57 protein-coding genes, 2 tRNA genes, 1 other RNA gene and 2 pseudogenes (1 of these 62 cut by a window edge) are annotated in these 57,201 nt (G+C 49.6%); 34 read left to right on the forward strand and 28 right to left on the reverse strand.

The annotated features are described in order from the left end of the window. Positions 1-40: 40 nt before the first annotated feature. Entirely contained in the window at positions 41-475 is a 435-nt protein-coding gene (gene slyA / locus ACJHYO_RS10795; protein WP_000445640.1) for a transcriptional regulator SlyA, read from the reverse strand. Between the two features lie 200 nt (positions 476-675). Here slyA and ACJHYO_RS10800 point away from each other — a divergent pair, with 200 nt between their 5' ends. The 3 genes from ACJHYO_RS10800 to ACJHYO_RS10810 are packed head-to-tail and all read left to right on the forward strand — an operon-like array spanning position 676 to position 3,784. After that, positions 676-912: a DUF1656 domain-containing protein gene (locus ACJHYO_RS10800; RefSeq protein ID WP_000670994.1), complete on the forward strand. Its 237-nt coding sequence runs from the start codon at positions 676-678 to the stop codon at positions 910-912. 2 nt (positions 913-914) lie between these two features. Beyond that, the gene (locus ACJHYO_RS10805) at positions 915-1,772 is read left to right on the forward strand and encodes an HlyD family secretion protein (RefSeq protein WP_001304337.1); all 858 of its coding nucleotides are present in this window, start codon (positions 915-917) and stop codon (positions 1,770-1,772) included. Beyond that, positions 1,772-3,784, forward strand: a complete 2,013-nt coding sequence (locus tag ACJHYO_RS10810; RefSeq protein WP_001682917.1) for an FUSC family protein — start codon at positions 1,772-1,774, stop codon at positions 3,782-3,784. The genes ACJHYO_RS10805 and ACJHYO_RS10810 overlap by 1 nt, the downstream gene beginning before the upstream one ends. Here ACJHYO_RS10810 and sodC read toward each other — a convergent pair whose 3' ends face one another. The 3 genes from sodC to ACJHYO_RS10825 all read right to left on the reverse strand — a co-directional run bounded on the left by sodC (position 3,785) and on the right by ACJHYO_RS10825 (position 5,571). Further along, the gene (gene sodC, locus ACJHYO_RS10815; RefSeq protein ID WP_001298528.1) at positions 3,785-4,306 is read right to left on the reverse strand and encodes a superoxide dismutase [Cu-Zn] SodC; all 522 of its coding nucleotides are present in this window, start codon (positions 4,304-4,306) and stop codon (positions 3,785-3,787) included. It lies immediately after the preceding gene. 80 nt (positions 4,307-4,386) lie between these two features. Continuing rightward, on the reverse strand, positions 4,387-5,283 hold the full coding sequence (locus ACJHYO_RS10820; RefSeq protein ID WP_000250640.1) for an aldo/keto reductase family oxidoreductase: 897 nt from the start codon (positions 5,281-5,283) through the stop codon (positions 4,387-4,389). A gap of 48 nt (positions 5,284-5,331) precedes the next feature. Then, entirely contained in the window at positions 5,332-5,571 is a 240-nt protein-coding gene (locus ACJHYO_RS10825; RefSeq protein ID WP_001313857.1) for a DUF1289 domain-containing protein, read from the reverse strand. Positions 5,572-5,673: 102 nt separating this feature from the next. Between ACJHYO_RS10825 and nemR the strand changes: the two genes are divergently transcribed. The 6 genes and pseudogenes from nemR to ACJHYO_RS10855 all read left to right on the forward strand — a co-directional run. After that, complete coding sequence (gene nemR / locus ACJHYO_RS10830) at positions 5,674-6,273, forward strand: DNA-binding transcriptional regulator NemR (protein ID WP_001032936.1); 600 nt, start codon at positions 5,674-5,676, stop codon at positions 6,271-6,273. A gap of 36 nt (positions 6,274-6,309) precedes the next feature. Beyond that, positions 6,310-7,407, forward strand: coding sequence for an N-ethylmaleimide reductase (gene nemA / locus ACJHYO_RS10835; RefSeq protein ID WP_001682920.1), 1,098 nt, complete (start codon positions 6,310-6,312; stop codon positions 7,405-7,407). Between the two features lie 80 nt (positions 7,408-7,487). After that, complete coding sequence (gene gloA, locus ACJHYO_RS10840) at positions 7,488-7,895, forward strand: lactoylglutathione lyase (protein WP_001237802.1); 408 nt, start codon at positions 7,488-7,490, stop codon at positions 7,893-7,895. Between the two features lie 102 nt (positions 7,896-7,997). After that, the gene (rnt, locus tag ACJHYO_RS10845) at positions 7,998-8,645 is read left to right on the forward strand and encodes a ribonuclease T (protein WP_001282280.1); all 648 of its coding nucleotides are present in this window, start codon (positions 7,998-8,000) and stop codon (positions 8,643-8,645) included. Positions 8,646-8,737: 92 nt separating this feature from the next. Then, positions 8,738-8,848, forward strand: a pseudogene (locus tag ACJHYO_RS10850) (endonuclease); the annotation flags it as partial. Then, positions 8,841-8,966: pseudogene (locus ACJHYO_RS10855) on the forward strand (ATP-dependent helicase); the annotation flags it as partial. The pseudogenes ACJHYO_RS10850 and ACJHYO_RS10855, both read left to right, overlap by 8 nt. 50 nt (positions 8,967-9,016) lie before the next feature. Here ACJHYO_RS10855 and grxD read toward each other — a convergent pair. Further along, positions 9,017-9,364 carry a monothiol glutaredoxin 4 gene (gene grxD, locus ACJHYO_RS10860; RefSeq protein ID WP_000108172.1) on the reverse strand — a complete coding sequence of 116 codons (348 nt, stop codon included), beginning with the start codon at positions 9,362-9,364 and terminating at the stop codon, positions 9,017-9,019. Positions 9,365-9,698: 334 nt separating this feature from the next. On the opposite strand from grxD, the gene mepH reads away from it, so the two are divergent. Beyond that, positions 9,699-10,526: a peptidoglycan DD-endopeptidase MepH gene (gene mepH / locus ACJHYO_RS10865; protein WP_000101207.1), complete on the forward strand. Its 828-nt coding sequence runs from the start codon at positions 9,699-9,701 to the stop codon at positions 10,524-10,526. Between the two features lie 127 nt (positions 10,527-10,653). Further along, on the forward strand, positions 10,654-11,235 hold the full coding sequence (gene sodB / locus ACJHYO_RS10870) for a superoxide dismutase [Fe] (protein ID WP_000007283.1): 582 nt from the start codon (positions 10,654-10,656) through the stop codon (positions 11,233-11,235). A gap of 145 nt (positions 11,236-11,380) precedes the next feature. On the opposite strand, the gene ACJHYO_RS10875 is transcribed toward sodB, so the two are convergent. Further along, positions 11,381-12,550, reverse strand: coding sequence for an MFS transporter (locus ACJHYO_RS10875; protein WP_000701056.1), 1,170 nt, complete (start codon positions 12,548-12,550; stop codon positions 11,381-11,383). Positions 12,551-12,715: 165 nt separating this feature from the next. After that, the gene (cydH, locus tag ACJHYO_RS10880; protein WP_000102278.1) at positions 12,716-12,805 is read right to left on the reverse strand and encodes a cytochrome bd-I accessory subunit CydH; all 90 of its coding nucleotides are present in this window, start codon (positions 12,803-12,805) and stop codon (positions 12,716-12,718) included. 298 nt (positions 12,806-13,103) lie between these two features. On the opposite strand from cydH, the gene purR reads away from it, so the two are divergent. Then, entirely contained in the window at positions 13,104-14,129 is a 1,026-nt protein-coding gene (gene purR / locus ACJHYO_RS10885) for an HTH-type transcriptional repressor PurR (RefSeq protein ID WP_000190985.1), read from the forward strand. Here purR and punR read toward each other — a convergent pair. Then, positions 14,126-15,058 carry a DNA-binding transcriptional activator PunR gene (gene punR, locus ACJHYO_RS10890; RefSeq protein WP_000269493.1) on the reverse strand — a complete coding sequence of 311 codons (933 nt, stop codon included), beginning with the start codon at positions 15,056-15,058 and terminating at the stop codon, positions 14,126-14,128. The genes purR and punR overlap by 4 nt on opposite strands. Positions 15,059-15,170: 112 nt before the next feature. Here punR and punC point away from each other — a divergent pair, with 112 nt between their 5' ends. Both punC and cfa read left to right on the forward strand, forming a co-directional pair. Then, on the forward strand, positions 15,171-16,382 hold the full coding sequence (gene punC, locus ACJHYO_RS10895; RefSeq protein ID WP_001182336.1) for a purine nucleoside transporter PunC: 1,212 nt from the start codon (positions 15,171-15,173) through the stop codon (positions 16,380-16,382). A gap of 290 nt (positions 16,383-16,672) precedes the next feature. Further along, positions 16,673-17,821, forward strand: coding sequence for a cyclopropane fatty acyl phospholipid synthase (gene cfa, locus ACJHYO_RS10900; protein WP_000098896.1), 1,149 nt, complete (start codon positions 16,673-16,675; stop codon positions 17,819-17,821). A 39-nt stretch (positions 17,822-17,860) separates the two neighbouring features. On the opposite strand, the gene ribE is transcribed toward cfa, so the two are convergent. Beyond that, positions 17,861-18,502 (reverse strand): riboflavin synthase, encoded by a 642-nt coding sequence (gene ribE, locus ACJHYO_RS10905; protein WP_000493947.1) that lies wholly within the window; start codon positions 18,500-18,502, stop codon positions 17,861-17,863. Positions 18,503-18,716: 214 nt separating this feature from the next. Between ribE and mdtK the strand changes: the two genes are divergently transcribed. Then, the gene (gene mdtK, locus ACJHYO_RS10910; RefSeq protein WP_001174940.1) at positions 18,717-20,090 is read left to right on the forward strand and encodes a multidrug efflux MATE transporter MdtK; all 1,374 of its coding nucleotides are present in this window, start codon (positions 18,717-18,719) and stop codon (positions 20,088-20,090) included. 40 nt (positions 20,091-20,130) lie between these two features. On the opposite strand, the gene ACJHYO_RS10915 is transcribed toward mdtK, so the two are convergent. Then, on the reverse strand, positions 20,131-21,387 hold the full coding sequence (locus ACJHYO_RS10915; RefSeq protein ID WP_001533296.1) for an AIDA repeat-containing protein: 1,257 nt from the start codon (positions 21,385-21,387) through the stop codon (positions 20,131-20,133). A 307-nt stretch (positions 21,388-21,694) separates the two neighbouring features. Here ACJHYO_RS10915 and ACJHYO_RS10920 point away from each other — a divergent pair. From ACJHYO_RS10920 to ACJHYO_RS10935, 4 genes are all read left to right on the forward strand, one after another. Beyond that, positions 21,695-21,771 (forward strand) — tRNA-Val (locus tag ACJHYO_RS10920). 4 nt (positions 21,772-21,775) lie between these two features. Further along, positions 21,776-21,852 (forward strand) — tRNA-Val (locus tag ACJHYO_RS10925). A gap of 108 nt (positions 21,853-21,960) precedes the next feature. Beyond that, on the forward strand, positions 21,961-22,266 hold the full coding sequence (locus ACJHYO_RS10930; RefSeq protein ID WP_085455365.1) for a monooxygenase: 306 nt from the start codon (positions 21,961-21,963) through the stop codon (positions 22,264-22,266). A 125-nt stretch (positions 22,267-22,391) separates the two neighbouring features. Further along, entirely contained in the window at positions 22,392-24,002 is a 1,611-nt protein-coding gene (locus tag ACJHYO_RS10935) for an FAD-NAD(P)-binding protein (protein WP_001533297.1), read from the forward strand. A gap of 5 nt (positions 24,003-24,007) precedes the next feature. Here the strand turns inward: ACJHYO_RS10935 and ydhT are convergent, their stop codons facing one another. From ydhT to fumD, 7 genes are all read right to left on the reverse strand, one after another. Beyond that, entirely contained in the window at positions 24,008-24,820 is an 813-nt protein-coding gene (ydhT, locus tag ACJHYO_RS10940; protein ID WP_000587573.1) for a protein YdhT, read from the reverse strand. A 3-nt stretch (positions 24,821-24,823) separates the two neighbouring features. Next, positions 24,824-25,609 carry a thiosulfate reductase cytochrome B subunit gene (phsC, locus tag ACJHYO_RS10945; RefSeq protein WP_001070013.1) on the reverse strand — a complete coding sequence of 262 codons (786 nt, stop codon included), beginning with the start codon at positions 25,607-25,609 and terminating at the stop codon, positions 24,824-24,826. Then, positions 25,606-26,274, reverse strand: coding sequence for a 4Fe-4S dicluster domain-containing protein (locus ACJHYO_RS10950; protein WP_001529207.1), 669 nt, complete (start codon positions 26,272-26,274; stop codon positions 25,606-25,608). The genes phsC and ACJHYO_RS10950 overlap by 4 nt, the downstream gene beginning before the upstream one ends. 63 nt (positions 26,275-26,337) lie before the next feature. Beyond that, complete coding sequence (locus ACJHYO_RS10955; RefSeq protein WP_410232467.1) at positions 26,338-26,976, reverse strand: YdhW family putative oxidoreductase system protein; 639 nt, start codon at positions 26,974-26,976, stop codon at positions 26,338-26,340. 12 nt (positions 26,977-26,988) lie between these two features. Beyond that, the gene (locus tag ACJHYO_RS10960; RefSeq protein ID WP_001273548.1) at positions 26,989-29,091 is read right to left on the reverse strand and encodes an aldehyde ferredoxin oxidoreductase; all 2,103 of its coding nucleotides are present in this window, start codon (positions 29,089-29,091) and stop codon (positions 26,989-26,991) included. Positions 29,092-29,111: 20 nt separating this feature from the next. Continuing rightward, positions 29,112-29,738, reverse strand: a complete 627-nt coding sequence (locus tag ACJHYO_RS10965) for a ferredoxin-like protein (RefSeq protein WP_001070247.1) — start codon at positions 29,736-29,738, stop codon at positions 29,112-29,114. Between the two features lie 455 nt (positions 29,739-30,193). Next, entirely contained in the window at positions 30,194-30,403 is a 210-nt protein-coding gene (gene fumD / locus ACJHYO_RS10970) for a fumarate hydratase FumD (protein WP_000528342.1), read from the reverse strand. Positions 30,404-30,758: 355 nt separating this feature from the next. Between fumD and ACJHYO_RS10975 the strand changes: the two genes are divergently transcribed. From ACJHYO_RS10975 to lpp, 3 genes are all read left to right on the forward strand, one after another. Beyond that, entirely contained in the window at positions 30,759-30,953 is a 195-nt protein-coding gene (locus ACJHYO_RS10975) for a hypothetical protein (RefSeq protein WP_242788909.1), read from the forward strand. A 7-nt stretch (positions 30,954-30,960) separates the two neighbouring features. Beyond that, on the forward strand, positions 30,961-32,373 hold the full coding sequence (gene pykF / locus ACJHYO_RS10980) for a pyruvate kinase PykF (protein ID WP_001295403.1): 1,413 nt from the start codon (positions 30,961-30,963) through the stop codon (positions 32,371-32,373). Positions 32,374-32,683: 310 nt separating this feature from the next. After that, positions 32,684-32,920 (forward strand): murein lipoprotein Lpp, encoded by a 237-nt coding sequence (gene lpp, locus ACJHYO_RS10985; RefSeq protein WP_000648420.1) that lies wholly within the window; start codon positions 32,684-32,686, stop codon positions 32,918-32,920. A gap of 63 nt (positions 32,921-32,983) precedes the next feature. On the opposite strand, the gene ldtE is transcribed toward lpp, so the two are convergent. From ldtE to ACJHYO_RS11035, 10 genes are all read right to left on the reverse strand, one after another. Further along, positions 32,984-33,988: a L,D-transpeptidase LdtE gene (gene ldtE / locus ACJHYO_RS10990; protein WP_000817083.1), complete on the reverse strand. Its 1,005-nt coding sequence runs from the start codon at positions 33,986-33,988 to the stop codon at positions 32,984-32,986. Positions 33,989-34,136: 148 nt separating this feature from the next. Continuing rightward, positions 34,137-34,553: a cysteine desulfuration protein SufE gene (gene sufE, locus ACJHYO_RS10995; protein ID WP_001196522.1), complete on the reverse strand. Its 417-nt coding sequence runs from the start codon at positions 34,551-34,553 to the stop codon at positions 34,137-34,139. Positions 34,554-34,565: 12 nt separating this feature from the next. Further along, positions 34,566-35,786: a cysteine desulfurase SufS gene (sufS, locus tag ACJHYO_RS11000; protein WP_001520612.1), complete on the reverse strand. Its 1,221-nt coding sequence runs from the start codon at positions 35,784-35,786 to the stop codon at positions 34,566-34,568. Beyond that, entirely contained in the window at positions 35,783-37,054 is a 1,272-nt protein-coding gene (gene sufD / locus ACJHYO_RS11005) for a Fe-S cluster assembly protein SufD (protein WP_042021280.1), read from the reverse strand. Before sufD ends, sufS begins: the two co-directional genes overlap by 4 nt. After that, a complete protein-coding gene (sufC, locus tag ACJHYO_RS11010; protein WP_000948882.1) occupies positions 37,029-37,775 on the reverse strand; it encodes a Fe-S cluster assembly ATPase SufC in 747 nt (248 codons plus the stop codon). Before sufC ends, sufD begins: the two co-directional genes overlap by 26 nt. A 9-nt stretch (positions 37,776-37,784) precedes the next feature. Beyond that, positions 37,785-39,272, reverse strand: coding sequence for a Fe-S cluster assembly protein SufB (gene sufB, locus ACJHYO_RS11015; protein WP_001298238.1), 1,488 nt, complete (start codon positions 39,270-39,272; stop codon positions 37,785-37,787). Positions 39,273-39,280: 8 nt separating this feature from the next. Next, a complete protein-coding gene (sufA, locus tag ACJHYO_RS11020; RefSeq protein WP_000367158.1) occupies positions 39,281-39,649 on the reverse strand; it encodes a Fe-S cluster assembly scaffold SufA in 369 nt (122 codons plus the stop codon). A 548-nt stretch (positions 39,650-40,197) separates the two neighbouring features. Further along, positions 40,198-40,386, reverse strand: a complete 189-nt coding sequence (locus tag ACJHYO_RS11025; RefSeq protein WP_001296104.1) for a YdiH family protein — start codon at positions 40,384-40,386, stop codon at positions 40,198-40,200. Positions 40,387-40,485: 99 nt separating this feature from the next. After that, positions 40,486-40,896 (reverse strand): 1,4-dihydroxy-2-naphthoyl-CoA hydrolase, encoded by a 411-nt coding sequence (gene menI / locus ACJHYO_RS11030; protein WP_000637986.1) that lies wholly within the window; start codon positions 40,894-40,896, stop codon positions 40,486-40,488. Next, positions 40,893-43,949 carry an FAD-binding and (Fe-S)-binding domain-containing protein gene (locus ACJHYO_RS11035; protein WP_000612984.1) on the reverse strand — a complete coding sequence of 1,019 codons (3,057 nt, stop codon included), beginning with the start codon at positions 43,947-43,949 and terminating at the stop codon, positions 40,893-40,895. The genes menI and ACJHYO_RS11035 overlap by 4 nt, the downstream gene beginning before the upstream one ends. Positions 43,950-44,162: 213 nt before the next feature. On the opposite strand from ACJHYO_RS11035, the gene ydiK reads away from it, so the two are divergent. From ydiK to ACJHYO_RS11080, 9 genes are all read left to right on the forward strand, one after another. Continuing rightward, positions 44,163-45,275 (forward strand): AI-2E family transporter YdiK, encoded by a 1,113-nt coding sequence (ydiK, locus tag ACJHYO_RS11040; RefSeq protein ID WP_410232468.1) that lies wholly within the window; start codon positions 44,163-44,165, stop codon positions 45,273-45,275. Between the two features lie 185 nt (positions 45,276-45,460). Further along, positions 45,461-45,568, forward strand: an RNA gene (gene rprA, locus ACJHYO_RS11045) — antisense sRNA RprA. 135 nt (positions 45,569-45,703) lie between these two features. Beyond that, a complete protein-coding gene (locus tag ACJHYO_RS11050; RefSeq protein ID WP_001298235.1) occupies positions 45,704-46,060 on the forward strand; it encodes a YdiL family protein in 357 nt (118 codons plus the stop codon). Positions 46,061-46,159: 99 nt separating this feature from the next. Continuing rightward, positions 46,160-47,374, forward strand: a complete 1,215-nt coding sequence (locus ACJHYO_RS11055; RefSeq protein ID WP_000795578.1) for an MFS transporter — start codon at positions 46,160-46,162, stop codon at positions 47,372-47,374. A 226-nt stretch (positions 47,375-47,600) separates the two neighbouring features. Further along, positions 47,601-48,866 carry an MFS transporter gene (locus tag ACJHYO_RS11060; protein WP_001296106.1) on the forward strand — a complete coding sequence of 422 codons (1,266 nt, stop codon included), beginning with the start codon at positions 47,601-47,603 and terminating at the stop codon, positions 48,864-48,866. Positions 48,867-48,877: 11 nt separating this feature from the next. Next, positions 48,878-49,744 (forward strand): quinate/shikimate dehydrogenase, encoded by an 867-nt coding sequence (gene ydiB, locus ACJHYO_RS11065; protein ID WP_000383457.1) that lies wholly within the window; start codon positions 48,878-48,880, stop codon positions 49,742-49,744. 30 nt (positions 49,745-49,774) lie between these two features. After that, complete coding sequence (aroD, locus tag ACJHYO_RS11070; protein WP_000860201.1) at positions 49,775-50,533, forward strand: type I 3-dehydroquinate dehydratase; 759 nt, start codon at positions 49,775-49,777, stop codon at positions 50,531-50,533. 146 nt (positions 50,534-50,679) lie between these two features. Next, a complete protein-coding gene (locus tag ACJHYO_RS11075) occupies positions 50,680-52,275 on the forward strand; it encodes an acyl CoA:acetate/3-ketoacid CoA transferase (RefSeq protein ID WP_000805657.1) in 1,596 nt (531 codons plus the stop codon). Positions 52,276-52,288: 13 nt separating this feature from the next. Continuing rightward, positions 52,289-53,440, forward strand: coding sequence for an acyl-CoA dehydrogenase (locus tag ACJHYO_RS11080; RefSeq protein ID WP_000347850.1), 1,152 nt, complete (start codon positions 52,289-52,291; stop codon positions 53,438-53,440). Between the two features lie 42 nt (positions 53,441-53,482). On the opposite strand, the gene ACJHYO_RS11085 is transcribed toward ACJHYO_RS11080, so the two are convergent. Next, positions 53,483-54,394 carry an AraC family transcriptional regulator gene (locus ACJHYO_RS11085; protein WP_000284798.1) on the reverse strand — a complete coding sequence of 304 codons (912 nt, stop codon included), beginning with the start codon at positions 54,392-54,394 and terminating at the stop codon, positions 53,483-53,485. A gap of 315 nt (positions 54,395-54,709) precedes the next feature. On the opposite strand from ACJHYO_RS11085, the gene ACJHYO_RS11090 reads away from it, so the two are divergent. The 3 genes in view from ACJHYO_RS11090 to ACJHYO_RS11100 are tightly spaced (at most 54 nt apart) and all read left to right on the forward strand, a layout consistent with a single transcriptional unit that may run on beyond the window. After that, complete coding sequence (locus ACJHYO_RS11090) at positions 54,710-55,474, forward strand: electron transfer flavoprotein (RefSeq protein WP_000692157.1); 765 nt, start codon at positions 54,710-54,712, stop codon at positions 55,472-55,474. 19 nt (positions 55,475-55,493) lie between these two features. Further along, positions 55,494-56,432: an electron transfer flavoprotein subunit alpha gene (locus ACJHYO_RS11095; RefSeq protein ID WP_000080732.1), complete on the forward strand. Its 939-nt coding sequence runs from the start codon at positions 55,494-55,496 to the stop codon at positions 56,430-56,432. A 54-nt stretch (positions 56,433-56,486) separates the two neighbouring features. Next, on the forward strand, positions 56,487-57,201 hold the 5' portion of the coding sequence (locus tag ACJHYO_RS11100) for an FAD-dependent oxidoreductase (RefSeq protein WP_021580775.1). It continues 575 nt past the right edge of the window; only the first 715 of its 1,290 coding nucleotides appear in the window; its start codon is at positions 56,487-56,489; its stop codon lies beyond the right edge, outside the window.

The following is a 57,201-nucleotide window of genomic DNA, read 5'->3' on the forward strand; positions in this document are numbered from 1 at the left end:
TTGCGTGTGGTCAGGTTACTGACCACACGCCCCCTTCATTTCACCCTTTGGCCTGTAACTCAATGATATTATGCTCAAGTTTTGCGATGAGCTTAATCAGTTGTTCCAGTTCCTCTGCGGAGATGCCATGTAAAATTTCCGCGCGGGTTTTGTTAATAACGGCTTCCATTTCGCTGATCAGTGGCTCTGCCTTTTCCGTCAGTTTAATACGTTTAGCCCGACGATCGCTGGCACAAGTTTGACGCGAAATTAACCCTTTTTCTTCCAGTTGGTCCAGCGTACGGACCAGTGATGGCTGCTCGATGCCAATCGCTTTTGCCAGTTGAATTTGCGACTGGTCTGGAGGTAACTGATGGATATTGTGTAACGTAACCCAATGGGTTTGTGTTAACTCCAGCGGTTTCAGGCGATGGTCTATCAGAGCACGCCATATGCGCACCAACCGTGCCAGATCAGAACCTAGTGGCGATTCCAATTTCATCTCCTTATAATTAGCTTGCTAAGATATTATGCGGCTTTTAGAATAGTGTGCAGCAATTGTATTGCTAAAACAAATGTATTGCTGCATTTGGTTACCGTCAGACATATTTTTCAGAAATTGCGCGTAAATTTTTCGCACTTAAAGAATATTTATTAATCTAACGCAATATATTCTGTCGTAAAGGAATCTACTTTGTGAAGTTTATGCTCAATGCAACAGGATTGCCCTTACAAGATCTGGTGTTCGGTGCGTCCGTCTACTTTCCTCCGTTTTTCAAAGCCTTCGCGTTTGGATTCGTCATCTGGCTTGTCATACACCGCCTGCTTCGTGGCTGGATCTACGCTGGTGACATCTGGCATCCCTTGTTAATGGATTTATCGCTGTTTGCGATTTGCGTTTGCCTTGCTCTGGCAATACTGATTGCGTGGTAACTATGTCAATTAAAACAATTAAGTATTTCTCAACAATCATTGTAGCGGTAGTTGCGGTTCTTGCCGGATGGTGGCTGTGGAATTATTACATGCAATCTCCGTGGACACGCGACGGGAAAATACGTGCAGAACAGGTTTCTATCACCCCACAGGTGTCGGGACGTATTATTGAGCTGAATATAAAAGACAACCAGCTGGTTAACGCGGGGGATCTTCTGCTCACGATCGATAAAACTCCCTTTCAGATCGCCGAGCTGAACGCACAGGCTCAGCTGGCGAAAGCGCAATCTGACCTCGCAAAAGCCAATAACGAAGCGAATCGTCGTCGTCATCTCTCACAAAATTTTATTTCTGCCGAAGAACTCGATACCGCTAACCTCAATGTTAAAGCGATGCAGGCCAGCGTTGATGCCGCACAGGCGACGCTGAAACAGGCACAATGGCAACTGGCACAAACGGAAATTCGCGCCCCGGTGAGTGGATGGGTGACTAATCTCACTACCCGCATCGGCGACTACGCTGACACCGGGAAACCGCTGTTTGCCCTTGTCGACAGCCACTCGTTTTACGTCATTGGTTATTTTGAAGAAACCAAGTTGCGCCATATCCGCGAAGGTGCACCAGCACAAATTACCCTCTATAGTGATAACAAAACGTTACAGGGTCACGTGTCCAGTATCGGTCGGGCGATTTATGATCAGAGCGTTGAAAGTGACTCAAGCCTTATTCCGGATGTGAAACCTAACGTCCCCTGGGTTCGCCTCGCCCAACGCGTTCCCGTCCGCTTTACGCTGGATAAAGTCCCAGGCGATGTCACGCTGGTGTCGGGCACCACCTGTAGCATTGCCGTAGGTCAATAATGAACGCATCGTCATGGTCCTTGCGCAATTTGCCCTGGTTCAGGGCCACGCTGGCGCAATGGCGTTATGCGTTACGCAATACCATTGCCATGTGTCTGGCGCTGACGGTTGCCTATTATTTGAATCTTGATGAGCCCTATTGGGCGATGACCTCGGCTGCGGTGGTTAGCTTTCCCACCGTTGGCGGTGTCATCAGCAAAAGCCTCGGACGCATCGCTGGCAGTTTGCTCGGAGCCATTGCGGCACTGCTTCTTGCCGGACATACGCTCAATGAGCCGTGTTTTTTTCTATTGAGCATGTCGGCGTGGCTTGGCTTTTGTACCTGGGCCTGTGCGCACTTCACGAATAACGTCGCGTATGCATTTCAACTGGCGGGCTACACGGCTGCCATCATCGCCTTTCCGATGGTTAATATTACTGAGGCCAGCCAGCTGTGGGATATCGCTCAGGCGCGTGTTTGCGAGGTGATAGTCGGTATTTTGTGCGGCGGCATGATGATGATGATCCTGCCGAGCAGTTCCGATGCTACAGCCCTTTTAACCGCATTGAAAAACATGCACGCCCGATTACTGGAACATGCCAGTTTACTCTGGCGGCCTGAAACAACCGATGCCATTCGTGCAGCACATGAAGGGGTGATTGGGCAGATACTGACCATGAATTTGCTGCGTATCCAGGCTTTCTGGAGCCACTATCGTTTTCGCCAGCAAAACGCGCGCCTTAATGCGCTACTCCACCAGCAATTACGTATGACCAGTGTCATCTCCAGCCTGCGACGTATGTTACTCAACTGGCCCTCACCACCAGATGCCACGCGAGAAATTCTCGAACAGCTGCTGACGGCGCTCGCCAGTTCGCAAACAGATGTTTACACCGTCGCACGTATTATCTCCCCACTACGCCCGACCAACGTCGCCGACTACCGGCACATCGCCTTCTGGCAGCGACTACGTTATTTTTGCCGCCTTTATCTGCAAAGTAGTCAGGAATTACATCGTCTGCAAAGCGGTGTAGATGATCATGCCAGACTCCCATGGACATCCGGCCTGGCTCGTCATACCGATAACGCCGAAGCTATGTGGAGCGGGCTGCGTACATTTTGTACGTTGATGATGATTGGCGCATGGAGTATTGCTTCACAATGGGATGCCGGTGCCAATGCATTAACGCTGGCAGCAATTAGCTGCGTACTCTACTCCGCCGTCGCAGCACCGTTTAAGTCGTTGTCACTGCTGATGCGCACGCTGGTGTTACTTTCGCTATTCAGCTTTGTGGTCAAATTTGGCCTGATGGTGCAGATTAGCGATCTGTGGCAATTTTTACTGTTTCTCTTTCCACTGCTGGCGACAATGCAGCTTCTTAAATTGCAGATGCCCAAATTTGCCGCACTGTGGGGGCAACTGATTGTTTTTATGGGTTCGTTTATCGCTGTCACTAATCCCCCGGTGTATGATTTTGCTGATTTTCTTAACGATAATCTGGCAAAAATTGTTGGCGTCGCGTTGGCGTGGTTAGCGTTCGCCATTCTGCGTCCAGGATCGGATGCTCGTAAAAGCCGCCGCCATATTCGCGCGCTGCGCCGGGATTTTGTCGATCAACTAAGCCGCCATCCAACACTGAGTGAAAGCGAATTTGAATCGCTCACTTATCATCACGTCAGTCAGTTGAGTAACAGCCAGGATGCGCTGGCTCGCCGTTGGTTATTACGCTGGGGTGTAGTGTTGCTGAACTGTTCTCATGTTGTCTGGCAATTGCGCGACTGGGAATCGCGTTCCGATCCGTTATCGCGAGTACGGGATAACTGTATTTCACTGTTGCGGGGAGTGATGAGTGAGCGTGGCGTTCAGCAAAAATCACTGGCGGCCACACTTGAAGAATTACAGCGAATTTGCGACAGCCTTGCCCGTCATCATCAACCTGCCGCCCGAGAACTGGCGGCAATTGTCTGGCGGCTGTACTGCTCGCTTTCGCAACTTGAGCAAGCACCGCCGCAAGGTACGCTGGCTTCTTAATTACTTAATTACACCACAGGCATAGCGTTCACCGCCACCGCCCAGCGGTTTGGGTTGATCGGACATATTATCGCCGCCAACGTGGACCATCAGCGCTTTGTCTTTGACTTCATCCAGTGATTTCAGACGAGGCGCGATGACGGCATCGGTCGCCTTGCCGTCATTATTGACTACCAGTGCAGGCAGATCGCCTAAATGCCCGGCACCTTCTGGCCCTTCATGTTTACCGGTATTTTGTGGATCAAGATGCCCGCCTGCGGATTCTGCGGCGCTGGCTTTGCCATCTTTGGTGGCTGGCTGGCAGCTTCCTTTGGCATGAATATGGAAGCCATGTTCACCGGGAGGTAATGCTTTCAGATCGGGCGAAAACTCCAGACCTTTATCGGTTTCAGTAATGGTGACGCTACCAATTGACTGCCCAACCCCTTGCGACGTGACGAGGTTCATCTCGACTTTTTCACTGGCAGCTTGTGCGCCGGTCGCAACAACCAGCGCCAGAATGGCCAGACTAAAACGTTTCATAGGACCTCCGTTCATTGTGCATTCCTGAATAAGTGTAAACCAGTGACACATTTTTGAACGGCGGCTATTCCTAAAAGTGCTTACGGTACGTCGTAACCTAGTGCCGCTTTACGGATACGAAACCATTGTTGACGGGTCATTTTCAGTGTTTCTGCTTCGACAGCTGCCCGTACGCGCTCAATTTTACCTGAGCCGATAATTGGCAGCGGCTGCGACGGTAAACGTAGTACCCAGGCGTAAACTACCTGTTCAATCGAGCCCGCGTTTAACTCCTCTGCCACCACAGCCAGTTCATCACGCAGCGGCTGGAAATAATCATCATTAAACAGACGACCACCACCAAGGCAGGACCACGCCATCGGACGAATACGCAGTTGTTGCAGTTGGTCGAGCGTGCCATCCAGCAGTAACGGCTGATGCACCGGGGATATTTCCACCTGATTAGTGGCAAGAGTAAATGGCAGGCGTGATTGCAACAGCGCAAATTGCGCAGGTGTAAAGTTTGATACACCAAAATGACGCACTTTGCCGCTCTGATGCAGATGTTTAAAGGCGTCCGCCACTTCATCGGCATCCATTAACGGGTCTGGTCGGTGGATTAACAGCAGATCCAGATGATCGGTCGCGAGATTAATTAGCGACTGTTCGGCGCTCTTAATGATGTGATCGCGGTCAGTGATGTAATGGCCAATGACGTTTTCTTCACACGCGGTCGTCGCGATACCGCATTTACTGACGATTTCCATCCGTTCACGCAGGTGAGGTGCCAGTTTCAGCGCCTCGCCAAACGCCGCTTCGCACTGATAGCCACCATAAATATCAGCATGGTCCACGGTGGTCACGCCGAGATCCAGATGCTCTTCAATAAAACTGACCAACTGGCGGGCGGACATGTTCCAGTCCATCAATCGCCAGTAGCCCATCACAAAACGGGAAAACTCCGGGCCTTGCGGCGCAATAGTAATACGCTGAACCATAATCGCTTCCTCTTATCAGATATGAGAGGAGTATACGCAAGATTAGGCTCAAAAGAGTGATGGTTGCTCCGGTTCGTCTGATGGCGCTGGCTTATTTACACGTAATTTGCGCATTAATCGCTGCCGACAAAGGCGCAACACTTCTTGTTTTTCGCCATCGCTCATCTTATTCCAGTTAAAACGCTCATCCCGGCTACGAAAACAGCCGCGACAAAATCCCCGTTCGTCAGACTGGCAAATTCCCCGGCACGGGCTCTGGACGGGAAAGAACTCTAATTGCTCCGTCACCTCGCCCTCCTCAGATAAGATTATTACCATTATTGAAGCTGTTAATGTCCAAAGTAGCAACTTTGCTTGCACTAGACCGACTGGTCTACTACACTCCAACGCATGAACAAACACACCGAACATGATACTCGCGAACATCTCCTGGCGACGGGCGAGCAACTTTGCCTGCAACGTGGATTCACCGGGATGGGGCTAAGCGAACTCCTAAAAACCGCTGAAGTGCCGAAAGGGTCCTTCTATCACTACTTTCGTTCTAAAGAAGCGTTTGGCGTTGCTATGCTTGAGCGCCATTACGCCGCATATCACCAGCGACTGACTGAGTTGCTGCAATCCGGCGAAGGTAACTACCGCGACCGCATACTGGCTTATTACCAGCAAACACTGAACCAGTTTTGCCAACATGGAACCATCAGTGGTTGCCTGACAGTAAAACTCTCTGCCGAAGTGTGCGATCTGTCAGAAGATATGCGCAGCGCAATGGATAAAGGGGCTCGCGGCGTGATCGCCCTGCTCTCTCAGGCGCTGGAAAATGGCCGTGAGAACCATTGTTTAACCTTTTGTGGCGAACCGCTGCAACAGGCACAAGTGCTTTACGCACTGTGGCTTGGCGCGAATCTGCAGGCCAAAATTTCGCGCAGTTTCGAGCCACTGGAAAACGCGCTGGCCCATGTAAAAAACATTATTGCGACGCCTGCCGTTTAGCAGGCATTTTTTATCACCAGACGACCGGGAGCCTTTATGTCATCTGAAAAACTGTATTCCCCACTGAAAGTGGGCGCGATCACGGCGGCAAATCGTATTTTTATGGCACCGCTGACGCGTCTGCGCAGTATCGAACCGGGTGACATCCCTACCCCGTTGATGGCGGAATACTATCGCCAACGTGCCAGTGCCGGTTTGATTATTAGCGAAGCCACGCAAATTTCTGCCCAGGCAAAAGGATACGCAGGTGCACCTGGCATCCATAGCCCGGAACAAATTGCCGCATGGAAAAAAATTACCGCTGGCGTTCATGCTGAAAATGGTCATATGGCCGTACAGCTGTGGCACACCGGACGCATTTCTCACGCCAGCCTGCAACCTGGCGGTCAGGCACCGGTAGCGCCTTCAGCACTTAGCGCGGGAACACGTACTTCTCTGCGCGATGAAAATGGTCAGGTGATCCGTGTTGAAACATCCATGCCGCGTGCGCTTGAACTGGGAGAGATTCCGGGTATCGTCAATGATTTCCGTCAGGCCATTGCTAACGCGCGTGAAGCCGGTTTTGATCTGGTAGAGCTCCACTCTGCTCACGGTTATTTGCTGCATCAGTTCCTTTCCCCTTCTTCAAACCATCGTACCGATCAGTACGGCGGCAGCGTGGAAAATCGCGCGCGTCTGGTGCTGGAAGTGGTCGATGCCGGGATTGAAGAATGGGGTGCCGATCGCATTGGCATTCGCATTTCGCCAATCGGTACTTTCCAGAACACGGATAACGGCCCGAATGAAGAAGCCGATGCACTGTATCTGATTGAACAACTGGGTAAACGCGGCATTGCTTATCTTCATATGTCAGAACCAGATTGGGCGGGAGGTGAACCATATACTGATGCGTTTCGCGAAAAAGTACGCGCCCGTTTCCACGGTCCGATTATCGGCGCAGGTGCATACACAGTAGAAAAAGCTGAAACGCTGATCGGCAAAGGGTTAATTGATGCGGTAGCATTTGGTCGTGACTGGATTGCGAACCCGGATCTGGTCGCCCGCTTGCAGCGCAAAGCTGAGCTTAACCCGCAGCGTGCCGAAAGTTTTTATGGTGGCGGTGCTGAAGGTTACACTGATTACCCGACGCTGTAATCCAACATTGCGAGCGGCGCAAAGCCGCCGCTATACTAAAACAACTTTTTGAATCTGTTAGCCATTTTGAGGATATAAAGATGCGTCTTCTTCATACCATGCTGCGCGTTGGCGATCTGCAACGCTCCATCGATTTTTATACCAACGTGCTGGGCATGAAACTGCTGCGTACCAGCGAAAACCCGGAATACAAATACTCACTGGCGTTTGTTGGTTACGGCCCGGAAACCGAAGAAGCAGTGATTGAACTGACCTACAACTGGGGCGTGGATAAATACGAACTCGGCACTGCTTATGGTCACATCGCGCTTAGCGTAGATAACGCCGCTGAAGCGTGCGAAAAAATCCGTCAAAACGGGGGTAACGTGACCCGTGAAGCGGGTCCGGTAAAAGGCGGTACTACGGTTATCGCGTTTGTGGAAGATCCGGACGGTTACAAAATTGAATTAATCGAAGAGAAAGACGCCGGTCGCGGTCTGGGCAACTAATCTCCTGCCGGGCGTGAACTCATCGCGCCCGCATCTTTACTGCATCGACAAGTAATATTTGTCATAATGCGCGCTGCAATTTATCCGTATTAAGAGAATCAGATGTCCGATAACGCTCAACTTACCGGTCTGTGCGACCGTTTTCGTGGTTTTTATCCTGTTGTGATCGATGTTGAAACAGCCGGATTTAACGCCAAAACCGATGCGCTGCTTGAGATTGCCGCCATCACCCTGAAAATGGATGAACAAGGCTGGCTGATGCCGGACACCACATTACATTTCCACGTCGAACCATTTGTCGGCGCAAATTTGCAACCAGAGGCCCTTGCCTTCAACGGCATTGATCCAAACGATCCCGATCGCGGCGCGGTCAGCGAGTACGAGGCGCTGCACGAAATTTTTAAAGTTGTACGTAAAGGTATTAAAGCGAGCGGTTGTAACCGCGCCATTATGGTGGCACACAACGCCAATTTCGATCACAGCTTTATGATGGCCGCCGCAGAACGCGCCTCACTGAAACGTAACCCGTTCCACCCTTTCGCCACTTTTGACACTGCTGCACTGGCCGGGCTGGCACTCGGACAAACCGTATTGTCAAAGGCTTGCCAGACAGCTGGCATGGACTTCGACAGCACCCAGGCGCACTCCGCGCTGTACGACACCGAACGCACTGCTGTGCTGTTTTGTGAAATCGTCAACCGCTGGAAACGTCTGGGAGGCTGGCCGCTGCCTGCCGCCGCAGAAGTGTAATCGAGTTGATGCCTGATGACATGCAATGATTCAGGCATCTATAGTGAGGCTATTCCACGCATCATGCATGATATTCACGGGGAATAGCGTTAATGGCAAATAATCCAAACCCTTCATCGCCCCTGCCGGACGTGTTTTCACCGGCGACCCGCGACTGGTTTCTTCGCGCCTTTAAACAGCCGACCGCTGTCCAGTCGCGAACCACGGCTGCGCTTTACGCTAACAGAAGTGAATGACCTACCGGTCCGGCAAACGCCGATGTTTACGCTGTTACGTGAGGCGGGATTTTCAAGTTCGCCACAAGGGCTGGATTGGGGATAGAGAAAGGACTGACGGATGCCCGTTCGCATCCGTCAGTATTGCAGGACGGATTATTCCGCGTCCGGCTCTTCAGACTTGTATTTAGCGGCAGTTTCTTTGATCAGCTGCTGCAGTTCACCACGCTGATACATTTCGATCACGATATCACAACCGCCCACCAGCTCGCCGTCAACCCACAGTTGCGGGAAGGTCGGCCAGTTCGCATATTTCGGCAGTTCCGCACGAATGTCCGGATTCTGCAGAATATCAACATAGGCAAAACGTTCGCCACATGCGGCAAGCGCCTGGACTGCCTGGGCAGAGAAACCGCAGCTCGGCAGTTTCGGTGAACCTTTCATGTACAGCAGGATCGGGTTTTCAGCAATCTGGCGTTGGATTTTTTCGATAGTGGTGCTCATTGTCTTGCTTCCTCAAACTTCTTTACGGCAGTAATCTGACATTGTAGCGGGTCAGTGCGGCATCGGAAAATAACATTTTCATCACGCTTTTGCTATTTTATCCCTTTGCTCTATTTGTTGCATTTCAAATATTCGTTTCTTCCCTGATGCACGGCAAACTGGCGTATTTATAACCATTTTTAGCTTTCACTGCTGCATTTTTTTGCGCTCGCCGACGAAACGTATTTTTTAACAATAAAAGCTATTAACTTTCTCTTCTTCTATGCATTAGAATCATCAAGTTTTGTAAATCAGACGCAGGCATGATAGACCTGCCTTAACAGAGGGACGCTCAGTGGCGCGGATAAACCGTATTTCGATCACGCTCTGTGCTTTACTTTTTACCACCCTGCCTTTAACGCCTATGGCCCATGCTTCAAAGCAAGCCAGGGAGAGTTCTGCTACCACTCATATCACCAAAAAAGCAGATAAAAAGAAAAGCACGGCAACCACCCAAAAGACCCAGAAAGCCAGCCAGAAAACAGCGAAAAAAGCCGCCAGTAAAAGTACGACCAAAAGCAAAACCGCTTCTTCCGTTAAAAAATCTTCCATTACCGCTTCTAAAAACGCCAAAACTCGCAGCAAACACGCCGTCAATAAAACGGCCTCAGCCAGCTTTACCGAAAAGTGTACCAAACGTAAGGGCTATAAATCGCATTGTGTGAAAGTCAAAAATGCCGCGTCAGGAACCCTTGCCGACGCGCACAAAGCGAAGGTGCAAAAAGCCACAAAAGTGGCAATGAATAAACTGATGCAGCAAATTGGTAAGCCATATCGTTGGGGTGGCAGTTCACCGCGTACCGGTTTTGATTGCAGCGGTCTGGTTTATTACGCTTATAAAGATTTGGTGAAAATTCGTATTCCGCGTACGGCGAATGAAATGTATCACCTGCGCGATGCAGCGCCAATCGAACGTAGTGAACTGAAAAACGGCGACCTGGTCTTCTTCCGTACTCAGGGACGCGGTACAGCCGATCATGTCGGCGTGTATGTCGGCAACGGCAAATTTATTCAGTCACCGCGCACGGGCCAGGAAATTCAAATCACTTCTCTCAGTGAAGACTACTGGCAGCGCCACTATGTTGGCGCTCGCCGGGTAATGACCCCAAAAACACTTCGCTAAAACTTTACCCTGTTGTTACGGCAACAGGGTAAGTTCATCTTTTGTCTCACCTTTTAATTTGCTACCCTATCCATACGCACAATAAGGCTATTGTACGTATGCAAATTAATAATAAAGGAGAGTAGCAATGTCATTCGAATTACCTGCACTACCATATGCTAAAGATGCTCTGGCACCGCACATTTCTGCGGAAACCATCGAGTATCACTACGGCAAGCATCATCAGACTTATGTCACTAACCTGAACAACCTGATCAAAGGTACCGCGTTTGAAGGTAAATCACTGGAAGAGATTATTCGCAGCTCTGAAGGTGGCGTATTCAACAACGCAGCTCAGGTCTGGAACCATACTTTCTACTGGAACTGCCTGGCACCGAACGCGGGTGGCGAACCGACTGGAAAAGTCGCTGAAGCTATCGCCGCATCTTTTGGCAGCTTTGCCGATTTCAAAGCTCAGTTTACTGATGCAGCGATCAAAAACTTTGGTTCTGGCTGGACCTGGCTGGTGAAAAACAGCGATGGCAAACTGGCTATCGTTTCAACCTCTAACGCGGGTACTCCACTGACCACCGATGCGACTCCGCTGCTGACCGTTGATGTCTGGGAACACGCTTATTACATCGACTATCGCAATGCACGTCCTGGCTATCTGGAGCACTTCTGGGCGCTGGTGAACTGGGAATTCGTAGCGAAAAATCTCGCTGCATAATAACTGATGGCAAATGCAACATTATCTGATGCGCTTCGCTTACCATGCCAACGCGGATGAGGCGTTAACAGCGCATTCGGCAAGATAAATCGCACGTTGCCAGCAACTGTAACGCAGAAGGTTATCCTTCTGCGTTTTTGTTTAATTAGCTGTTGGCAACGCAAACTGCTTCAGGTTGTTTTCTGGCTGACATAAACACCAGCAATAATGCCAGTCCCGCGACAATCGCCCCCATCACCGGCACAAAACTGTATCCCAGCCCAGCGGAAATTACCGCACCACCAGCAGCTGCTCCCAGCGCATTTCCAAGATTAAAGGCACCAATATTGACTGATGAAGACAGACCTGGCGCTTCACTGGCGACACGCATCACGCGCATCTGTAACGGCGGTACGACCGCAAAGGTTGCAGCTCCCCACACCACCATGCTAATAGCTGCGCCGAACTCATTGCGGGCCAGGAACGGGATTGCCAGCATAATCACCATCAGCAGCAACAAAAAGCCTTTCAACGTGCCGTTAACTGAACGATCTGCCAGTTTGCCGCCGAGATAGTTACCGATAGAGAATCCGACACCAATCAGCACCAGCATTGCCGTGACGAACACCGGTGTGGCGTGGGTAATGCTTTGCAGTACCGGAGAGATATAGGTGTAGAGGGTAAACATTGCACCAGCGCCCAGCACCGTCGTCAGCAATGCAGACAGCACCTGCGGACGCATTAATACCGCCAGCTCTTTTTTCACTTCAGGTCGCGCCCCTGCGCCACCTTTAGGTAATGAGAGGAACAGACTTACCATTGAAATCACGCCCAGCCCCGCTGTTGCCAGAAATGACATCCGCCAGCCGATGGTTTCGCCCAACCAGGTCGCCGCCGGCACGCCACCGATATTTGCCAGGGTTAACCCCATAAACATAGTGGCAACTGCGCTAGCCTGTTTATGTTTTGGCACTACGCTTGCGGCCACGACTGAACCCAAACCAAAAAATGCCCCGTGATTCAGGCTGGTCAAAATGCGTGAAAGCATCAGGGTCATATAATCCGGCGCGATGGCGGAAAGTACGTTGCCAAGCGTGAAAATCGCCATCAGGAAAATCAACGCACTGCGGCGGGCACGATGAGAAAGTAGAAGCGTCATCAGCGGCGCGCCAACCATTACGCCAACTGCATAAGCACTGATTAACATTCCGGCAGCGGGAATCGAGACATCCACACCGCGCGCAATGACGGGCAACAAGCCCATTGGCGAGAACTCCGTTGTCCCGATACCAAACGCGCCAATCGCCAGCGCCAGCAACGGATAGTTAATTTTCATGCCTTATCTCCACCTCTTCGCGTCATTACGCGATATTCATTAAAGTGGCGAAAGCATGACAGTAATCACAAAAAAATGAAAATAACAAAAAGAGAAAACACTTTTGCCATTTTGCTAACAAACAGGAAGGAGATGCGAGGGAGAACGCGCTCCCTCGAGAGGAAATCAGTGCAGCGCGGCAGTCAAACCCACGGCCACGATCAAACCGAGGACGATAATCGTTGTTACCAGTGAAAATTTAAGGTCGGTGCTCATCAAGTTTTCTCCTTTTTTATTACCACACAAAAAGTGATATTACGCATTTTTACACACTGTGATGAAAAAATCTCCCGTCATTTATAATGATAAGTGTTTTTACTACTTCCCCTTTTCGTCAAGATCGGCCAAAATTCCACGCTTACATTATTTGCGTACTGGCCATTGACCCCTTCCTGACGCTCCGTGTCGTTTTTCCGGCGTACCGCAACATTTTTGTTGTGCGTAAGGTGTGTAAAGGCAAACGTTTACCTTGCGAATTTGCAGGAGCTGAAGTTAGGGTCTGGAGTGAAATGGAATGGCAACAATAAAAGATGTAGCGAAACGAGCAAACGTTTCAACTACAACTGTGTCACACGTGATCAACAAAACACGTTTCGTCGCTGAAGAAACGCGCAATGCCGTGTGGGCAGCAATCAAAGAATTACACTACTCCCCTAGCGCGGTGGCGCGTAGCTTGAAGGTTAACCACACCAAGTCTATCGGTTTGCTGGCGACCAGCAGCGAAGCGGCCTATTTTGCCGAGATCATTGAAGCGGTCGAAAAAAATTGCTTCCAGAAAGGTTACACCCTGATTCTGGGCAATGCGTGGAACAATCTTGAGAAACAGCGGGCTTATCTGTCGATGATGGCGCAAAAACGCGTCGATGGTCTGCTGGTGATGTGTTCTGAGTACCCAGAGCCGTTGCTGGCGATGCTGGAAGAGTATCGCCATATCCCAATGGTGGTGATGGACTGGGGTGAAGCAAAAGCTGACTTCACCGATGCGGTCATTGATAACGCATTCGAAGGCGGCTACATGGCCGGGCGTTATCTGATTGAACGCGGTCATCGCGAAATCGGCGTTATCCCTGGCCCGCTGGAACGTAACACCGGCGCAGGCCGCCTTGCCGGTTTTATGAAGGCGATGGAAGAAGCGATGATCAAAGTGCCGGAAAGCTGGATTGTGCAGGGTGACTTTGAACCTGAATCCGGTTATCGCGCCATGCAGCAAATCCTGTCGCAGTCGCATCGCCCTACTGCCGTCTTCTGTGGTGGCGATATCATGGCAATGGGCGCACTTTGTGCTGCTGATGAAATGGGTCTGCGCGTGCCGCAGGATGTTTCGCTGATCGGTTATGATAACGTGCGCAACGCCCGCTATTTTACGCCGGCGCTGACCACGATCCATCAGCCAAAAGATTCGCTGGGCGAAACAGCGTTCAACATGCTGTTGGATCGTATCGTCAACAAACGTGAAGAACCGCAGTCCATTGAAGTGCATCCGCGGTTGATTGAACGCCGCTCCGTGGCTGACGGCCCGTTCCGCGACTATCGTCGTTAATCACCTGTTGCGGGAGTCTCTTCCGGCTCCCGCAGCCACTCCTTATTCAGCGTCTCACTATCGCCGAGATACTCAAGCAACCAGGTTAACGCAGGCGACATATCATTTTGCTGCCATGTCAGACAACATGCCGAATCCGGGAAGGGGTTTTCCAGTTCTAGTGCTACCCACTTCCCCTCATTAAGCCACGGTTTGGCGAAATGTGTTGGCACCATCCCTATGCATAATCCTGCCGAGATACAGGTTGCCGATGATTCCCAGTCAGGCACGACAAGTCTTTTTTGGTTATCCAGCAACCAGGTAATACGTTTAGGTAGCGTTCGCGAGGTGTCTTCGCGCACCAACGACGGCCAGTTGCGCAACGTATCATCGCTGAACGGGCCATCCATCAACGCCAGCGGGTGGTGGCTGGCAACAACGCAACTCCAGCTTAACATCCCCATATCCCGGAAGGCATAACGACCGCCTACCGGAATCGCGCGTGTTGCGCCAATCGCCAGTTCCACGCGCCCGTCGGAAAGTGCATCCCAGACACCGTTGAACACTTCCTGAAAGACAAGAAGTTCGACATCATCAAAATGGCGATAAAAATCAACGATCATCTGCCGTGTTCGCTCTGGCCTGACAATATTATCCACTGCGATAGCTAACTGACCGCGCCAGCCGTTCGCTATCTGCTGACATTGCTGGCGGGTGATCTGCATTTTTTTGACAACAGAGCGTCCTTCTTTGAGAAACCACGCCCCGGCAGCGGTCAGTTCCACATCACGGTGACGTCGTTCAAAAAGCGGCACCGCCAGCCACTCTTCCAGCTGACGCACGGTGTAGCTGACCGCAGAAGGAACGCGATGCAACTCCTGGGCTGCGGCGCTAAAACTACCATTACGCGCTACCGCATCAACAACTTCCAGAGAATATTCTGACCACATAGTCTGCCTGCAAAATTTTTGAAACCAATCATCAAATATTACCGTTTCACAACACTAATTTCACTCCCTACACTTTGCGGCGGTGTTTAATTGAGAGATTTAGAGAATATACATGCAACCTGGGAAAAGATTTTTAGTCTGGCTGGCAGGTTTGAGCGTACTCGGTTTTCTGGCAACCGATATGTATCTGCCTGCTTTCGCCGCCATACAGGCCGACCTGCAAACGCCTGCGTCTGCTGTCAGTGCCAGCCTTAGTCTGTTCCTTGCCGGTTTTGCCGCAGCCCAGCTTCTGTGGGGGCCACTCTCCGACCGTTATGGTCGTAAACCGGTGTTATTCATCGGCCTGACAATTTTTGCGTTAGGTAGTCTGGGGATGCTGTGGGTAGAAAACGCCGCCACGCTGCTGATATTGCGTTTTGTACAGGCTGTGGGTGTCTGCGCCGCGGCGGTTATCTGGCAAGCATTAGTGACAGATTATTATCCTTCACAGAAAGTTAACCGTATTTTTGCGACCATCATGCCGCTGGTGGGTCTGTCTCCGGCATTGGCTCCTCTGTTAGGAAGCTGGCTGCTGGTCCATTTTTCCTGGCAGGCGATTTTCGCCACCCTGTTTGCCATTACCGTGGTGCTGATTCTGCCTATTTTCTGGCTCAAACCCACGACGAAGGCCCGTAACAATAGTCAGGATGGTCTGACCTTTACCGACCTGCTACGTTCTAAAACCTATCGCGGCAACGTGCTGATATACGCGGCCTGTTCAGCCAGTTTTTTTGCATGGCTGACCGGTTCACCGTTCATCCTTAGTGAAATGGGTTACAGTCCGGCAGTTATTGGTTTAAGTTATGTCCCGCAAACTATCGCGTTTCTGATTGGTGGTTATGGCTGTCGTGCCGCGCTGCAGAAATGGCAAGGCAAGCAGTTATTACCGTGGTTGCTGGTACTGTTTGCTGTCAGCGTCATTGCGACCTGGGCTGCGGGCTTCATTAGCCATGTGTCGCTGGTCGAAATCCTGATCCCATTCTGTGTGATGGCGATTGCCAACGGTGCGATCTACCCGATTGTTGTCGCCCAGGCGCTGCGTCCCTTCCCACATGCAACCGGTCGCGCCGCAGCGTTGCAGAACACTCTGCAACTGGGTCTGTGCTTCCTCGCAAGTCTGGTAGTTTCCTGGCTTATCAGTATCAGCACGCCATTGCTCACCACCACCAGCGTGATGTTATCAACAGTAGTGCTGGTCGCTCTGGGTTACATGATGCAACGTTGTGAAGAAGTTGGCTGCCAGAATCATGGCAATGCCGAAGTCGCTCATAGCGAATCACACTGATCTATATCGATATACTTATACTTAGGCTGCTAACAAAATTTTGTTGTATGATTGAAATTAGCGGCCTATACTAATTTCGAGTTGTTAAAACTACGATAAATATTATGTTATTACGGGGACAGGATCGTTCCCGACTCACTATGGATGGTCATTTCGGCAAGGGTTCCTCCTTTCCCTCTGTTCTACGTCGGATTATAGACTCGCGGTTTTTTCTGCGAGATTTCTCACAAAGCCCAAAAAGCGTCTACGCTGTTTTAAGGTTCTGATCACCGACCAGTGATGGAGAAACTATGAGTTCATCGTGTATAGAAGAAGTCAGTGTACCGGATGACAACTGGTACCGTATCGCCAACGAATTACTTAGCCGTGCCGGTATAGCCATTAACGGTTCTGCCCCGGCGGATATTCGTGTCAAAAACCCCGATTTTTTTAAACGCGTTCTGCAGGAAGGTTCTTTGGGGTTAGGCGAAAGTTATATGGATGGCTGGTGGGAATGTGACCGACTGGATATGTTTTTTAGCAAAGTCTTACGCGCAGGTCTCGAGAACCAACTTCCCCATCATTTCAAAGACACGCTACGTATTGCCGGCGCTCGTCTCTTCAATCTGCAGAGTAAAAAACGTGCCTGGATAGTCGGCAAAGAGCATTACGATTTGGGTAATGACTTGTTCAGCCGCATGCTTGATCCCTTCATGCAATATTCCTGTGCTTACTGGAAAGATGCCGATAATCTGGAATCAGCCCAGCAGGCGAAGCTCAAAATGATTTGTGAAAAATTGCAGTTAAAACCAGGGATGCGCGTACTGGATATTGGCTGTGGCTGGGGTGGACTGGCGCACTACATGGCGTCTAATTATGACGTAAGCGTGGTCGGCGTCACCATTTCTGCCGAACAGCAAAAAATGGCTCAGGAACGCTGTGAAGGCCTGGATGTCACCATTTTGCTGCAAGATTATCGTGACCTGAACGACCAGTTTGATCGTATTGTTTCTGTGGGGATGTTCGAACACGTCGGACCGAAAAATTACGATACCTATTTTGCGGTGGTGGATCGTAATTTGAAACCGGAAGGTATATTCCTGCTCCATACCATCGGTTCGAAAAAAACCGATCTGAATGTTGATCCCTGGATTAATAAATATATTTTTCCGAACGGTTGCCTGCCCTCTGTACGCCAGATTGCTCAGTCCAGCGAACCCCACTTTGTGATGGAAGACTGGCATAACTTCGGTGCTGATTACGATACTACATTGATGGCGTGGTATGAACGATTCCTCGCCGCATGGCCAGAAATTGCGGATAACTACAGTGAACGCTTTAAACGGATGTTTACCTATTATCTGAATGCCTGTGCAGGTGCTTTCCGCGCCCGTGATATTCAGCTCTGGCAGGTCGTGTTCTCACGCGGTGTTGAAAACGGCCTTCGAGTCGCTCGCTAAAGGCTATTCTATCGCCCCCTCTCCGGGGGCGATTTCAGATCAGGCTTCTGTACCTGGTTGATTCATGGCATTTTCTCGTGCCGCCAGCACACGTTCTACCGTATCTACCACTGCCTGAGTTTGTGGATCGATTTCAATGTTGACGCGTGCGCCGAGTTTTTTCTTCCCAAGAGTCGTGCGTTCGAGTGTTTCCGGAATTAAATGGACGCAAAAACGCGTTGGCGTGACTTCGCCGACGGTCAGGCTAATACCGTCGATGCCAATAAATCCTTTGTACAGGATATATTTCATCAACTGACTATCCTGGACTTTAAACCAGATCTGACGATTATTTTCCGAGGTTAATATTTTCGCTACTTCAGCGGTGGTCATAATATGACCTGACATTAAGTGTCCGCCAATTTCATCGCTGAATTTCGCCGCACGCTCAACGTTTACCCAATCCCCCACTTTTAAATCGCCAAGATTAGTAATGCGTAACGTTTCTTTCATCAGGTCAAAACTGACATGGTTGCCGTTAATTTCCGTCACGGTCAGGCAGCAACCGTTATGCGCCACGGAAGCACCGGTTTCCAGACCGTCCAGCATGTGGTCGGGTAACTCCACCACATGCGTGCGAAAATTTGGTTTCTCGTCAATCGACACCAGTTTTGCGGTGCCCTGTACAATCCCCGTAAACATACTTACAACTCCTGAAATCAGTTAAGACATTCTGTTCAGCACAATAGCAGGTGGAAAACGCCCTTACCAGTGAAGGGGTAAGAATGGCTATTTTTTCACTGGAGAATTAATAAATCCTCGCTACAATAGACTGAACTTCCCCTGCTTCTTCTTTTTGCTGCCCATTCAGGCGGCTTTTTAGTCTCTCATATAACTACAAATAAAAGGTGTTCACGTGCAGAAGTATATCAGTGAAGCGCGTCTGTTATTAGCATTAGCAATCCCGGTGATTCTCGCGCAAATCGCCCAAACTGCGATGGGTTTTGTCGATACCGTGATGGCGGGCGGCTATAGTGCCACCGACATGGCGGCGGTCGCTATCGGTACTTCTATCTGGCTTCCGGCGATCCTCTTTGGTCACGGACTGCTGCTGGCATTAACGCCGGTTATCGCGCAATTAAATGGTTCCGGTCGACGTGAGCGCATTGCGCATCAGGTGCGACAAGGTTTCTGGCTGGCGGGTTTTGTTTCCGTTCTCATTATGCTGGTGCTGTGGAATGCAGGCTACATTATCCGCTCCATGGAAAACATCGATCCGGCTCTGGCGGACAAAGCCGTGGGTTATCTGCGTGCGTTGCTATGGGGCGCGCCGGGCTATCTTTTCTTCCAGGTTGCCCGTAACCAGTGTGAAGGTCTGGCAAAAACCAAGCCGGGTATGGTGATGGGCTTTATCGGCCTGCTGGTGAACATTCCGGTTAACTATATCTTTATTTATGGTCATTTCGGTATGCCTGAGCTCGGTGGAGTTGGTTGTGGCGTGGCTACTGCGGCGGTGTATTGGGTCATGTTCCTTGCCATGGTTTCTTACATTAAACGCGCCCGCTCGATGCGCGATATTCGTAACGAAAAAGGCACCGCGAAGCCCGATCCTGCGGTTATGAAACGACTGATTCAACTCGGTTTGCCAATTGCGCTGGCACTGTTCTTTGAAGTAACGCTGTTTGCCGTCGTGGCTCTGTTAGTGTCTCCGCTCGGTATTGTTGATGTCGCAGGACATCAGATTGCCCTGAACTTTAGTTCACTGATGTTCGTGCTTCCCATGTCGCTGGCGGCAGCGGTAACCATCCGCGTAGGTTATCGTCTGGGTCAAGGCTCAACGCTGGATGCGCAAACCGCTGCGCGGACCGGGCTTATGGTGGGTGTCTGTATGGCAACCCTGACGGCCATATTCACGGTTTCACTGCGGGAGCAAATCGCCCTGTTGTACAACGACAATCCCGAGGTTGTAACGCTGGCTGCACATTTGATGTTGCTGGCGGCGGTATATCAGATTTCTGACTCTATCCAGGTGATTGGCAGTGGAATTTTGCGTGGTTATAAAGATACGCGTTCCATTTTCTATATCACCTTTACGGCTTACTGGGTGCTGGGCTTGCCAAGCGGCTATATTCTGGCACTGACCGATCTGGTCGTTGAACCTATGGGGCCAGCAGGCTTCTGGATAGGCTTTATTATTGGCCTGACGTCGGCAGCCATTATGATGATGCTGCGTATGCGGTTCCTGCAACGTCTGCCGTCAGCCATCATTCTGCAACGAGCATCCCGCTAATAAAGACAAGGCGCAACCTTCACGGGTTGCGCCTGTGTTTTTACGCAGGCTGGAGCGTTGCGCCGATGCCATCTTGGTCTGGCTGTAATTTCAGAGAGTTACACAGAGTTTGCCGACTGGCATCTGTTATCTCAACGTGTATATCACCGGTAACTTCCCCTTTCACATTGATGAAGTCAGGTGAAATTTCTTTCGCACTGGTTTGCAGGCAAATGGCTCCCTCTCCACGCAGGCGTTTCACTTTCAGTTGCACCTGCGTTGCCGCATCAGTGATCAGCCACAGTTTTCCGCCATTCAGATTGATGTTACCAATACCAAAAGTGACACTGTCACCTTTTACCGTACTGCCGTCGAGAATCAACACACCGCCCTGCTGTACAGTAATCGTTGATTGTTGCAGCTCTGCGCCATAGCCAATAATCATTGAAGCGCCGTCCAGTAATGCAACACTCCCGGTCAGTTCAACCGGTGCACGATCTTCCTCTACGACAAAATTTTCGTCCGCGCTGGTGGGTGACAACAAAATCACTGTCCCACCTTGTATTACCGCGTTTTCCAGCGTACCAGCATGCACTTCAGCCCGACCACCCACATTAACGGACAGGTTTTGCGTCTTACCGGAACTGTAGAGCTGAATACCATCCGTCCCCAGACGATAAATGGATCCATTCTCAACAATAGTGTCAGAGTCTTCACCACCGAGATTATTCATGGTGCCACCAGCAAGCAACGTATCACTGGCTTTCCCCGCCAGCATAAAAACGCCGCCCTGATTAATCTCACAATTGCAGGCTTCCCCACCTGGATACACCAACAATTCACCACCTTCATCTACCACGACCGCTGAGGTTGTCCCATTGACCAACAGGCCGCCCTCTTGATCGAGAATGATTTTTTCCGCGCGATGGCCTTCCAGTACACGCAGGTTACCGCCGTTTTCCAGCAACAAACCGCAGGCATAACCTTTATCAACGCTGAATTCACCTTCGGGATGGCGGCCATTAACCGTAGCGAGAGTAGAGAGACTAATTGCGCCTCCCTCGGACTGAACAATATCTGTGGCAATGGCACCGTCGCTGACCGATAGTGTGCCATTGTTACCGTACTGTGTGCATTTGGCTATCCCACCGGTTGCCACTTTCAACCAGCCAGCCCCCGTGACCACGGTATTTTCGGCTCTTCCGCCAGCTTCAACAATCAACTCGCCTTCAGTAAGTTGCGTCGCGCCAATAACCTCGCCGGTCTTAACAATTTGCACGTTCCCGTCGCTCATCAAGTTTTTCGCATCAGATCCCATGATTTATTCCTTTGCTGCATCTGTGTGCCTTTATTGCTACCTAAGTGTAAAGGCTACGAAGGATTTATCCACGACAGATTTGAGATGGTGGCAAACAACTCTGTTTAAACTCTGATACACGGATTATTGGGTTGTGTCAGATGTAAATGCGATCCTGAATAAAAATCACCCTTGCAAATCAACAAAATATAGCCAATTTGCTTAAAAGCTCTGCAAACGGTCGAAATAGCGCAGAAAATTACGTTTTGCCTCTTGCCACCTTCCCACTCTGCCGCTAATATTCGTCCCCGTTGTCACCTACAACGTTGCGTTCATAGCTCAGTTGGTTAGAGCACCACCTTGACATGGTGGGGGTCGTTGGTTCGAGTCCAATTGAACGCACCATCCTGCGTCCGTAGCTCAGTTGGTTAGAGCACCACCTTGACATGGTGGGGGTCGGTGGTTCGAGTCCACTCGGACGCACCAGATTTTCTTAATCTGGTCTTCTCCTTTTTTCCCTATGTTTCTTCTCTGTATCCAATACGTTAAAAGATTTACACTGTCTTCGTATGCGTTATCAGAAGGAGAATCGCTATGGCAACTTTGTTACAACTTCATTTTTCTTTCAATGGCCCATTTGGCGACGCAATGGCTGAGCAGCTTAAACCTCTTGCTGAGTCGATTAATCAGGAACCTAGTTTTCTGTGGAAGGTATGGACAGAAAGTGAAAAGAACCACGAAGCCGGTGGGATCTACCTTTTTACTGATGAAAAAAGCGCCCTTGCCTATCTGGAAAAACATACTGCCCGACTGAAAAATCTCGGCGTTGAGGAAGTTGTCGCCAAAGTTTTCGATGTCAATGAGCCACTGAGTCAAATCAATCAGGCAAAACTCGCCTGACAGAATTTAATCAAGGGCGGTTAGCGCCCTTTTCATCCCTGTCTGAAATTTCTCAAATTCTAAAAATCTCAACCAAACTTATCTGATAACACTAAATTCGAAAGAATGCGTACAGGTAAGTAACAATGAAAAAAATTGCTATTGTGGGTGCCGGGCCTACGGGGATCTACACCTTATTCTCGCTTCTACAGCAACAAACGCCACTTTCTATTTCTATCTTCGAGCAGGCTGATGAAGCCGGTGTCGGGATGCCATACAGTGATGAGGAAAACTCAAAACTGATGCTGGCAAATATTGCCAGTATTGAAATACCGCCGATTTATTGTACGTATCTCGAATGGCTACAAAAGCAAGAAGCCAGCCATCTCCAACGTTATGGCGTTAAAAAAGAAACTTTGCACGATCGTCAGTTTTTACCGCGAATTCTGCTGGGCGAATATTTCCGCGATCAATTTTTACGATTAGTAGACCAGGCACGACAGCAAAAATTTGCAGTGGCTGTTTATGAATCATGCCAGGTTACCGATCTGCAAATTACAAATGCTGGCGTCATGCTCGCTACAAATCTGGATTTACCCAGCGAGACGTTTGATTTAGTGGTGATCGCAACGGGGCACGTCTGGCCTGATGAAGAAGAAGCAACCAGAACGTATTTTCCCAGCCCGTGGTCAGGCCTGATGGAAGCAAAGGTCGATGCGTGTAACGTGGGTATTATGGGAACATCCTTGAGCGGACTGGATGCGGCAATGGCAGTGGCTATTCAGCATGGTTCGTTCATTGAAGATGATAAACAACACGTCATTTTTCACCGCGATAACGCAAGTGAAAAGCTAAATATTACGTTAATGTCGCGCACAGGTATTTTACCCGAAGCCGATTTCTATTGCCCTATTCCCTACGAGCCCTTACACATCGTCACTGATCAAGCATTAAATGCTGAGATTCAAAAAGGCGAAGAGGGCCTTTTGGATCGGGTATTTAGATTGATAGTAGAGGAAATCAAATTTGCTGATCCAGACTGGAGCCAACGCATAGCCTTAGAAAGCCTGAATGTCGATTCCTTTGCTCAAGCCTGGTTTGCCGAGCGCAAACAACGCGACCCATTCGACTGGGCAGAAAAAAATCTCCAGGAGGTCGAACGCAATAAACGAGAAAATCATACTGTTCCCTGGCGTTATGTCATTCTGCGCCTGCATGAAGCCGTACAGGAAATTGTTCCTCATCTGAATGAACACGACCATAAACGGTTCAGTAAAGGCCTTGCCCGGGTTTTCATCGATAATTATGCGACAATCCCTTCAGAGTCTATTCGTCGACTACTGGCCTTACGTGAAGCGGGAATCATTCATATTCTCGCCCTCGGTGAAGACTACGAAATGGAAATTAATGAGTCGCGCACCGTCCTGAAAACGGAAGACAATAGCTACTCGTTTGACGTTTTTATTGATGCCCGTGGGCAGCGTCCGCTTAAAGTGAAAGATATTCCTTTCCCTGGACTACGCGAACAATTACAGAAAACAGGGGATGAAATCCCTGATGTTGGCGAAGATTATACGTTACAGCAACCCGAAGATATTCGTGGGCGCGTAGCGTTCGGCGCGTTGCCCTGGTTGATGCACGACCAGCCTTTCGTTCAGGGACTTACGGCATGTGCAGAAATTGGAGAGGCGATGGCTCGGGCGGTCGTAAAACCTGCATCCCGTGCTCGTCGGCGTCTTTCGTTTAATCAAATGTAAAGCTATCAGCACTCAACAAACTGATGCTGTTCATTAAGGCGATAGCGGACTCCGGCTCGAATATTGTTTTCACCTTCAATGGCGACGGCGAAGCGAACTCTTTCGCCGTCATGATATGCCAGTGCGGCGCTTCCTCCTGGCCCGAGAATAATTGAGTCGACCACGCCCGTGCTCACTACCGTTGAATTTTCACCGCTGGCAATGATGTGTACATTGTCGCCGCTGTTGGCAATTCTGGCGTTTGCGCCAAAGCTGGCGATTTGCACCAGGTCACCATTACTGGCGACATGACACCGTTCACCCAATGTACAAACGCGTACTCGCATTCCGGTATTCGCAATCCGACTACTATCTCCAGCGCTGCTTATCCGCGAAGAATTACCGGTTACAGCAACCCGTGCGCGTTCACCGGAGCTGCCAATGTGACTGTTAAAGCCGACACTTCCAATCCGCACGCTATAACCCATACTGGCAATTTGCGCGGCATACCCAGCAGTTGCGATTCTGGCATTATCCTCACAACAGCCGATGCGAGCATGATCGTCGCTGCGGGCAAACTGACTGCAAAATGCTCTCTCTCCGGGATCTGTGGCCAGTTTTTGCATAGAAGAAACTTCCTGATGCGCGAAGTTTTCATCCGCCAGCCATTTTTTCCACGCATACTCAACCAGACTCTCCGCCCAGTCCGTATATCCTTCCTCAATCAGTGCATGATGAATATCGGCATAACTACCGCCGCGTGGGAAATGGCGCAGAAACCAGCGATACATCACCGCTCCGATACGCCATTCTCGCAGGTCTGCTCGTGTAATGATCATTCGTTAGTGCCGGTGATAGCCATCGACCATGCTTTTAAAGGTTTCGTGTGGCGTACGCCCCGTGGTGCAAAGATAAAGATGACCGAAGATAAAAAAGAGGCTTATAAATGCCAGAGCAAAATGCGCCTGCAATAACCAGTATCTTACGCCAGGAAACATATCTCCCACGGCTTGCGGATAGAGACACAGCAGCCCCGTCAATAGTAACAACGGCAGCAATCCATACATGACACCAACATAGGCAACCTGCTGTAAGGGATTAAATTTAGACTGGGTTGTTGCCGGGAAAGGATGTTCTTCCCCCTGCATAATGCCAAACAAATAGAATCGCGTTTGTTTTGCCGCTCGCTCCAGCCACCCCTGACGACGAATGCGATAGTGGTGACCATTACCCCCAACGGCATTGATCAGAACAAAGCCGAGCCAGCATGCCAGTAACAAAAATCCGCAAACTTCATGCACCGCAACCAGACTTTTAACCGCAGTTGCGCCCACCAGCGCAAAGTGATTTATCAGCCCACTTGCCAGCAACAATACAAAGAGTAACGCATTCGACCAGTGCCATAATCTGACCGCTTTGCTGTAAAGATAAATCCTCTCACCATGATCGGTGGCTGATTTCTTCACGCCACGAGCACGAAGCAAGGCATGTAGCCCCAGCACCAACCACATCCCAACCAGCAATAGTCCGGCAATGATCAACCACACCGGCCAAAATTGGGGGGTGAACTGTGGCACATAGTTCGCCAACTGGCTCTGAAACTGTTCAGCATGTTGCGACGGGTTCATACATTTTCCTTTTTAATCAAATGTTGACCGAACCGGCGATACAGATGCGGTTTCCCGGCGCCAGGTAGCTGATATTGATAGTATTTATTTTCCTGCAACCACGCCTGAATTTCTGGGCTATCTTCGTGACCAAAGATCAATGCGTGTTCCGGGCAGGCACTGACGCAAATGGGCGGAAAGCCTTTTGCCAGTCGGGTCTCAGCGCAGAAATCACATTTATCTGCCACTTTAGTGACAGGGTTAAGGTAGCGAACCTGGTACGGGCAAGCGCCAATGCAATAACTGCAGCCGATGCACTGCGATTTTTCTACCCGCACGATCCCCTGCTCATCACGCCACGACGCCCCTGTCGGGCAAACGTCGATGCAAGGAGCATCTTCGCAGTGCTGACATGACTGGCGAAAAAAGTGATACTGCGTTCCATTGTCGTTATCGATGACTGGAATGTGTGCTATCGATAAACGGCTTCCCTGAGCGGGGACGTGGTTAGTTTTACGGCATGCGCGGGCGCAGATATTACAGCCATTGCACCGTGACTCGTCATGAATCATGGCATACCGAACTTCCTTTTCTTGCCTCGTATTCGCTAACAGAGAAGACGCAGAACCAGTAAAAAAGATTACTGTTCCCATCCCCAGAACAAATTTGCGTCGAGTGAAGGACATCTGATTATCCCCTAATGCAGTGGCTGCAACTGTCCACCCTATCCATGACATCCCCCTGAAATTTCAGGGGTTCTGAAACTGCTCTACCTCGAACCATTCGCATAAGCCATACGCCTTGCCATAGGTCATAAATCGCTCGCTAAACAAGTACAACACTGCCGTCGATGACTCCACCTGCCGTATATCGGCATATTCAGGTGCAACATCCATCGTGGCGATCGCGGCTTCAATCTGCACTTCCTGGAAGTAATATGGCGCTTGCATCAGCATGGCGACTTTGTAAGGACGAGGATACGTCTGGCACTCAAAACGAACGGCGTGTGCAATGGCGCGACAAATGTCCTGCTCCACAACTTGCAAAGACATCGCCGCGTAGTTTTCACTCATGGCCTGCGTTGAGTAATAGTAATCATCCTGGCTTCCCGTCATACAAGCGATATCCGCGTAGTCTCCGTTCTGCTTAATGTTTTCCAGCAAAACTGACAGTTCCTCTTCTGCAACCGAATAGGGCGGCGAGAGAAACACAGCGCGCGCCACCAGCTGCCCAGCCGCAGAATGCTGGCGAATGAACTCTGCCAGGATTTCAGCCGGTTCTGGTTCGGTTACCGTATCAACGGGGTGACGCATCCCCTGCAACCATTGCCGCTTCGCCTCATCAATTTCGCTGACTTCCGCTAACGGCAATTCATCCTGATGGTTCATCTCTCCCATTCCTTACGCAGGCAGTAGATTGTGTGCTGCCAGATCGGCGGCAATATCTTCCAGCCCCAGACGCTGCAATGTTTCGCGGGTCGGACAACCAAGCTGTGGGTCCCAGCCCATTTCTTTGTAGAACATCGTGAGCGAAGCATGCATATCGTCACGATCCATTTTGTCTGTACCTTCAGTAAAGACCGGGATCTGCGGATCCTTGTCGAATACCCAGGAACAGATAAGATCGTGTTCATTACGCATATCTTTGGTTTGCATCAGTTTTACCGTGTAGGCGCGATGCAACGTAAAGATACGCTCTGCAGCTAAATCTAATTTTTCCTGAGTCATATCTTCGCCAGTGATCGCTTTGAAGAATTTGGCTTCAAGTGCCAGATCGCCCCGGTAATTACGGCTTTTCAGCGGCGAAACGGTCATTGGCCAGACCCAGTTGCACAGGGTGACGGCGTTATGCAAACAGACCCGCAACAGCGACCACTTAGCATATTTAATTTTTGCGTCATTGATCGGTGTGTAGTTTTTGGTTTCATCGTAAGCATCTTCAGAACCAAAAAGCTCTTTCGCCACTTCACGCTGCAGTTTCAATGGCAAGCCGGAACCAATAAAATTGATATGGGTATGCGTCATGCAGTCACGGTTGAACATACAGTTAACAATGGAACCGACTTGCGCTGACGCTTCATTGGCATGGTGAACCGGATAGCCAAACGGCGACCAGAGTTTATTTTTCGCGTAGCCCCAGTACTCTTCACCCAAATTCCAGCGTTCTGCGATGGCATATGAACCATCAGCCAGGTGACTCAACTCACCCACGCGATGCGCCAGACGGTAGTAAAAATCTTTAATAAAGTTAACGTCACCCGCTTCCAGTTGATCCCAGCGAATTTCCGCATACTCTTCAGCAGGCAGAACACGCTTGAACACACCTTTGCTGTAACAATAAGTAAAGTCGCGATGCAACTGCCCGTAGTTACACCATAGGCCGTAGTCATCGAACAAATTCAGACCAACCAGGTTACCAATCACACGACCATCGTCCTTATCTTCAAAATCTTTCGGCCCGTTCGGGAAGATGGTGGTATGGACAAAGTTTGCTACACAAGTGTTACCACCTGTGCTGGGCACGCCAAACTCTTTCACCCGAGGAATATTCATTTGGGTCATACAACGGATCGGGCAAGAGTGGCAGCCACTCATTTTTACTGTGTATTTCTCTGCCGCCGGACCTAAGTCAAAAACGGATTTATAGGTACGAAAGCCGACCGTGTTCTGATTGCCTGGAGGAATTTCCCCCGTTTCAATCGGACCACCTTCAGCCGCGCCCCAAAACAGCCCTTTACGTGCTGTCCAACGTGACTTGGGATCTGAATACTCTGCCCACGATTGCGGCGTACTTGGCACGACATGGTTGTTATTCGCACCGATAAGTTCAGTCATCATGTAATCGTTGAGACGCTTCATCTCCTGACGATCGGCAATGTTGACCCCTTTCGTCCCTTCAACCGCAATCGCTTTCAGGTTTTTCGAACCCATTATTGCGCCAGTTCCCGCACCGCCGCTGTGGTTACGGCTATTCAACATGCCAGAGAGAGGAACAAGGTTTTCCCCAGCCTGACCAATAGCCGTCACACAGGTTTCCGGACTGGTCAAGCGACAAATTTCTTCCGTCGTTGCGCGCGTCCCTTTTCCCCATAAGAAATCGGCTTTTTCAAGGCTAACTTTGTCATCTTTAATCTTCAGCCATACCGGTGATTTCGCTTTCCCTTCGATAATAATGACGTCGTATCCAGCGAATTTCATTTGCGCTGCAAAAAAGCCCCCCATATGGGCATCGACGACTAAATTTCCTTTGGTAAAAGTAGAAAGTGAGGTGATATTTACGCGAGAACTACAGGGGGCACCAGATCCAGTTAATGGGCCGGTAGCAAAAACTAATTTATTCGCTTCATCGAAAGGTTTCGTGCCTGGCGGTACTTCGTCATACATAATTTTGTAGCCGAAGCCCATGCCACCGACAAAACTTTTAAACTTACTGGAATCTTCGAGGGTAATATTTCCTGTCGTGAGATTGACTCTTAATATATTACCTGTCCAACCGTTAGCCATGATTTTTTCCTTTGCAAGATTCACACAGTAATATCTTTCCACTCGATAATTTTTAACGCCCCTGTTGGGCAGGCGTTTGCGCATTCACCGCATAACACACATTTCGAGGATTTTTTACTTTCAGTATTTACGGTGGCCATCATCCACGGGCATGCCGTAGTACAGGCGCTACAGCCAATACAACGTTTATGATCGACGGTAATACAGCCTTCTTTCTGCTGCCAGGTAATCGCACCAATCGGGCAGACGTTCATGCATTGCGGCTCTTTGCATTGACGGCAGGTATCCGCGGTATAGTTGAGATCGCCATACAGGCCGCCGCCAGAGCCAACCCCGTTGTCGCCAAAGAAATAATTGCGATGGATTTTGATACGGGAGAAGAATGTCCCTACTGAGCCATCGTTGAAGTTGGTACAAGAGATTTCACAGCGGTGGCAACCCGTGCATCGCGCACGTTGGGTCACCAGCACCCCTTTGGGTGTATTTATCAACCCTACTGTGCCGCTATCAATATCTTCCTGTTTGCAACCCAAAAGTGACAGTAAAGCAGGGGCAATTGTTAAACCAGCAAGGCCTTTTCCTGATATACGCAAGAATTCTAATCGCGTTAAGCCAATATTTAATAGTGGACGATCAACCGGGTTCATTTATTTCGCATCCTCTTCGCAAACACAGTGCTGACAATTCAGCAGCCTGATATTAGGCACTCAACTAATACGCTGCTGACTCTGTCCTCAGCACCAGATATTTTCCCTAACCCGATAGTGTATGAGAAAAGATTTAACGCTGATAAACTAATCCTTTATGGTTAGGAGAAAAAATAATGTGATTATTCTGGGCTCTTAACATTGATCGTTATCAATTAAAATCACAAAGCAAGAAATTATAAGTGAACTGATATTTATTATCATTTGAAATAAATTTAACTTAACCGACAATTATTTGTGAAGTTCATCGCAGAAAATAAAAATAACTTTATCGCTATAAATTAAAATATACACCGAAATTCGTATAATTTCAGCAGTTGTTATTTAGAATGATTAACTGGACCGCAACTGAACTAACAATATCAGGATGAAGCTTACCGCCTCATCCTGAATGGTCATTTTACCAGTGCGTTAATGACTGTTTCCATCGCCTGCTTTTCCAGCTCACTGCGCTGAATGCGTTTATTGGCTAATGCTGTACGTAATACGCCTGCGATAACAATATGCTTTGGTTCCTGCCCCAGATCGCGCATTTCCAGCACAACTTTACCGACAACTCTGCACATTTCTCGGTACAGTTCATCCTCTTTTGTCCGGTTTCCCATTCTTTATACCTATTTATCATGCCAACTATCAGCATATATCAATCTAACCAACTAAACAAAAATCAAACAAAATCAGACAAATAACGTGATAAATTATTTTAACTGTAGCAATTGAGCGATGATGTATTTATACACCGGATGAACTTTTCACTTATCCTCACACTGACAACCCCGGCACCAGACGTTGCGCAAACAACGAAGTTTTTGCGTAACCTTTTCCCTGGAACGCTGAATCTTTGATAACAATTTATTGTCTTACAAGTTGTATATTTTTTGAAACGCTGTTTTTGTTTTCCTTTTGGATTAATTTCAGCGTATAATGCGCGCCAATTGACTCTTGAATGGTTTCAGCACTTTGGACTGTAGAACTCAACGACTCAAAAACAGGCACTCACGTTGGGCTGAGACACAAGCACACATTCCTCTGCACGCTTTTTCGATGTCACCTATCCTTAGAGCGAGGCACAACCACTTTCGTAATACCGGATTCGCTTTCCGGCAGTGCGCCCAGAAAGCAAGTTTCTCCCATCCTTCTCAACTTAAAGACTAAGACTGTCATGAAAAAGACCAAAATTGTTTGCACCATCGGACCGAAAACCGAATCTGAAGAGATGTTAGCTAAAATGCTGGACGCTGGCATGAACGTTATGCGTCTGAACTTCTCTCATGGTGACTATGCAGAACACGGTCAGCGCATTCAGAATCTGCGCAACGTGATGAGCAAAACTGGTAAAACCGCCGCTATCCTGCTTGATACCAAAGGTCCAGAAATCCGCACCATGAAACTGGAAGGCGGTAACGACGTTTCTCTGAAAGCGGGTCAGACCTTTACTTTCACTACTGATAAATCTGTTATCGGCAACAGCGAAATGGTTGCGGTAACGTATGAAGGTTTCACTACTGACCTGTCTGTTGGCAACACCGTACTGGTTGACGACGGTCTGATCGGTATGGAAGTTACCGCCATTGAAGGTAACAAAGTTATCTGTAAAGTGCTGAACAACGGCGACCTGGGCGAAAACAAAGGTGTGAACCTGCCTGGCGTTTCCATTGCCCTGCCAGCACTGGCTGAAAAAGACAAACAGGACCTGATCTTTGGTTGCGAACAAGGCGTAGACTTTGTTGCTGCTTCCTTTATTCGTAAGCGTTCTGACGTTATCGAAATCCGTGAGCACCTGAAAGCGCACGGCGGCGAAAACATCCACATCATCTCCAAAATCGAAAACCAGGAAGGCCTCAACAACTTCGACGAAATCCTCGAAGCCTCTGACGGCATCATGGTTGCGCGTGGCGACCTGGGTGTAGAAATCCCGGTAGAAGAAGTTATCTTCGCCCAGAAGATGATGATCGAAAAATGTATCCGTGCACGTAAAGTTGTTATCACTGCGACCCAGATGCTGGATTCCATGATCAAAAACCCACGCCCGACTCGCGCAGAAGCCGGTGACGTTGCAAACGCCATCCTCGACGGTACTGACGCAGTGATGCTGTCTGGTGAATCCGCAAAAGGTAAATACCCGCTGGAAGCGGTTTCTATCATGGCGACCATCTGCGAACGTACCGACCGCGTGATGAACAGCCGTCTCGAGTTCAACAATGACAACCGTAAACTGCGTATTACCGAAGCGGTATGCCGTGGTGCCGTTGAAACTGCTGAAAAACTGGATGCCCCGCTGATCGTGGTTGCTACCCAGGGCGGTAAATCTGCTCGCGCAGTACGTAAATACTTCCCGGATGCCACCATCCTGGCACTGACCACCAACGAAAAAACGGCTCATCAGTTGGTACTGAGCAAAGGCGTTGTGCCGCAGCTGGTTAAAGAGATCACTTCTACTGATGATTTCTACCGTCTGGGTAAAGAACTGGCTCTGCAGAGCGGTCTGGCACACAAAGGTGACGTCGTAGTTATGGTTTCTGGTGCACTGGTACCGAGCGGCACTACTAACACCGCATCTGTTCACGTCCTGTAATATTGCTTTTGTGAATTAATTTGTATATCGAAGCGCCCTGATGGGCGCTTTTTTTATTTAATCGATAACCAGAAGCAATAAAAAATCAAATCGGATTTCACTATATAATCTCACTTTATCTAAGATGAATCCGATGGAAGCATCCTGTTTTCTCTCAATTTTTTTATCTAAAACCCAGCGTTCGATGCTTCTTTGAGCGAACGATCAAAAATAAGTGCCTTCCCATCAAAAAAATATTCTCAACATAAAAAACTTTGTGTAATACTTGTAACGCTACATGGAGATTAACTCAATCTAGAGGGTATTAATAATGAAAGCTACTAAACTGGTACTGGGCGCGGTAATCCTGGGTTCTACTCTGCTGGCAGGTTGCTCCAGCAACGCTAAAATCGATCAGCTGTCTTCTGACGTTCAGACTCTGAACGCTAAAGTTGACCAGCTGAGCAACGACGTGAACGCAATGCGTTCCGACGTTCAGGCTGCTAAAGATGACGCAGCTCGTGCTAACCAGCGTCTGGACAACATGGCTACTAAATACCGCAAGTAATAGTACCTGTGAAGTGAAAAATGGCGCACACTGTGCGCCATTTTTTTTGCCTGCTATTCACCGCTACTGCGTCGCGCGTAACATATTCCCTTGCTCTGGTTCACCATTCTGCGCTGACTCTACTGAAGGCGCATTGCTGGCTGCGGGAGTTGCTCCACTGCTCACCGCAACCGGATACCCTGCCCGACGATACAACGCTTTATCGACTAATTTCTGATCTACAGCCTTATTGTCTTTAAATTGCGTAAAGCCTGCTGGCAGCGTGTACGGCATTGTCTGAACGTTCTGCTGTTCTTCTGCCGATAGTGGTCGATGTACTTCAACATAACGCATCCCGTTAGGTTCCACGGAATATTTCACCGGCTCGTTGATCACTTTCACCGGCGTTCCCGTCCGCACGCTGGAGAATAAAGCTTTAATATCCGGTGCATTCATGCGAATACAGCCCGAACTGACGCGCAAACCGACGCTGTCCGGCGCACTGGTGCCATGAATGAGGTATTCGCCATTACCATGCGCGAGGCGCAGTGCGTAACGTCCTAGTGGGTTATTGGGCCCGGCAGGAACGACTGGTGGTAATTTAATGCCACGTTCCAGCGAACGTTGACGAATGCCCGCCGTAGGCGTCCAGGTTGGGTTAGGGATTTTCTGCCCCACACGCGTTTCCATCACCGGCGTTTCCAGCCCCTGCAAACCAATACCTATCGGATAAACCTGCACGATATTTTCTCCCGGCGGATAATTATAAAGGCGCAGCTCTGCAAGGTTTACAATAATCCCCTGACGCGGCGCATCAGGTAATAATAGTTGTGAAGGAATAGTTATCGTCGTACCGGGTTTTGGCACCGGGGCGATAGTGTTATTGGCTTCAAGGATCAACATTGCCGCAGTATCAAAACGTCGGGCGATGGCCTGAAGGTTTTTATCCCCTTCTTGCACCGTATACGTTTGATTTTGCCCAACCAGTCGACTGCCGGTTGGTGGTAGCGGATAATCAACCGCCCAGGCAGCCTGGATGGCGCTAAAAGCGCCGATAAGCGTGAGTGTAAGCAAAGACGCGCGTTTCATTGTAAACCTCCTGTATTTGCCGGAGACTCACGCTGAAACGTCGGATGGCGCTTATGTTCACCTGAAACCAAAACACTCCTGTGCAGGCCAGTGTAAACATTGACCACCCGGCAATGTGAGCCAACCGGATGAAAGCTGTCCCTTTAGTTTAGCTAAGTGCAGCGGCTTTGGCGCGAATTGCGCGAATCATCGCTTCCAGACCTTGTGAGCGTGATGGGGTGAGATGTTGGGTGAGCGCCATTTTTTCAAACCACGGGCGCACATCGAAATTGACAATATCCTGCGGCGTCATTTGATCGTAAAGAATAAAGACGACCGCAATAAGCCCTTTTACAATGGCCGCATCGCTGTCGCCCTGTAATTCAATAATTCCCTGCGCATTTTGACGCATCACAATCCACACCTGACTCTGGCAGCCCTGGATGCTATTTTGCGGGCTTTTGTCTTCGTCACGTAATTCTGGCAGACGCTGACCCAACTCAATAATGTAGAGATATTTCTCTTCCCAGTTGGCGCAGCGTAAAAAATTACGCAGCAATTTTTCTTTATCCGGCAATAAAGCCATAGTGCCTCCCTGTTATCCCAGCAGACGGTGAATACGTTGCAGGCCGGTCACCAGACGATCCACTTCTTCATGGGTGTTATACATGGCCAGCGATGCCCGACACATCGCAGGGACGTTGTAATAGGCCATTAATGGCATTGCGCAGTGATGTCCGGTACGCACAGCAATGCCGTAATTATCGAGAAAACTGCCAACATCATAGGCGTGGTGTTTACCGAGATTAAAAGCAATAACGCCAAGCCTGTTTTGTGGGCCATAGAGAGTGAGATCCGGTACAGATTCCAACTGTGATAACGCGTAATGCATCAGATTCTGTTCATACTCGGCTATGTTATTAAGCCCCAGCGCCGAAACATACTCCAGCGCCGCGCCAAGACCAATGATGCCTCCGGTATTGGGTGTACCGGCTTCAAACCGCCATGGTGCTTTGGTCCAGGTAGTGCCTTCACTCAGGCTGACGGTGGCGATCATAGAACCGCCCCCTTCCCACGGCGGCATCTCCTGCAACAAGGCTTCTTTGACATAAAGAATGCCAATTCCGGTAGGGCCATACAGTTTATGCCCGGAGAACACGTAAAAATCGCAATCCAGCGCCTGAACATCCACCGGATGATGCATCACCGCCTGAGCGCCATCCACCAGCACTTTTGCGCCATGTTGATGCGCAAGTGTGATCATCTCCGCCAGCGGATTTTCTGTCCCAAGCACGTTGGAGACATGAGTAATTGCCAGCAGACGAGTTTTCTCATCAAACAGCGTAGGCAGCGTCTCCAGTTGCAGAGTACCGTCGGGGTTGAGCGGGATCACACGCAGCTCTGCGCCAACGCGTGCACAAAGCATCTGCCAGGGGACAATGTTAGCGTGGTGCTCCATCTGACTGATGATGATGTTATCGCCCGCCCGCACATTGCTGTTACCCCAGCTATTGGCGACCAGATTGATCCCTTCCGTCGTGCCGCGGACGAACACCAGCTCTTCCGCCGAACGGGCATTAATAAACAGCGATGCCCGCTTGCGCACGTTCTCCATTTTCTCGGTCGCCTGGGCGCTTAAGGTATGAATACCGCGATGCACCGCCGCGTAGCCATGACGATAAAACTCGGCCTCGGCGTCAATCACCTGGCTCGGTTTCTGTGCACTGGCGGCGCTGTCGAGATAAGCCAGCGGCAAACCGTTTACCTCACGCGAAAGCACCGGAAAGTCGGCCCGCACTTTGTCGACGGAATAAGTCATCTTGCACCTCCTGGCAGCCGTTGACCGATTCGGGCCAGCACCTGCTGTTTAAGCCCCTCATCACGCAGTGCTTCCGTCAGTTCGGCAGCGAAGGCGTAAATGATCATCTGCTGGGCATCCTGCTGATTGATCCCGCGCGAGCGCAGATAGAACATCTGTTCATCATCAATACGCCCCACCGTCGCGCCGTGGCTGCATTTCACATCATCTGCATAGATTTCCAGCTGCGGTTTCGTATCCACCTCCGCCAGTTTGCCCATCAGCAGATTATTGTTGGTCATCTGACCATCCGTTTTGATGGCGTGCTGCGCGACGTTGATCAGACCGTTAAACACCGCACGGCCTTTGTCGCTGACGATAGTTTTGTGCAACTGTCGGCTGTTACAAAAACCTTTATTATGTTCCAGCCAGGTACGGGTATCACACACCTCGTTTTTCACCGGCATCGCCAGGCTATTGATCCGCAGCGTGCTGTTTTCGCCATTGAGTTGCGTACTGGTGTTGTGTCGTAACACTGCGCCACCCAGCAGGAAACTGTGGCTAAATGCGGTGGCATCGTCAGCCAGCAACAAATCGTTATGGGCAAAGTGGTGACTGACCGGGTTTTCAAACGCCAGCTTGATATGCTGCAAGTGGGCGTTCGCTGCGACGTTGATAGTGAACCGTGCGCCGGTGAAGTGACGAGCATCATTAAGGCTGACAAAATGTTCGATCACCGTTGCTTCGGCACCTTCCGCCAGATCCAGATGATGTCGGTAATGGGCAGTATTCACCTCTTCACCTGCCACGCCCTGGGTGATATGCATTAACAGCAATGGCTTTGCCGGTCGTTGACCGCGCTTCACGGCGATATGCGTCACGCTTTGTGCCAGGCTTTCCGTCAAATGCAGAAACACTTCCGCCTGAATAGCGTCGGGTAACCCCTGACAGTCGTCGTTAATGCTCACTTCATATCCGCTGCCTTCAGTTGCATCGCTCAGCGCGGGCACGTAACGTCCATCGACAAACACCAGCCGCACGGCGTCTAACGTTAACGCTAAGGCATCTCGCTGCTGTGGGGATATCTCTCCCGCAATGCAGACAAACTGGCTATTGGTCAGCCCTTCCAGCGGCGTATATTTCCAGTTTTCATGTTTCCGTGTCGGCAGTCCGGTACGCAGCAATTGTTGTAAATGCTGCTGTGCCTGCGGGGAGCGTTTCGCCCCTTCAGCTTCAAACAAATGATGCCACTGTTGCAGTGCGTTACTGCTGTTCGGTAAGCCAGCCATAACCCTGCTCCTCCAGTTGTTTGACCAACGTGAAATCGCCGGATTTCACAATTCGTCCCTGATACAGCACATGGACGTAATCAGGCTTGATGTAGTCGAGAATGCGTTGGTAGTGCGTAACAATGATGAATGAACGCTTGCCGTCACGCAGCGAGTTCACGCCATCGGCAACCACTTTTAATGCGTCAATATCCAGCCCGGAGTCTGACTCATCAAGAATGCATAACTCCGGTTCCAGCACCGCCATTTGCAAAATATCGTTGCGCTTTTTCTCGCCGCCGGAAAAACCAACGTTTACCGAACGGGTTAATAAATCTTCCGGCATCTTCAGGAGAGCGATTTTCTCTTCCATCAAATCCTGAAAATCAAAGCGGTCGAGCGTTTCCTGCCCGCGATAGCTGCGCACCGCATTAAGTGCCGTTTGCAGGAAAAACTGGTTACTGACGCCGGGAATTTCCACCGGATACTGGAAGGCCATAAAGATGCCTTCACCTGCACGATCTTCCGGCGACAGCGCAAGCAAATCTTTGCCTTTAAACTCAACCGTGCCGCTCGTCACTTCATAATCTTCTCGCCCGGCAAGCGTTGCCGATAAGGTACTTTTGCCCGAACCATTGGGCCCCATAATGGCGTGAACTTCGCCGGGACGAACGTCGAGGCTTAATCCACGCAGGATAGCTTTATCTTCCACGCTGACGTGTAAATCTTTAATACTTAACATGTTTATTCCTTATCCGACGCTGTGTTCAAGACTGATGGCGAGGAGTTTTTGTGCTTCAACGGCAAATTCCAGCGGCAGTTCCGAGAACACGTCTTTGCAAAAACCGTTAACAATCATCGAGATGGCATCTTCTTCGCTGATCCCGCGTTGCAGGCAGTAAAACAGTTGATCTTCACCAATACGTGATGTCGTTGCCTCGTGCTCCAGCTGAGCGCTGTTATTGCGACATTCGACATACGGGAAGGTATGCGCCCCACAATTAGCGCCAATCAGCATTGAATCGCACTGAGTGAAATTGCGCGCATTGGTTGCCGTCGGCATGATTTTCACTAAGCCGCGATAACTGTTCTGACTATGTCCGGCAGAGATCCCTTTCGAGATAATGGTCGATTTGGTGTTTTTACCGATGTGGATCATCTTGGTGCCGGTATCCGCTTGCTGATGACCGCTGGTCAGCGCCACTGAGTAAAACTCACCAATGGAGTTATCGCCGCGCAAAATGCAGCTGGGATATTTCCACGTAATCGCTGAGCCGGTTTCTGATTGCGTCCATGACATTTTGCTGTTTTCGCCTTCGCACAAAGCACGCTTGGTGACGAAGTTGAGAATACCGCCGGTGTTGTTATCGCCAGGGAACCAGTTTTGTACCGTGGAATATTTCACCTCGGCGTTTTTATGGATGATGACTTCCACCACCGCCGCGTGTAACTGATAGCTGTCACGCACCGGAGCGGAACAGCCTTCAATGTAGCTAACGTAGCTGTCTTCGTCGGCCACCAGAATGGTGCGCTCAAACTGCCCGGTTTTTTCCGCGTTAATGCGAAAATAGGTGGAAAGTTCCATCGGGCAACGCACGCCTTTAGGCACATAAATAAACGTACCGTCAGAGGCTACCGCCGCATTAAGTGCGGCAAAGAAGTTGTCATTCCCCGGCACCACGGTGCCGAGATATTTACGCACCAGTTCCGGGTGATCGTGGATCGCCTCGCCAAAGGAACAAAAAATAATTCCCTGCTCCGCCAGTTTTTTGCGATAAGTAGTGGCAACCGAAACAGAGTCGAAAATGGCATCCACTGCCACCTCTTTGCCTTCCCGCACGGGAACGCCCAACTGCTCAAACGCCGCCTCCACCTCTTTACTTAAAAAGGCGTTCGCGCCAGTTTGCTGCACCGCGCCGGGTTCAGACGCGCAGTTGTCGTCACAATTACCGCACGATGGTGCCGAGTAGTAGCTGTAATCCTGATAATTCAGCTTGTCGTAGTGCGCTTTCAACCAGTGCGGTTCTTCCATCTCCAGCCATGCGTGATAGGCGTTGAGACGAAACTCCAGCATCCACTCCGGCTCATTACGCTTCGCCGAAATTGCGCGCACCACCTCTTCGTTTATCCCCTTTGCCAGCTCATCGGTGGCTAACTGGGTGAAGAATCCTTCTTTATAATTCAGCGGGCCGCCGGTCCAGGTTTTGACATCGTCAGTTGCTTCAGTATTACGAGACATAGTACCGCCTATACCCCAAAGCTTTCGCCACAGCCACATTCATTCTGGGCTTTAGGGTTGTGAAATTTGAATATCTGATTAAGTCCTTCACGAACGAAATCGACTTCCGTGCCATCAATAAAAGGCATCGCTTGCAGCGGGACAAACAGCTTCGCGCCGTCGTGTTCAAACAGCAGATCGTCTTTGTCCGGCTCGCTAACACTGTCGAGCACATAGCCAAAGCCCGCGCAGCCCGTTTGCTTAACGCCTAAGCGCACGCCGATCATACCAGGCTGCTTTGCCACCAGTTCGCGGATGTGTATCGCCGCTGCGGGTGTCAGCGTTAAGCCTTGCCAGGCGAAATCCTGTGGATTAAAGGTTCCTGAATGCATGTCCATCGATTTACCTCACTTCATCGCTTTCAGCGTATAACAGCATGTTAGTGATAATGATTATCAGTTCAACCCAGCAAACGCAGGGGCTTTAGCGTAAAACATGCTTTTTACCTGCTTTTAATAAGCATAGACCCTGATGTGTGGGTTAACAGGCACGCTAAGAATTAGGTATCTCATTGTTAGATAATGATTATTATCTAAGGAGCATTAAGGCTGTGATGAAAAAGAAAAAGTTGTATTGAAAATGACTATTTAAGAGATAGGTAAAAAAGTGCAGCGTTCAGAAATAAGAAAACCCTTAAGTCTGTGCGACACAGGCTTAAGGGTTTCTACCCCATCCGGCGCTTATCTCCGGCACTCTCAGTGGCTTAGCTCTTGAAGGGGCGATAAGGATAATCTCATAAAGCTAACCCACTGTTTTAACACAAACTGCGATTTGTATTATTTTTGAACGTTATCAGGCGGGTAGATAGGCTGTATTAAAAAGGCCCTCGAACCTGGACGAAGATTAATCCAGGCCGATTTGGCGAACTCGCGACATTAAATCAGGATCAATGCACGCCCAGACGCCAGGCGAAGTAGATTTCTTCTTTTAATTCAGCAGAAGAGAGAGTAAGCAGGTCAGCAAATTCAAGTTCTAATTGTTTCAGACGCTTGAGATATTGGGCAGGTGAAAGATTGCTTTGGTCACGGCGTAAAAATTCAATGGCCAGTTGGGTGGGATCAAGTTGAGTAGACATAGCATCCTCGCTTTTAGACAAGACCTGCACAGTATACCACCGTTTACTGTGCAGATAATAACCAAAAGCAATATGCGTCACACTTTTCTGGTGACAACGTCACAAAATAGCGGTCGTCAATCGTGACGAACAGCACAAACGCCCTTTCTCATCGAAGATTTCAATCTGCCAGACCTGGTGACGCGAACCGAGATGCAACGGTTTGCATACGCCGCGCACCCGCCCTTCTCGTGCCGAGCGGACGTGGTTAGCATTGATTTCCAGACCAACCACCTTTTGCTCACCTTCGGTACATAAATAACCGGCAACGGAACCGATACTTTCGGCCAGTACCACGGATGCCCCTCCATGCAGCAACCCGAAAGGCTGCTTTGTCCGCGAGTCTACTGGCATTGTCGCTTCAAGGGTGTCATCACCAATATGTTCAAAGCGAATATCCAGCAATCCCACCATGTTTCCTTCCCCCATAGCATTCAGTGCTTCCAGGGTGATTTTTCGTTTCCATATCATTTAATAATCTCCAGTAAAGCCTGCACAGGATGGCGTACCCCTGTGCCTTCAACCCGTTTTACCTGACTACGGCAGGAATATCCGGTCGCCAGACAGCGGTTACGCGGTAGTCGCTGCATCGCCTGATGCCAGGATAACTCATAGATCCCGAGCGAATTTTTATGGTTTTTCGCTTCATGTCCGTAAGTCCCTGCCATGCCGCAGCAACCCACGCTGACATTTTCCAGTTTCGCGCCAAAACGGGCAAATATCGCGGCCCATTGTGCTGGCGCGCCCGGCAAGGCGGTAACTTCGGTACAGTGACCAAAGAAATACCATGATTCACCGCTGACTGTAGCCACTGGCTGTGACTCAAGTGCGCTTGCCAGCCATTCATTCGCCAGTAAGACGTTAAACTCGCCACGTTCTTCGCCCAGTGCCAGTTTATATTCATCGCGATAACAAAGTACCAGCGCCGGATCGACGCCCACCATTGGCATCCCCAGCTTCGCCATACGGTTGAGGAAATCCGCCGTCTTTTTCGCCGTCTTCGCAAAACGATTAAGAAAGCCTTTGATATGCTGGGCTTTGCCATTTGGCGAAAATGGCAGTAACACAGGCTGGAAACCTAATTTTTCGACCAGACGGACAAAATCCGCCACCACTTGCGCATCGTAATAGCTGGTAAAGGGGTCCTGCACCACCAACACCGTGCGCGCTTTCTGCTCTGCATTGAGAGCTTCAAGCTGTTCCAGCGTCATATTCGCCGAGCGATGCCCCACCATTTGTTGTTGCAGCGAGGGGACCGACAGCAGCGGCAAATCAACCATGCCAATATGTTTTTCCGAGAGTTTGCGCACCAGCGGCTGGTTAATGAAGAAGTTAAAGGTTTTCGGCGCGCGTGCCATCAGCGGTGCGTAGCTCTCGACCGTAGCGACAAGGTGGTCGCGCAGAGGGCGTAAATAACGGGTGTGATAGAGCTGCAGAAAACGAGAGCGAAACTCCGGCACATCAATTTTGATGGGGCACTGGGTCGAACAAGCTTTACAGGCCAGACAGCCCGACATCGCCTCTTTGACTTCGTGTGAGAAGTCATATTCGCCTTTATTCGCATGCCAGCTATTGCGCGTGCGGGCAATTAACGTCCGCAAACTGACGCCGGATTCAGGCAGTTCTTGTTCCAGTTTGAGTGGGTCAACGCCGCGATCCGCCAACAAACGCAGCCATTCACGCACCAGCGTTGCGCGCCCTTTCGGTGAATGAATCCGGTTCTGGGTGATCTTCATCGACGGACACATCGGACTACGAGCATCAAAGTTGAAGCATAAACCGTTGCCGTTACACTCCATTGCACCGCGCCACTGCTGGCGTACCGCAATGGGGATCTGCCGATCGAATGTACCGCGCTTCACCGCGTCCACTTTCATCATCGGCGCATCGAGACCTTCTGGCGGGCAAATCTTCCCTGGGTTGAGTCGGTTATGCGGGTCAAATGCCGCTTTCACTTTGCGCAGTTCTGCAAAAAGTTCCTCACCGAAAAACGCCGGGCTGTATTCAGCGCGAAAACCTTTGCCGTGCTCGCCCCACAACAAACCACCGTATTTCGCAGTCAGCGCCACCACGTCATCAGAGATTTGCTTCATCAAAATCTCTTGTTGCGGATCGCACATATCCAGTGCCGGACGGACGTGCAAGACACCTGCGTCGACGTGACCGAACATACCGTAGCTTAAGCCGTGGCTGTCGAGCAGCGCGCGAAATTCAGCAATATAATCCGCCAGGTGTTCCGGCGGTACGCAGGTATCCTCAGCAAACGGAATTGGCTTAGCAGCACCTTTGGCATTGCCAAGCAGACCAACGGCTTTTTTGCGCATCGCATAGATACGTTCAACACCCGCCAGCTCGCGGCACACCTGCCAGCCGATCACTCCTGCCTGTTGGCTGGCAATCAGCTCATCAAGCCGCACACAGAGTGCATTAACTCGCTCGTCAATCAGTGCCTCATCATCACCGGCAAATTCCACAATGTTCAGCCCGAGCATCTCTTTATCAGGCACATCGGTAATCAACTCGCTGACGGAATGCCAGACAATATCTTCCCGCGCCAGATTCAGCACTTTTGAGTCCACCGTCTCTACCGAAAGCGCCCGCGCCTCAACCATAAACGGCGCGTTACGCAGCGCGGAGTCAAAAGAGTCATATTTGACGTTCACCAGACGGCGTACTTTAGGCAAGCGCGTAATATCCAGTCGCGCTTCGGTAATAAAGGCCAGCGTCCCTTCTGAACCCGTCAGAATGCGCGTCAGGTCGAACTCGGTCATCTCATCGTTAAAGACATGACGCAGATCGTAACCGGTAAGAAAGCGGTTAAGCTTGGGGAAGTTGTCGATGATTAACTGGCGTTGCTGACGGCAACGTTGATAAACCGTGTTATAAATTCGCCCGATTGTGGTATTGGATTTACCCAGCGTTTCCGCCAGTTCGACGGGTAAAGGTTGCGTATCGAGAATATCGCCCCCCAACAACACCGCGCGTACGCCAAGTACGTGATCTGACGTTTTGCCATAGACCAGCGATCCCTGACCGGATGCATCGGTATTGATCATCCCGCCGAGCGTTGCCCGGTTACTGGTCGAAAGTTCTGGCGCAAAAAAGTAGCCAAAGGGTTTCAGGTACTGATTGAGTTGGTCTTTAATCACCCCGGCCTCAACGCGCACCCAGCCCTCTTCAGGGTTAATTTCGATGATGCGGTTCATATGGCGGGACATGTCAACAATAATCCCCTGGTTGAGCGCCTGACCGTTAGTGCCGGTGCCGCCGCCGCGGGGGGTAAAGATCAACGATGAATAGCGTTCCTGCGCGGCAAGACGGGCGATCAGCGCTACATCTGCGGTTGAACGCGGAAATACCACCGCATCGGGGAGAAGTTGGTAAATACTGTTGTCAGTCGACATTGTCAGACGATCGGCATAACTTGTCGCCGTATCGCCGGTAAAACCCTGTTGCTCCAGCTCTTGCAAAAAATTAAGCACCAGTTGAACGACGCCGGGTGCCTGGGAAATCTGTGGAATCATTCTATTGACCCTTTCCTGCGGTCTGTGATGAGAGATTAATCGTTTGCGTGTTGCCTGAGTTGTTGTACCACATTTTTTTCTTACACGCCCATCAGAATTAAGGGCAGAATCGACCTGTTAAAAACCGCTGAAATTGCTCATCATTATGCAGGTGAGTTTCGCGTGTTCACGTCGCGTCGACGATTTGACGCACAAAAAAGGTGAAAAGTAGTTATGGTAAATGTTCGTCAGCCCAGGGATGTCGCACAAATTCTGCTTTCGGTGCTGTTTTTAGCCATCATGATTGTGGCATGTCTGTGGATTGTACAACCCTTTATTCTCGGCTTTGCATGGGCCGGTACAGTGGTTATCGCCACCTGGCCGGTATTGTTACGTTTGCAAAAGATCATGTTTGGTCGCCGCTCTCTCGCCGTTCTGGTGATGACGCTGTTATTAGTGATGGTGTTTATCATCCCTATTGCTTTGCTGGTTAACAGTATCGTCGACGGCAGCGGCCCGCTAATTAAAGCCATTTCCAGTGGTGACATGACGTTACCCGATCTGGCGTGGCTTAATACCATTCCGGTGATTGGCGCGAAGCTATATGCAGGCTGGCACAATTTGCTGGATATGGGGGGGACGGCGATCATGGCGAAAGTCCGTCCTTATATTGGCACCACCACCACCTGGTTCGTTGGGCAGGCGGCGCATATCGGGCGCTTTATGGTGCATTGTGCGCTGATGCTTCTCTTCAGCGCCCTGCTGTACTGGCGCGGTGAACGGGTGGCACAAGGCATTCGCCATTTTGCAACCCGTCTGGCAGGCGTTCGCGGAGATGCCGCCGTGCTGCTGGCGGCACAGGCTATCCGCGCGGTGGCGCTGGGTGTGGTGGTGACGGCGTTAGTACAGGCAGTGCTTGGCGGTATCGGCCTCGCCGTATCCGGCGTACCTTATGCAACTTTGCTAACGGTGTTAATGATCCTCTCCTGCCTTGTCCAGCTTGGACCGTTGCCGGTACTGATTCCGGCGATTATCTGGCTCTACTGGACTGGCGATACCACCTGGGGAACGGTATTGTTAGTTTGGAGCGGTGTGGTTGGCACGCTCGATAACGTCATCCGCCCAATGTTAATTCGCATGGGTGCCGATTTACCGCTGATCCTGATCCTCTCTGGCGTTATTGGTGGTTTGATTGCTTTCGGGATGATCGGTCTGTTTATTGGTCCGGTTCTGTTAGCCGTTTCCTGGCGTCTTTTTGCCGCGTGGGTGGAAGAAGTCCCACCGCCGACGGACCAACCGGAAGAAATTCTCGAAGAACTTGGCGAAATCGAGAAATCGAATAAGTAATTTCTCATCAGGCGGCTCTGCCGCCTGATTGTTAACCCCTGCTAATTGATATTTGCTTGCTCTTCCCCATATTTTCCTGCTTACCGCTATTCAGCTGGTAGTACCTGTCGCAAATTCTTTACAGTTTTTAAACTAATGAGACGAATCTGATCGACGCAAAAAGTCCGTATGCCTACTATTAGCTCACGGTTATAAATCAACATATTGATTTATAAGCATGGAAATCCCCTGAGTGAAACAACGAATTGCTGTGTGTAGTCTTTGCCCATCTCCCACGATGGGCTTTTTTTTAACATTTTTCCGCTTCGCTACCTCGCCCCTCACTCTTTCCAATAATGTTGCACAAGATACTGTGACTCTCTTCAAGCCGTCAGCAGGCTGATAATGTTATTTATATTTTATTGTTTATTTCATGCAGCCATTACACGATGAACGCTTATGAACTCCAGGCACTTCGCCATATTTTTGCCATGACTATTGATGAATGCGCGACCTGGATTGCCCAGACCGGTAACAGTGAAAGCTGGCGTCAGTGGGAAAATGGCAAATGCGCCATTCCTGATTGTGTAGTCGAGCAACTGTTGGCTATGCGTCAGCAACGAAAAAAACATCTTCATGCCATCATAGAGAAAATAAATAACCGCATCGGCAACAACACCATGCGTTTTTTCCCCGACTTAACCGCGTTTCAACAAGTCTACCCTGATGGCAATTTTATTGACTGGAAGATCTATCAATCGGTAGCCGCTGAATTATATGCACACGATCTGGAGCGGCTTTGTTAATTTCTCCACAGAAAGGAATTGTCGTTGTTACAACAATAATGAACGGATACTGACACAACATCGCTACACTTTTTAAAGCACCTTTGCTAAGTAGAACCTATGAAAAATCCCTATTACCCTACCGCACTTGGGTTGTATTTTAATTACCTGGTGCATGGTATGGGCGTCATTTTGATGAGCCTGAATATGGCCTCGCTGGAGACGCTTTGGCAAACTAATGCCGCGGGCGTCTCGATAGTTATCTCATCACTGGGCATTGGTCGATTAAGTGTCTTGCTTTTTGCAGGATTATTATCCGATCGCTTTGGTCGCCGCCCTTTTATCATGCTCGGGATGTGCTGCTATATGGCCTTCTTTTTTGGCATCCTGCACACCAATAACATCATTATCGCTTATGTTTTTGGCTTTCTGGCGGGAATGGCAAACAGTTTTCTCGATGCAGGCACCTATCCCAGTTTGATGGAAGCTTTTCCACGCTCACCGGGTACAGCCAATATTTTAATTAAAGCATTTGTTTCCAGCGGACAGTTTTTATTACCGCTAATTATCAGCCTGTTAGTGTGGGCTGAACTGTGGTTCGGTTGGTCCTTTATGATTGCCGCAGGCATTATGTTTATTAACGCTCTGTTTTTATACCGTTGTACGTTCCCACCCCATCCGGGTCGTCACTTACCTGTCATAAAGAAAACCACCAGCTCTACGGAACATCGCTGTTCAATTATCGATTTAGCCAGTTATTCCCTATATGGCTATATCTCAATGGCAACGTTTTATCTGGTTAGCCAGTGGCTGGCACAATACGGACAATTTGTCGCTGGCATGTCATACACCATGTCGATCAAATTACTCAGTATCTACACCGTGGGTTCGCTGCTGTGTGTATTTATTACTGCTCCACTCATTCGTAATACCGTTCGCCCAACAACATTACTGATGCTGTACACCTTTATCTCATTTATCGCCCTGCTCACCGTCTGCCTGCATCCCACATTTTATGTGGTGATAATATTTGCTTTCGTCATCGGTTTTACCTCCGCAGGCGGTGTTGTACAAATTGGCCTGACGTTAATGGCGGAACGTTTTCCCTACGCTAAAGGAAAAGCAACGGGGATCTATTACAGTGCGGGCAGCATTGCAACATTTACCATTCCGTTGATTACGGCTCATCTTTCGCAAAGAAGTATTGCCGATATTATGTGGTTCGATACCGCCATCGCTGCTATCGGCTTTATACTGGCACTGTTTATTGGCTTACGCAGTCGCAAAGAAACGCGGCATCACACGCTAAAGGAAAATATCGCTCCGGGTGGGTAATGCAATATTCTTTTCAGGTTATGCAAGATCTTACGGATAAATAACTCTTTCTGCGCTAACTAAGGAAAATCGCGATCAAAAACAAACTATGACATGCAATATTCCTGGAAACATAAACTTTATGCCATGTACCCAGGGAAAATCATCTTCAGTATAGTAATTATGTAAACCGTCGGAGAACAATACGTACGGTAACGAAATTATCTTTCAGCAAGGAGCTGTGAAAATGTCTCAAAATAAGGCTTTCAGCACGCCATTTATCCTGGCTGTTCTTTGTATTTACTTCAGCTATTTCCTGCACGGCATTAGTGTTATTACGCTTGCCCAAAACATGACATCTTTGGCAGAAAAGTTTTCCACTGACAACGCGGGCATTGCCTATTTAATTTCCGGTATCGGATTGGGGCGATTGATCAGTATTTTATTCTTCGGAGTGATCTCCGATAAGTTTGGTCGTCGGGCGGTGATATTAATGGCAGTAATAATGTATCTGCTATTCTTCTTTGGTATTCCTGCTTGCCCGAATTTAACTCTCGCCTACTGTCTGGCAGTGTGCGTAGGTATCGCTAACTCAGCGCTGGATACGGGTGGCTACCCCGCGCTTATGGAATGCTTTCCGAAAGCCTCTGGTTCGGCGGTCATACTGGTTAAAGCGATGGTGTCATTCGGGCAAATGTTCTACCCAATGCTGGTGAGCTATATGTTGCTCAATAACATCTGGTACGGCTATGGGCTGATTATTCCGGGTATTCTGTTTGTACTGATCACGCTGATGCTGTTGAAAAGCAAATTCCCCAGCCAGTTGGTGGACGCCAGCGTAGCTAATGAATTACCGCAAATGAACAGCAAACCGTTAGTCTGGCTGGAAGGTGTTTCATCAGTACTGTTCGGTGTAGCCGCATTCTCGACCTTTTATGTGATTGTGGTGTGGATGCCCAAATATGCGATGGCTTTTGCTGGTATGTCAGAAGCTGAGGCATTAAAAACCATCTCTTATTACAGTATGGGTTCGCTGGTCTGTGTCTTTATTTTTGCCGCACTGCTGAAAAAAATGGTCCGGCCCATCTGGGCTAATGTATTTAACTCTGCACTGGCAACAATAACAGCTGCCATTATCTACCTGTACCCTTCTCCATTGGTGTGTAATGCCGGAGCCTTTGTTATCGGTTTCTCAGCAGCTGGCGGCATTTTACAGCTCGGCGTTTCGGTCATGTCAGAGTTTTTCCCCAAAAGCAAAGCCAAAGTCACCAGTATATATATGATGATGGGTGGACTGGCTAACTTTGTTATTCCGCTGATTACCGGTTATCTGTCGAACATCGGCCTGCAATATATCATTGTTCTCGATTTTACTTTCGCGCTGCTGGCCCTGATTACCGCAATTATTGTTTTTATCCGCTATTACCGCGTTTTCATTATTCCTGAAAATGATGTGCGGTTTGGCGAGCATAAATTTAGCACCCGGTTAAACACAATTAAGCATAGAGGTTAAAGGAGTTAATTATGGATGTTACCGCAAAATACGAATTGATTGGGTTGATGGCCTATCCCATCCGCCACAGTTTATCGCCCGAAATGCAGAATAAAGCCTTAGAAAAAGCGGGATTGCCATTTACCTATATGGCCTTTGAAGTGGATAACGATAGTTTTCCCGCAGCAATTGAAGGATTAAAAGCCCTCAAAATGCGCGGAACTGGTGTATCAATGCCGAACAAACAACTGGCGTGTGAATATGTTGATGAATTAACGCCAGCAGCCAAACTGGTGGGTGCCATCAACACCATCGTTAATGATGATGGCTATCTGCGTGGCTATAACACCGACGGCACGGGCCATATTCGCGCCATTAAAGAGAGCGGTTTTGATATCAAAGGCAAAACGATGGTGCTGTTAGGGGCCGGAGGTGCCTCAACGGCAATTGGCGCGCAGGGGGCAATTGAAGGTTTAAAAGAAATTAAACTCTTTAACCGTCGGGATGAGTTCTTCGATAAAGCCCTCGCCTTCGCGCAGCGGGTTAACGAAAACACCGATTGCGTCGTGACAGTCACCGATCTCGCCGATCAGCAAGCCTTTGCAGAAGCCCTGGCTTCCGCCGACATTTTAACCAATGGCACCAAAGTGGGTATGAAACCCCTTGAGAATGAATCGTTGGTTAATGATATCAGTCTGTTACATCCGGGACTTCTGGTCACTGAATGCGTGTATAACCCGCATATGACGAAGTTATTGCAGCAGGCGCAACAAGCGGGTTGCAAAACGATTGATGGATACGGCATGTTGTTGTGGCAAGGGGCTGAACAGTTCACGTTATGGACTGGCAAAGATTTCCCTCTGGAATATGTTAAACAGGTCATGGGGTTCGGTGCCTGACAGGCTGACCGCGTGCAGAAAGGGTAAAAAATGAAAACCGTAACTGTAAAAGATCTCGTCATTGGTACGGGCGCACCTAAAATCATCGTCTCGCTGATGGCGAAAGATATCGCCAGCGTGAAATCCGAAGCTCTCGCCTATCGTGAAGCGGACTTTGATATTCTGGAATGGCGTGTGGACCACTATGCCGACCTCTCCAATGTGGAGTCTGTCATGGCGGCAGCAAAAATTCTCCGTGAAACCATGCCAGAAAAACCGCTGCTGTTTACCTTCCGCAGTGCCAAAGAAGGCGGCGAGCAGGCGATTTCCACCGAGGCTTATATTGCACTCAATCGTGCAGCCATCGACAGCGGCCTGGTTGATATGATCGATCTGGAGTTATTTACCGGCGATGATCAGGTTAAAGAAACCGTCGCCTACGCCCACGCGCATGATGTGAAAGTTGTCATGTCCAACCATGACTTCCATAAAACGCCGGAAGCCGAAGAAATCATTGCCCGTCTGCGCAAAATGCAGTCCTTCGACGCCGATATTCCTAAGATTGCGCTGATGCCGCAAAGTACCAGCGATGTGCTGACGTTGCTTGCCGCGACCCTGGAGATGCAGGAGCAGTATGCCGATCGTCCAATCATCACGATGTCGATGGCAAAAACTGGCGTAATTTCTCGTCTGGCTGGTGAAGTATTTGGGTCGGCGGCAACTTTTGGTGCGGTAAAAAAAGCCTCTGCGCCAGGGCAAATCTCGGTAAATGATTTGCGTACGGTATTAACTATTTTACATCAGGCATAAGCAATAATATTTTCGGCGGGAATACCCTCTCCCGCCGAACTAAAAAAAGTATTTTTAACCGTATTTAATAAAAATATTTCGTGAGTCTCTGTGCGCTAATTCTCCATCTGGCGTAGGGAAAATCACACCTGAATCAGGAATTAACAATGAAACCTGTAAAACCACCTCGTATTAATGGACGAGTGCCGGTCCTGTCGGCACAGGAAGCGGTGAATTATATTCCCGACGAAGCAACACTTTGTGTGTTAGGCGCTGGCGGCGGTATTCTGGAAGCCACCACGTTAATTACTGCTCTTGCTGATAAATATAAACAGACTCAAACACCACGTAATTTATCGATTATTAGTCCAACAGGGCTTGGCGATCGCGCCGACCGTGGTATTAGTCCGCTGGCACAAGAAGGTCTGGTGAAATGGGCATTATGCGGTCACTGGGGACAATCGCCGCGTATTTCTGATCTCGCAGAACAAAATAAAATTATTGCTTATAACTATCCACAAGGTGTACTTACACAAACCTTACGCGCCGCCGCAGCCCACCAGCCTGGTATTATTAGTGATATTGGCATCGGAACATTTGTCGATCCACGCCAGCAAGGCGGCAAACTGAATGAAGTCACTAAAGAAGATCTGATTAAACTGGTCGAGTTTGATAACAAAGAATATCTCTATTACAAAGCGATAGCGCCAGATATCGCCTTCATTCGCGCTACCACCTGCGACAGCGAAGGCTACGCCACTTTTGAAGATGAGGTGATGTATCTCGACGCATTGGTTATTGCCCAGGCGGTGCACAATAACGGCGGTATTGTGATGATGCAGGTGCAGAAAATGGTTAAGAAAGCCACGCTGCATCCTAAATCTGTCCGTATTCCGGGTTATCTGGTGGATATTGTGGTGGTCGATCCGGATCAAACCCAACTGTATGGCGGTGCGCCGGTTAACCGCTTTATTTCTGGTGACTTCACTCTTGATGACAGCACCAAACTTAGCCTGCCCCTAAACCAACGTAAATTAGTTGCACGGCGTGCATTATTCGAAATGCGCAAAGGCGCAGTGGGGAATGTCGGCGTCGGTATTGCTGACGGCATTGGCCTGGTCGCCCGGGAAGAAGGTTGTGCTGATGACTTTATTCTGACGGTAGAAACAGGTCCGATTGGCGGTATTACTTCACAGGGGATCGCCTTTGGCGCGAACGTGAATACCCGCGCCATTCTGGATATGACGTCCCAGTTTGATTTTTATCACGGTGGTGGTCTGGATGTTTGTTATTTGAGTTTTGCTGAAGTCGACCAGCACGGTAACGTCGGCGTGCATAAATTCAATGGTAAAATCATGGGCACCGGTGGATTTATTGATATCAGTGCCACTTCCAAGAAAATCGTGTTCTGCGGCACATTAACTGCGGGCAGTTTAAAAACAGAAATTACCGACGGCAAATTAAATATCGTCCAGGAAGGACGGGTGAAGAAATTTATTCGGGAACTACCGGAAATAACTTTCAGCGGAAAAATCGCTCTCGAGCGAGGGCTGGATGTTCGTTATATCACTGAGCGCGCCGTATTCACGTTAAAAGAAGACGGCCTGCATTTAATCGAAATCGCTCCTGGCGTCGATTTACAAAAAGATATTCTCGACAAAATGGATTTCACCCCAGTGATTTCGCCAGAACTGAAACTGATGGACGAAAGATTATTTATCGATGCGGCGATGGGTTTTGTCCTGCCTGAAGCGGCTCATTAACAGGAGTATAATGATGGATTTTTCTTTAACTGAAGAACAAGAACTGCTGCTGGCCAGTATTCGCGAACTGATTACGACTAACTTTCCGGAAGAGTATTTCCGCACCTGCGATCAAAACGGGACATACCCGCGTGAGTTTATGCGGGCACTGGCGGATAACGGTATTTCCATGCTTGGCGTGCCGGAAGAATTTGGTGGTATCCCTGCGGATTACGTCACCCAAATGCTGGCGCTGATGGAAGTGTCAAAATGCGGTGCTCCGGCATTTTTGATTACCAACGGTCAATGTATTCACAGTATGCGCCGTTTCGGTTCTGCAGAGCAGCTACGTAAAACGGCAGAGAGCACCCTGGAAACGGGTGATCCCGCCTATGCCCTGGCATTGACAGAGCCAGGCGCAGGCTCAGACAACAACAGTGCCACTACCACTTACACGCGTAAAAACGGCAAGGTTTACATCAACGGACAGAAAACCTTTATTACCGGTGCGAAAGAGTACCCATATATGCTGGTGTTGGCGCGCGATCCGCAACCGAAAGATCCGAAAAAGGCCTTTACTCTGTGGTGGGTCGACTCCAGTAAACCCGGCATTAAAATCAATCCACTGCATAAAATCGGCTGGCATATGCTCAGCACCTGCGAAGTCTATCTCGACAACGTGGAAGTTGAAGAGAGCGACATGGTGGGCGAAGAAGGAATGGGTTTCCTCAATGTGATGTACAACTTTGAGATGGAGCGCCTGATCAACGCCGCGCGCAGCACCGGCTTTGCCGAATGCGCATTCGAAGATGCCGCCCGCTATGCCAACCAGCGTATCGCTTTTGGTAAGCCCATTGGTCATAACCAGATGATCCAGGAAAAACTGGCGCTGATGGCGATTAAGATCGACAACATGCGCAACATGGTGTTGAAAGTGGCATGGCAAGCCGATCAGCATCAGTCACTGCGCACCAGCGCGGCGCTGGCAAAACTGTACTGCGCACGTACCGCAATGGAAGTCATTGATGATGCGATTCAAATCATGGGCGGTCTGGGCTATACCGATGAGGCGCGCGTCTCCCGCTTCTGGCGTGATGTCCGTTGTGAACGTATCGGCGGCGGTACAGACGAAATTATGATTTACGTAGCAGGTCGGCAGATCCTGAAAGATTATCAGAACAAATAATCTGCAGGCGGCGCAGCTTCTTAACAAACTGCGCCGCCAGATTTATCCGGCAAGACTTACTGGTTGAGGAAATTCAGATAGGATTTCTTGTTCCGCAAAACAGTTTTTAAATTGCCTGCGGTAATCGCTGGGCGAACAGCCGACATGGCGCAAAAACAGTTTGGCAAAGTGATCGACATTTTCATAACCCACACGCCAGGAGATCTCTGCCTGTGATAATTCAGTATTAGTGAGTGACCATTTCGCTTCCGTCATACGCCGTTGAATAACATAGTTAATAGGGGAAATACGATACTCTTTGGTAAATTCATGGCAGATATAACTGACGCTGGCACGAAATTTTTTCGATAACTGCTCTAAAGTGATTTTTTCGCGATAGTTATTATTCAGATAGAAAAGAATATCTTTTATCAGAACATCTTTTTTAATATATCCCTGCTCCGAACGATAAGCATTTTTAAAGTTTTCGTAGTAAAGAATTGCTAACGTATAGGCAAATGCGTCCCATAACGAAGATGTTTGGCTATTTTTACTTTGCGGCAAAATCACACTTAGCTCATTAAATAAGGTTTTAATGACTTCTTTTCCCTGCCCTGCGGCAATTACCGGGCAAGAATGCGGTTGCAGTAGCTGATTTTCCTCAGCCCCCTGAAACTGAAAGCCGTACAGCGCACAGGTACACGTCGTTGCCGGATCGTTAACGTCAGAGGCCACCGCATGCAGCCTGCCACGTTCTATCACCACAATGTCATCGGCATGCGCGACATATAACGAAGAATCGATGGTAAACCTTGCTACCCCTTTCTTGACGTAAATCAGCTCGGTTTCATTGTCATGAACGTGATGTCCAGACTCCCATTTTGGATCATCGCTAAATGCGAAACGTGAAAGCCGTGGCGTTTTACCGGCGACAAACAGCGTTTCACTGGCATTATCAAAACAGCGTTGATACATGACAACCTCCCTATTCCATGAGCAAACAAAAACAATATATGCCGGATAAAATACGGCGTGTATTGCGGTTATACAACCGCGTTTAGCGAGAGCTAAACAAGATTATTTACACTGAATGCAAGATTGCACGGTCATGGAATAACTATATTGCCGCAAATTGCACTTTTGTTTTAGCGATCGCATTTTTTTTGCAAGATTGTTGGCAAGGAAAACAGCTTGCTCCGTCGAAAACCCCGCACCGCTATCGCACACTATTTTCAGGCCATTTTTACCTTCCATCGGAGATGGTTCCGTATGCGACTCACAGGAGAAATCATGAAAATAATAACCTGCTTTAAGCTGGTGCCTGAAGAACAGGACATTGTTGTCACTCCAGAATACACCCTGAATTTCGACAATGCCGACGCCAAAATCAGCCAGTTCGATCTCAATGCCATTGAAGCTGCAAGCCAGCTTGCAACAGATGACGATGAGATAGCCGCGCTGACCGTCGGCGGCTCTTTGTTGCAGAACTCGAAAGTGCGCAAAGACGTGCTATCCCGCGGGCCGCACAGCCTGTATATGGTGCAGGATGCACAACTTGAGCATGCACTGCCTCTCGATACCGCAAAGGCGCTGGCGACAGCAGTTGAAAAGATCGGCTTCGATTTACTGATCTTTGGTGAAGGTTCCGGCGACCTTTATGCCCAGCAGGTTGGCTTGCTGGTCGGAGAAATTCTGCAACTTCCGGTGATTAATGCAGTGAGTGCCATTCAGCGTCAGGGCAATACACTGGTGATTGAACGCACGCTTGAAGATGATGTTGAAGTTATTGAACTCTCTGTTCCAGCCGTGCTCTGCGTCACCTCCGATATTAACGTGCCACGTATTCCTTCGATGAAAGCCATTCTCGGCGCGGGTAAAAAACCGGTAAATCAGTGGCAGGCAAGTGATATTGGCTGGAGCCAGAGCGCACCACTTGCTGAACTGACCGGCATTCGCGTACCGCCGCAAACAGAACGTAAGCACATCATTCTCGATAACGATTCGCCGGAGGCCATTGCCGAGCTGGCGGAACATCTGAAGAAAGCCCTGAACTGAAGCCTACGGAGAAGAAACGATGAGTCAATTAAACAGCGTCTGGGTCTTTAGCGATAATCCTGAACGTTATGCTGAACTGTTTGGCGGCGCTCAGCAATGGGGCCAACAGGTGTATGCCATTGTACAAAATACCGAGCAGGCGCAGGCAGTTATGCCTTATGGGCCAAAATGCATTTATGTTCTTGAGCAAAACGACGCGCTGCAACGTACTGAAAATTACGCCGAAAGCATTGCTGCCCTGCTGAAAGATAAACACCCCGCTATGTTGCTGTTGGCCGCGACGAAACGTGGTAAAGCTCTGGCAGCACGGTTAAGTGTGCAACTGAATGCGGCGCTGGTGAACGATGCCACGGCGGTGGATATTGTCGATGGTCACATTTGCGCCGAACACCGGATGTATGGCGGGTTAGCGTTCGCTCAGGAAAAGATCAACAGCCCGCTGGCGATCATTACCCTTGCACCCGGTGTTCAGGAGCCGTGCACCCGTGATATCTCTCATCAGTGCCCGACAGAAACGGTACCTTATGTTGCCCCGCGTCATGAAATTCTCTGTCGCGAACGCCGTGCGAAAGCGGCAAGCAGCGTGGACCTGAGCAAAGCAAAACGTGTGGTTGGCGTCGGTCGTGGTCTGGCGGCGCAGGATGACCTGAAAATGGTCCACGAACTGGCGGCGGTGCTGAATGCTGAAGTCGGCTGTTCACGTCCAATTGCCGAAGGCGAGAACTGGATGGAGCGTGAACGTTATATCGGTGTCTCCGGCGTGTTGCTGAAATCCGATCTCTACCTGACGCTGGGGATCTCCGGGCAGATCCAGCATATGGTTGGCGGCAACGGCGCAAAAGTGATTGTCGCCATTAATAAAGATAAAAATGCGCCAATCTTCAACTATGCCGACTACGGTCTGGTGGGCGATATCTACAAAGTCGTCCCTGCCCTGATTAGCCAGTTGAGTCGCTAATTCCCTTTCAACCACATCTCCCGCTGTAAACGCAGCGGGAAGGGAGCATAACGCATGTCGGATGACAAATTTGATGCCATTGTGGTCGGTGCGGGCGTTGCCGGTAGCGTTGCCGCACTGGTCATGGCGCGAGCCGGGCTGGATGTCCTGGTGATAGAACGCGGCGACAGTGCCGGATGTAAAAACATGACCGGCGGGCGTCTTTATGCCCACACACTTGAAGCAATTATTCCAGGCTTTGCAGCATCAGCGCCGGTAGAACGCAAGGTCACACGCGAGAAAATCTCCTTCTTAACCGAAGAAAGCGCCGTTACCCTCGATTTTCACCGCGAGCAACCAGATGTTCCGCAACACGCGTCTTATACCGTATTGCGTAATCGTCTGGACCCGTGGTTGATGGAACAAGCCGAGCAGGCGGGCGCGCAGTTTATCCCGGGCGTACGCGTCGATGCGCTGGTTCGTGAAGGAAACAAGGTCACTGGCGTCCAGGCCGGGGATGATATTCTCGAAGCGAATGTGGTGATTCTGGCTGATGGCGTTAACTCGATGCTTGGCCGCTCGCTGGGAATGGTTTCCGCTTCCAATCCGCATCATTACGCTGTTGGTGTTAAAGAGGTTATAGGCCTGACACCAGAACAGATCAACGATCGCTTTAATGTTACGGGCGAGGAAGGTGCCGCCTGGCTGTTTGCCGGTTCCCCTTCTGACGGCCTGATGGGCGGCGGATTCCTCTATACCAACAAAGATTCCGTATCGTTGGGGCTGGTTT

The organism is Escherichia sp. WS1118, assembly GCF_046487695.1.
Classification (GTDB): Bacteria; Pseudomonadota; Gammaproteobacteria; order Enterobacterales; family Enterobacteriaceae; genus Escherichia; species Escherichia coli.

Excerpts from the sequence above, each read along its gene's own strand:
- ACJHYO_RS10805 (WP_001304337.1), top strand. The coding sequence starts at position 915 with ATGTCAATTAAAACAATTAAGTATTTCTCAACAATCATTGTAGCGGTA.
- ACJHYO_RS10810 (WP_001682917.1), top strand. The coding sequence starts at position 1,772 with ATGAACGCATCGTCATGGTCCTTGCGCAATTTGCCCTGGTTCAGGGCC.
- sodC (WP_001298528.1), bottom strand. The coding sequence starts at position 4,306 with ATGAAACGTTTTAGTCTGGCCATTCTGGCGCTGGTTGTTGCGACCGGC.
- ACJHYO_RS10820 (WP_000250640.1), bottom strand. The coding sequence starts at position 5,283 with ATGGTTCAGCGTATTACTATTGCGCCGCAAGGCCCGGAGTTTTCCCGT.
- nemR (WP_001032936.1), top strand. The coding sequence starts at position 5,674 with ATGAACAAACACACCGAACATGATACTCGCGAACATCTCCTGGCGACG.
- nemA (WP_001682920.1), top strand. The coding sequence starts at position 6,310 with ATGTCATCTGAAAAACTGTATTCCCCACTGAAAGTGGGCGCGATCACG.
- gloA (WP_001237802.1), top strand. The coding sequence starts at position 7,488 with ATGCGTCTTCTTCATACCATGCTGCGCGTTGGCGATCTGCAACGCTCC.
- rnt (WP_001282280.1), top strand. The coding sequence starts at position 7,998 with ATGTCCGATAACGCTCAACTTACCGGTCTGTGCGACCGTTTTCGTGGT.
- grxD (WP_000108172.1), bottom strand. The coding sequence starts at position 9,364 with ATGAGCACCACTATCGAAAAAATCCAACGCCAGATTGCTGAAAACCCG.
- sodB (WP_000007283.1), top strand. The coding sequence starts at position 10,654 with ATGTCATTCGAATTACCTGCACTACCATATGCTAAAGATGCTCTGGCA.
- ACJHYO_RS10875 (WP_000701056.1), bottom strand. The coding sequence starts at position 12,550 with ATGAAAATTAACTATCCGTTGCTGGCGCTGGCGATTGGCGCGTTTGGT.
- cydH (WP_000102278.1), bottom strand. The coding sequence starts at position 12,805 with ATGAGCACCGACCTTAAATTTTCACTGGTAACAACGATTATCGTCCTC.
- purR (WP_000190985.1), top strand. The coding sequence starts at position 13,104 with ATGGCAACAATAAAAGATGTAGCGAAACGAGCAAACGTTTCAACTACA.
- punR (WP_000269493.1), bottom strand. The coding sequence starts at position 15,058 with ATGTGGTCAGAATATTCTCTGGAAGTTGTTGATGCGGTAGCGCGTAAT.
- punC (WP_001182336.1), top strand. The coding sequence starts at position 15,171 with ATGCAACCTGGGAAAAGATTTTTAGTCTGGCTGGCAGGTTTGAGCGTA.
- cfa (WP_000098896.1), top strand. The coding sequence starts at position 16,673 with ATGAGTTCATCGTGTATAGAAGAAGTCAGTGTACCGGATGACAACTGG.
- ribE (WP_000493947.1), bottom strand. The coding sequence starts at position 18,502 with ATGTTTACGGGGATTGTACAGGGCACCGCAAAACTGGTGTCGATTGAC.
- ACJHYO_RS10915 (WP_001533296.1), bottom strand. The coding sequence starts at position 21,387 with ATGGGATCTGATGCGAAAAACTTGATGAGCGACGGGAACGTGCAAATT.
- ACJHYO_RS10930 (WP_085455365.1), top strand. The coding sequence starts at position 21,961 with ATGGCAACTTTGTTACAACTTCATTTTTCTTTCAATGGCCCATTTGGC.
- ACJHYO_RS10935 (WP_001533297.1), top strand. The coding sequence starts at position 22,392 with ATGAAAAAAATTGCTATTGTGGGTGCCGGGCCTACGGGGATCTACACC.
- ydhT (WP_000587573.1), bottom strand. The coding sequence starts at position 24,820 with ATGATCATTACACGAGCAGACCTGCGAGAATGGCGTATCGGAGCGGTG.
- phsC (WP_001070013.1), bottom strand. The coding sequence starts at position 25,609 with ATGAACCCGTCGCAACATGCTGAACAGTTTCAGAGCCAGTTGGCGAAC.
- ACJHYO_RS10950 (WP_001529207.1), bottom strand. The coding sequence starts at position 26,274 with ATGTCCTTCACTCGACGCAAATTTGTTCTGGGGATGGGAACAGTAATC.
- ACJHYO_RS10955 (WP_410232467.1), bottom strand. The coding sequence starts at position 26,976 with ATGAACCATCAGGATGAATTGCCGTTAGCGGAAGTCAGCGAAATTGAT.
- ACJHYO_RS10960 (WP_001273548.1), bottom strand. The coding sequence starts at position 29,091 with ATGGCTAACGGTTGGACAGGTAATATATTAAGAGTCAATCTCACGACA.
- ACJHYO_RS10965 (WP_001070247.1), bottom strand. The coding sequence starts at position 29,738 with ATGAACCCGGTTGATCGTCCACTATTAAATATTGGCTTAACGCGATTA.
- fumD (WP_000528342.1), bottom strand. The coding sequence starts at position 30,403 with ATGGGAAACCGGACAAAAGAGGATGAACTGTACCGAGAAATGTGCAGA.
- pykF (WP_001295403.1), top strand. The coding sequence starts at position 30,961 with ATGAAAAAGACCAAAATTGTTTGCACCATCGGACCGAAAACCGAATCT.
- lpp (WP_000648420.1), top strand. The coding sequence starts at position 32,684 with ATGAAAGCTACTAAACTGGTACTGGGCGCGGTAATCCTGGGTTCTACT.
- ldtE (WP_000817083.1), bottom strand. The coding sequence starts at position 33,988 with ATGAAACGCGCGTCTTTGCTTACACTCACGCTTATCGGCGCTTTTAGC.
- sufE (WP_001196522.1), bottom strand. The coding sequence starts at position 34,553 with ATGGCTTTATTGCCGGATAAAGAAAAATTGCTGCGTAATTTTTTACGC.
- sufS (WP_001520612.1), bottom strand. The coding sequence starts at position 35,786 with ATGACTTATTCCGTCGACAAAGTGCGGGCCGACTTTCCGGTGCTTTCG.
- sufD (WP_042021280.1), bottom strand. The coding sequence starts at position 37,054 with ATGGCTGGCTTACCGAACAGCAGTAACGCACTGCAACAGTGGCATCAT.
- sufC (WP_000948882.1), bottom strand. The coding sequence starts at position 37,775 with ATGTTAAGTATTAAAGATTTACACGTCAGCGTGGAAGATAAAGCTATC.
- sufB (WP_001298238.1), bottom strand. The coding sequence starts at position 39,272 with ATGTCTCGTAATACTGAAGCAACTGACGATGTCAAAACCTGGACCGGC.
- sufA (WP_000367158.1), bottom strand. The coding sequence starts at position 39,649 with ATGGACATGCATTCAGGAACCTTTAATCCACAGGATTTCGCCTGGCAA.
- ACJHYO_RS11025 (WP_001296104.1), bottom strand. The coding sequence starts at position 40,386 with ATGTCTACTCAACTTGATCCCACCCAACTGGCCATTGAATTTTTACGC.
- menI (WP_000637986.1), bottom strand. The coding sequence starts at position 40,896 with ATGATATGGAAACGAAAAATCACCCTGGAAGCACTGAATGCTATGGGG.
- ACJHYO_RS11035 (WP_000612984.1), bottom strand. The coding sequence starts at position 43,949 with ATGATTCCACAGATTTCCCAGGCACCCGGCGTCGTTCAACTGGTGCTT.
- ydiK (WP_410232468.1), top strand. The coding sequence starts at position 44,163 with ATGGTAAATGTTCGTCAGCCCAGGGATGTCGCACAAATTCTGCTTTCG.
- ACJHYO_RS11050 (WP_001298235.1), top strand. The coding sequence starts at position 45,704 with ATGAACGCTTATGAACTCCAGGCACTTCGCCATATTTTTGCCATGACT.
- ACJHYO_RS11055 (WP_000795578.1), top strand. The coding sequence starts at position 46,160 with ATGAAAAATCCCTATTACCCTACCGCACTTGGGTTGTATTTTAATTAC.
- ACJHYO_RS11060 (WP_001296106.1), top strand. The coding sequence starts at position 47,601 with ATGTCTCAAAATAAGGCTTTCAGCACGCCATTTATCCTGGCTGTTCTT.
- ydiB (WP_000383457.1), top strand. The coding sequence starts at position 48,878 with ATGGATGTTACCGCAAAATACGAATTGATTGGGTTGATGGCCTATCCC.
- aroD (WP_000860201.1), top strand. The coding sequence starts at position 49,775 with ATGAAAACCGTAACTGTAAAAGATCTCGTCATTGGTACGGGCGCACCT.
- ACJHYO_RS11075 (WP_000805657.1), top strand. The coding sequence starts at position 50,680 with ATGAAACCTGTAAAACCACCTCGTATTAATGGACGAGTGCCGGTCCTG.
- ACJHYO_RS11080 (WP_000347850.1), top strand. The coding sequence starts at position 52,289 with ATGGATTTTTCTTTAACTGAAGAACAAGAACTGCTGCTGGCCAGTATT.
- ACJHYO_RS11085 (WP_000284798.1), bottom strand. The coding sequence starts at position 54,394 with ATGTATCAACGCTGTTTTGATAATGCCAGTGAAACGCTGTTTGTCGCC.
- ACJHYO_RS11090 (WP_000692157.1), top strand. The coding sequence starts at position 54,710 with ATGAAAATAATAACCTGCTTTAAGCTGGTGCCTGAAGAACAGGACATT.
- ACJHYO_RS11095 (WP_000080732.1), top strand. The coding sequence starts at position 55,494 with ATGAGTCAATTAAACAGCGTCTGGGTCTTTAGCGATAATCCTGAACGT.